This is a genomic window from Burkholderia sp. NLJ2, assembly GCF_049487195.1.
Taxonomy (GTDB): Bacteria; Pseudomonadota; Gammaproteobacteria; order Burkholderiales; family Burkholderiaceae; genus Burkholderia; species Burkholderia pyrrocinia.
Genome location: NZ_CP137809.1, coordinates 346,029 through 402,927, shown reverse-complemented (window position 1 = coordinate 402,927; position 56,899 = coordinate 346,029). Strand labels below are relative to the sequence as shown.

Sequence of the window (56,899 nt, the reverse complement as noted above, 5' to 3'; positions counted from 1 at the left end):
CGCCTGGTCGACGCGCGCCGCGGCGGCGCGGATGTCGTGGTTGCCGGCGAGCGCGGCATCGACGAGCGCGACGAGCGGCGGATCGCCGAACGATGCCGGCCATTCGACGAGCGACGGTGCGGGTTCGCCGGGCGCATCCGCATGGCGGAACCGGTCGGATCCGACCGCGACGGGGGCGAGCGGCTGCGGCGCGATCGTGCACGCGCTCAACAGGCCGGCGGCGAGCAGGGCGGCGATGCGGGTCATGGCTGCTCGCGGCCGCGCTGCAGCGAGACGATGACCGACAGGCCGGGCCGAATGCGCGGTTCGGTCGAAGCCGGGCCGTCGAGCAGGATCTTGACGGGCACCCGCTGCGTGACCTTCGTGAAGTTGCCGGTCGCGTTGTCGGGCGGCAACAGCGCAAATTGCCCGCCCGTCGCGGGCGACAGGCTGTCGACGTGTCCGCTGAAGGTCCGGTCCGGCAGCGCGTCGAAGCGCAATTGCACGATGTCGCCGGTGCGGACATGCCGAAGCTGGGTTTCGCGGAAGTTCGCCACCACCCATGGGTGCGGTTCGACGACCGTGAGCAGCGCCTGGCCGGGCGCGACATGCTCGCCGGTCTCGACGGTCTTCTTGCCGACGTAGCCGTCCGACGGCGCCACGACGGTCGTGTACTGGCGCTGCAGCTCTGCATCGCGCAACTCGGCGTCGTTCTGGTTCGACACGGCATCGGCAGCCTGCCGCGCGGCCTGCGCGCTGCGCTGCTGCGCTTCGGCCGCCTCGATGCGCGCGCGGGCGGACTTGCGTGCCGCGTTGGCGGCATCGAATTCCTGCTGCGACAAGCCGCGCGGCGTTTCGCGGGTCAGTTCGCGCGCCCGTGCGTAGTCGAGCTCGGCCTTCTCGGCGTCCGCGTGCGCCGACACGAGCGTTGCATCGGCTTGCTCGACCAGCGCCTTCGCGCGGCTCGCATCGGAGCGCGCTTGCGCGACGCGGGCCCGTTGCAGCGCGACACGCACGTCGAAATCGCGCGGGTCGAGCCGCACGAGCGGGTCGCCCGCATGCACGAACTGGTTGTCGTTCACCAGCACGCGCTCGACCGTGCCGGCCACGCGTGGCGAGATCACGTGCAGGTGGCCCGTCACGTACGCGTCGTCGGTGCCGCGGTCATGCGCGTCGAATTCGTAGACCAGCAGCGCGACGAGCAACAGCGCGCATCCGGCGATCAGTGCGGCCGGCCACTTGCGCGAGCGCGCGGTGGAAGTGGGCGGCACGTCCGGCGAGTTCGTGGTCACGATCGGGATACTCCATGGAACAGACGGGATTCGTCACATCGCGCTATGCTTGCGCGAGCTTTTTGTGCGGGAGCCGCTCGACGATGAACACCACGTTCGCCCCCGGTGGCGCGACACCGGGGCCGGCCGCAGCGCCGGCCTCCGACATACCGACGTTTCGCTCGATCGCCGCGATCGCGGCCGTGCTGCTCGGCGCGATCATCTCGACCTTGACGTCGCGCATCACGTCGCTCGGGCTCGCCGACGTGCGCGGTGCGCTCGGCGTCGGGTTCGACGAAGGCGCGTGGATCAACACCGCGTTCATCGCATCGCAGATGTTCGTCGGGCCGCTCGCGATCGCGGCGGCCTTCGTGTTCGGCACGCGCCGCGTGCTGCTGGCGGGCGCCGCGGGTTTCCTGGTCGTCGAAAGCGTGCTGCCGCTGTGTACGAACTTCGGCACGTTCATCGTGTTCCAGAGCGTGGCCGGTTTCGCATCCGGCGTGTTCGTGCCGCTGACCGTCGGGTTCGTCGTCCGCACGCTGCCGCCGCGGCTGATTCCGTTCGGCATCGCCGCGTATGCGATGAACCTCGAGATGTCGCTCAATCTGTCGGCGACGCTCGAAGGGTGGTACAGCGAACACCTGAGCTGGCGCTGGCTGTTCTGGCAGAACGCACTGCTGACCGTGCCGTTCATCGTCTGCCTGATGCTGTCGTTGTCCACCGAACCGATCAAGCGCTTCGCGTCCGGTATCGACACGCGCGGCATGCTGCTCGGCGCTGGCGGGTTCGCGTGCCTGTGCATCGCGCTCGATCAGGGCGAGCGGCTGTTCTGGTTCCAGTCGCCGCTGATCGTCGCGCTGCTGTGCATCGGCATCGTGATGGTGGACGCGTTCCTGATCCACGAACTGGTGTCGCGACGCGCCGGGCTCGATCTCGGCTACCTCGCGCTGCCCAACGTCGCGTTGCTGATCCTGCTCGTCGGCCTCGTGCGCTTTACCGTCCTCAACACGAGCTTCATTCCGTCGGCGTTTCTCGCGAGCACCTACGGGCTGCGCCCGCTGCAGATCGGCGATACGCTGCGCTGGATCGCGATGCCGCAACTGCTGTTCGCGCCGTGCGTGGCGTGGCTGCTGCAACGCGTCGATCCGCGCCGGCTGATCGTGGCCGGCTTCGCGATGGTGGCGGTCGCGTTCGCGCTCGGCGCGCGCCTCACGCCCGTCTGGGCCGAACCCGACTTCATCCCGTCGCAACTGCTCCAGGCGTTGGGGCAGACGATGGCACTCACGTCGGTCGTGTTCTTTTTCGGCAAGCATATGACGGCCGAGCACGCGCTGACGTTCGGCGCCGTCGTGCAGACGACGCGCCTGCTGAGCGGGCAGCTCGGCACGACGTCGATCGCGGTGATCCAGCGCATCATGGAGGCTACCCATTCGAATCTCGTCGGTCTGCATGTCACGCTGTCGGATTCGCAAACGCTGGAGCGCCTGCGGGCCGGCGCGGCGTCGCTCGTGTCGCACGGCGCGACCTTCGCGACGGGCGACCAGGCGGCTTATGCGCTGCTCGATCGGGCGGTTCGCATCCAGGCAACCACGCTCGCGCTGGCGGACAATTTCCGTGTCGCGATGGTTTTCGCGGTCGCGGGGGTGTTGATCGGCATGCTGCTCAGGCCGGCGCGTGTGCCGTGAGCGCCCGACGCCGGATCGGCGCAGGTCGCGCATCGACGATCTTAGCGATCGCGCACGCCGCAACGGAATCGCGGCGACCTGAAAATTCCTGAAACGTGCTGAAGGGCGCGCCGGCGTGACGGCCGGGCGCGCCGTGCCGAGACGCTTACGCCTTCAGGAACGCGAGCAGTTCGGCATTGATCCGGTCGGCATCGACGACGCACATCCCGTGCGATCCGCCGGGGATCACCTTGAGTTGCGCGTGCTTCACGATCTTCGCCGACAGTCGGGCCGAATCGTCGATCGGCACGATCTGGTCGTCGTCGCCGTGCAGGATCAGCGTCGGGACGTCGATCTTCTTCAGGTCCTCGGTGTAGTCGACCTCGGAGAATTCCTTGATGCACTGATACTGGCCGTAGACGCCGCCCATCATGCCCTGCGCCCAGAACGCGTCGATCGTGCCCTGCGACACCTTGGCACCCGCACGGTTGTAGCCGAAGAACGGCACGGCGAGATCCTTGTAGAACTGCGAGCGGTTCTCGGCGACGTTCTTGCGGATCCCGTCGAACACGTCCATCGGCAGGCCGCCGGGATTGGACGCCGATTTCACCATCTGCGGCGGCACGGCGCCGATCAGAACGGCCTTCGACACGCGCTTCGTGCCGTGGCGCCCGATGTAGTGCGCGACTTCGCCGCCGCCGGTCGAATGGCCAACGAGCGTGGCTTCGCGCAGGTCGAGCGCATTCATCACCGCCGCGAGATCGTCGGCATACGTGTCCATGTCGTTGCCGCGCGACGGCTGGCTCGAGCGGCCGTGACCGCGGCGGTCGTGCGCGATCACGCGGTAGCCGTGCTGCACGAGGAACAGCATCTGCGAGTCCCACGCATCGGCGCACAGCGGCCAGCCGTGCGAGAAGACGACCGGGCGGCCGCTGCCCCAGTCCTTGAAGTAAATCTGCGTACCGTCCTGGGTGGTGATCGTATTCATCGCATGGGCTCCTTGATGGGCGGAAGCGGCGTGTTTGGGGGCGGCGGCGGCGGCAGCAGCCGGCAGCGCGGCCGCTGCAACGGCGGTCGCGCCGGCAAGCAGCATGTCTCGGCGACGCGTCGAGGGAACGGCGTCGGTGTCTGCGGGACGCATGGAGGCTCCTTGAAGAACGTGTGGTGCAACGATGCCGCGTTGGATGGATGGTTCGGTTCTGCCCGCATGCGGCAATCCAGCCGGCAGCCGGCGTGCGTTCGCAGTCGCGGGCCGGCAGGCGCGCGAAGGCAGCGAACGAACGCGGACAGGAGCCTATCCCGCGGCCCTCCGCCGTGTACTGAAATCCCGCTGAATTTTCATGAACCCGGTTGCGGTGCACGCCGCGCGAATGCGCGGCCGAACCGACCAGAAAAATTAAGCCTGGAATCAAGACTCTTCAGCGGCGGCTCGTTATCGTCAGCATCAGATCATCCCGTCGCGAGTCGTTGCCAGTTCGCGCCGGAGGATGACGATCGCGACGCGGGCGGGTGCGCAACATCCGGCCCCCTCGCCACTTGCCTGGGTACGCCGCCATGGACGAATTCAATCGCTGGGAGCACGTGATGACGCTGCTCGACCCGTCGCCGGCCGCGAGCCGCTGCGCACCGTCGCATCTTCGCGACCCGGACCCCGCGCGCCGTCGCCATCGCGACGATGCACCGCCCGCGTCGGGCGGTGGCGTGCGCCGCCGGTGCGCGATCGTCGCCGCCGAGCGGCAGACCGATTCGTCGGTGTTGATCTCGTGGAGCGATCCGACGCGCTGCCGGTACGACGAGCAGCGCTGGATCAGCGCGAAGTCCCGCGCCCTCGGGCGCTGCGCGCTGACCGGCATCACGATTCACACCGGCGATGCGATCTACAAGCCGCAATGGCGCGGCGCGAAGCGCCCCGCGAACTACCGCGAGGTGATCCTCGCGTCCGAACTGGAGCGGTTCATCGTCAGACTGTCCCGTTCATGACCCGGGACGGTGCGCGCTGTCCATCGACATGGCTGGCGGCCGCCGCTTTTTCACCGCTGAGGAAGGAATCCGCATGAGCACGTTCACGACACGCGACGGCGTTTCGATTCACTACAAGGACTGGGGCGCAGGGCGCCCGGTCGTGTTCATTCACGGCTGGCCGTTGAACGCGGACATGTGGGACGTCCAGATGCATCATCTCGCGTCGAACGGCTTTCGCTGCATCGCCTACGACCGGCGCGGCTTCGGCCGGTCCGGCCAGCCGTGGACGGGATACGACTACGACACGCTGGCGGACGATCTCGCGACGCTGATCGAGACGCTCGGGCTGCACGACGTGACGCTCGTCGGCTTTTCGATGGGCGGCGGCGAAGTGGCCCGCTACATCGGCCGGCACGGCACGCGACACATCGCGAAGGCCGTCCTGATCGGATCGGTGACGCCGCTGGTCGCGCGGCGCGACGACCATCCGGACGGCGTCGACGTGGCCGTGTTCGACGGCATTCGGGCTGGCATCGTGGCCGACCGCGCGGCATTCTTCGAGCACTTCTGGCCGCTGTTCACCGGTTCGAACCGGGCCGCTTCGGCGATCTCGCGCGCGGCGCTCGACTGGACGTCCTTCATGGCGCTGCAGGCCGGATTGAAGGGGACACTCGATTGCGTCGGCGCGTTTTCCGAAACCGATTTCAGGGCCGATCTCGACACGTTCGACGTGCCGACGCTCGTGATTCACGGCGACGACGACCAGACGGCACCGCTCGCGCTCACGGGCGCCGCCGCGGCGAAGCGCGTGCCGCACGCGACGCTGAGCGTCTACGAGGGCGGGCCGCACGCGTTGTATCTGACGCACGCGCAACGATTGAATGACGAATTGCTGGCGTTCGCCCGCGCATGACCCGGCGGCGGCCGTGATGTGGCGGAGCGGGCTCGGCCGGCCGGCTCACTCCGTCCATGTCGACCCGAGCACCAGGCCGCAGAAATTCGTACGACGATAGTCCGGGTCGCACCGCTCGAGCACGTCGGCGCAGACGTTGCCGAACGCGGTCGCAGGGCGATGCGCGGTGCCCGCGGCGAGCGCTTCGAGGAACAGCTCCTTGAAACCCGGGCCGCGTGGCCACGCGTGCACGATCTCGTCGCGCTTGGACCGGCTCACGTCGTCGAAATGACGCGCAAAGAGATCCGTTTCGATACCTGCGCCGAGCAACGCCGTCAACGGCGTCATGTACGGGTGAATGCCGAAGGCCGTGTGCAGCGCGATCGCACGCCATACCTCCTCCGCATCGTCGGCGGCGACGCCGTGTCCGCCGAGGAATGCGTGCGCGGCATTCGCACCGTCGATCTCGAAACGCCGGCGCGAATGCCGGTAGCGCTCCGTCAGCCCGAAGTCATGGAACAGCGCGGCGACGTACAGCAGTTCGGCGTCGAATCCGATGCCGCGACGCAGCCCGATGATCGACGCGAACGCGAACACGCGCATCGCGTGCCGGAACAGGAGGTCCGGCTCGCCGGCGCGCACGGTCGCGGCGGCCTCCCGTGCGATCGGGCCGTCGGGAATCCGGATGCCGGCGATACGGTTGCCCATGGTCGTGTTCCTCGCGGCGTGACGGCAGTCGCTCGACGCTGGCGCCGTGGAACCATCGTCGCGCGCCGCGCCGCTGAATGTCCTGAGCGGCGCCTGAATCGTTCTGAACGGAAAATCCGACCGGCCGTTACGCCCGGCATCGATTTCGCTGCGTTTGGTGCGTCGTTTTTACCTGGTCTTTGCCGCAAGCCATGCGAACTGCCATTTCAATTGGCGAGACCACGAAATTGATTCCGGCAAATCGGTCGATTTATCCTGCGAAACAGGTTCATGGGTGAACGACTGTTTTACGCATTGAAAGTGCGGGATGCCGTGATGCGCCGTGCCGTGCCGGGCGGGTCGCGGCACGCATCCGGGAGACGTTGCGGCGATCGTGGTTTTCATCGATTCAAAAAATTTGCTCTTTGCGTTCTGATTATTTGAATCATTTAACCGGGCAAATGCCGTAGCATTGCCGTCGAACCGGTGTCATTTCTGACAGGGCATCGATGAATGAAATCGATTAAGAATTCCCATGATCCGGATTGGAACGCTTCACGTTTTTCTCGACAGGCGTGAAATTCGCTCGAACGGCACGCTGCTGCGCATCGGCAGTCGCGCATTCGACATTCTCGAACTCCTGATTCGGGCGAACGGCGCACTGGTATCGAAAGACGAAATCATGCAACGCGTGTGGCCGCACACGATCGTGGAGGAAAACAACCTGCAGGTGCATATCGCCGCGTTGCGCAAGGCGCTGGCCGACGACCGGAACCTGATCGTCACGGTGCCAGGGCGCGGCTATCGGCTGGTCGGCGGCCGGGCCGAAGGCGCGGCACCCGCGCGCCCCGCGACGTCGCGGCTGACGGCCGCGCCGACCGCGCTCGTCGGCCGCGAGCAGACCGTCGCCGACGTCCTCGCGGCGCTCGACACCGCGCGCGTCGTGACGCTGGTCGGTGCGGGCGGCATCGGCAAGACGCGGGTTGCGCTCGAAGCGGCCATGCGGGCCGAGGCGAGCTTTCCGGACGGCGCCGCGTTCGTGTCGCTGGCCACGGTTGCGTGTCCGCAATTCGTGCCCGAGGCGTTGGCGGGTGCATTCGGCATCGTGCAGCCGGCCGGATCGCTGACGCTCGAAGCGGTGCTGGCCAGCGTGGCGGACCGCCGGATGTTGCTGGTGCTCGACAATTGCGAACACTTGCTCGACGCCGCCGCGCAGATCGCGACCGCACTGACCGAGTCGGATGCTGGAGTGTGCGTCCTCGCGACCAGCCGCGAGGCGCTGCGTATCCAGGGCGAGCGGCTGTGTCCGATTCCGCCGCTCGATGTTCCCGGTGAAGGCGCCGACGACGCCGAGATCCTGAGCGCAAGCGCGGTGCAACTGTTCTCGGCGCGCGCGCGTGCCGCCGATCCTCGTTTTCCGTTCGACGAACGCAGCGTGGCGCTGATGGCGTCGGTGTGCCGGCGTCTCGACGGTCTCCCGCTCGCCATCGAACTGGCCGCGGCCCGAGCGGCCGTGCTCGGCATCGATGTGCTGGCCGCGCATCTCGACGACCATTTCAGGTTGCTGACCGGCGGTTTTCGTACGGCCTTGCCGCGTCATCAGACGCTGCAGGCGATGTACGACTGGAGCTACCGCTTGCTCGGCGATGCGGAGCGCCTGCTGTTACGGTGGCTCGGCGTGTTCCGCGACGGCTTCTCGATCGACGCGGTGCGGGAGATCGTCGGAACGAAGGGGCTGGCCGATGCGGACCTGCTCGATACGCTCGCCGGCCTCGTCTCGAAGTCGCTGCTGAGCCTCGAGAGCGCGCACGGCGCACCGCGCTACCGGCTGCTGACCACGACGCGCGCCTATGCGCTGCAGCAGCTCGAGAACAACGGCGAATGCGCGATCGCGGCACGCGCGCATGCGAACTACTTCCATACGTTGTTCAGGCTTGCGCCCGGTGGCGACGACGGGCCGCGCGCCGAATCGCGGCTCGACATGATCCGGCGCGAACTCGGCAATCTGCGCGCGGCGCTCGACTGGGCGTTTTCGCCGAACGGCGATGCGGACGTCGGCATCGCGCTGGCGGCTGTCGCGGTCCCGTGCCTATTCGACCTGTCGCTGGTGGACGAATGTCGCGAACGGGCGCGCGCGGCGCTCGATGCAATGCGAAATATGGACGAAACGCCGGCGCGCGAGGATGCGCGCGTTCGTCTGTTTGCTGCCTATGCTGCCGCGCTCGCCTATATCTCGGGGCCGACGCAGGCCGTACACGACGCGTGGCGCGAAGTGCGCGCGCTCGGGTTCGACGCGGGCGAGGCCGGGTTACCGCCGCGCGAAGCGTAACGGCGCGCGCCGTCGGCGAATTCAGAACGTTTCAGCCTGAACTCAGGACCTGGCCGGTCATTGCGTCTACATTGCAGGCATGGAGACCGTCGGCGATTCGCCGGCGTGCGGGCAGCAGACCGGCTCGCACCGCCGCGCATCGATGTCGCGACGCCATTGAATGCCAGCGTGCGGCGGCGGCACATGCGTTGCCGCGGCGACTTCGCGCGTCATCGAACGACTACCGCATGAAACCTGTCCAGTCCGACCTGTCTCGCCACGATTCGCTGCCGGCGGCCGCTCGCCGGATCGGGTAGCGCGCGCCATGCGATCGCGCGGCTTCCTCGCCCGTCGCGCAGCGCGCACGCGGACCATTCCGGCATGCTGAACCTGTCCGTCACGGTCGCTTATGGCGCGCCGATCGTCGTTGCCGACCTCGTTGCATGGCGGTTGCTCGGGCCTGGCCGTTCGACGACGAAAGCGGTCTGGCGCTGCGCGTCGTTCGCCGCGCTGACCTATGTGCTGTTCGCCACCGGCGTGAGCCCGCTCGCGGTGCCGCTGTCGCCCGACCGGTTCGACCGGCTGGCGATCCAGGCGATCGGCGTCGCGTGGTGGCTGCAGTGCGCGCTGGTGTTCAGCCTGATGCTCGACCATCTGCTGCTGCCGCGCGCGTGGCGCAATCAGCGGCTGTTTCACGACATCGCCGCGGGCGCCGTGTTCGGTGCGGCCGCGGTGGCCGCGCTGGGCTATGTACTGGGCCTGCCGCTGAGCGGCCTGGTCGCGACCTCGGGCGCGGTGGCCGTGATCCTGGGCCTGGCCGTCCAGAACACGCTGAACGACGTGTTCTCGGGCCTCGTCCTGAATACCACCCAGCCGTTTCGCCTGGGCGATACGGTGGCCATCGGCGAGCTGGAAGGGCGGATTGTCGAAAGCAACTGGCGCGCGACCAAGATGATCAACAGCCTCGGCAACCTGGTCGTCGTGCCGAACAGCACGGCGGCGAAGGCGACGATCGTCAACCTGAGCGAACCCCCGAGCGTGCACGGTGTGACGCTGACGATCGAGATCGATCCGGAAGTGCGGCCGGCCGTCGTCGTCGATGCGCTCGACCGGGCTGCCGCCAGTTCGCTGGACGTGCTGGCCAGTCCCGCGCCGGTCTCGGTCGTCAAGGCGTTCAGGACCAACTCCGTCGAATACGAACTCGTCTGTTACGTCGACGCGCTGGAGAAAAAGGTGGCGGTGCGCAACCGGCTCTACGATCTGGCCCACCGGCATCTGGCCGCCGCGGACATCGCGTTGCGCCCGCTTGGCGGGACGGCCGCGGCATACCGACCGGTGTCGCGCGGCCAACGACTGCTGCGCGCGGTCGAACTCTTCCGGCAACTCGGCGACGAGGATCTGGCGGTGCTGGCCGATGCGCTGGCGTCACGCGTATTCCACCAAGGGGAGGTGATCTACGCGTCGAATTCCGATACGCGCCTGCTGACGATCGTCGGGTCCGGTGTCGCGTCGGTGTTCGTGCCGGGCGCGACCGGCGACATGGAGGTCAGGCGGATGGCGCCCGGCGACGCGATCGGCCAGTCCGTCGTGCTGGCCGGCACGCAGCTTCATGCGCGTGTCTACGCGGTGACCGCCGTGACGGCCTATCAGTTGAGCAGCCGCGACCTGACGCCGCTGATCGCGAGGAAACCCGAACTCGGACGGCTGATGTGCGAATCCCTGACCGAACACGTCGCGACCGAGGAGAAGATGATGATCCCGCCGGCCGCGAAGACGCATGCGTCGTTCAACCTGATCGAATGGCTCGAGAAGGAGATGAAGCGCCTGCACGATTCGTTCGGCTGATGCGGCGGGCGGGTGCCGGAAACCGCCGGTCGAGCGGTGCGACCGACGTGCGGCGACCGCGTGCGGCGGCATCAGGCGAGCGCGGTGAACCGGTCGACGAGATCGGGGCGGGCGAGCTGATCGACCCACCAGTGCAGCGCGCGTCCGGCCTCGTCGCCGCGCCATGCGATATAGCAATGCGTCGTGTCGCGCATGCCGGTCACCTGGCGTGCGACGAGCTTGCCCTGTGCGATCGCGCGTGCCGCGATGCAATCCGGCAGCGTGCCCACGGCGAGCCCTTCGCACTGCGCGGCCAGTTTTGCGGCGAGCGTGGGGACCGCGAGATACGGTTGCCCGGCATCGATGTTGATCGAGCGGGGCTGCAACTCGCGAGAGGTATCGCTGATGACGGCGCCGCGATGCTCGACGACCGACGCCATCGACAGCGGTTCGGGCAATGCCGCGAGCGGGTGGGTCGGGGCGACGGCGAACACATGCTTGAGCGTGCCGATCGGCCGCGCGATGATGTCCGGCAGTTCCGGCGGCTCGCCCGCCGCGCCGACGACGAGATCCGCGCGGCGCGAAATCAGCGCATCCCACGTGCCGCCGAGCACTTCGGTGGACAGGCGCAGCCGCGTGTTCATCTCGAGTCCGTAGAACGTATGCACGTAAGGCCACAACGCCTCGAACGGCAGGATCTCGTCGATGCAGATGCGAACTTCGGTTTCCCAGCCTTGCTGGGCACGCAACGCCTTGAGTTCGAGCTGTTCGGCGGCATGCAGCAGCCGGCGTCCCTCTTCGACGACCACGCGACCCGCGTGCGTGAGCTTCGCCCGACGCCCGCTCCGGTCGAACAGTGCGACGTCGAGATCGCTTTCGAGCTTTTGTACGAGATAAGTCAGCGCAGACGGTACGCGGTGCAGGAGCTCCGCGGCCTCGGCGAACGTGCCGGTGCGGTCGATCGCGTCCAGGGCTTCGAGCGCTTCGAATGACAGCTTCATGTTGAATTCCACGCGTGCATCGGGCTGTCATGTTATCGCCAAGCACCGCCGAGTCCAATACGAACCGGAACAAATCATCCGGATGCCGGAGCCGGGGTGCCATCCTGCTCCGGGCAAGATTGCCTCGTGCGATAGCAGCGTCCGATCGGTATGGGCGATGTGCGCCAGTTCCGGAGCGTCGGCGCACGGGGGAACCGAGCCGAATGGGCCCGGGTTTCGCGGGTGCTTCGCGTTCCGGCTTACCCGCGTGCCGTCGGCGTCGGCAGATCGGTTGGCCCGCCGATCGGACTCCCCGAATCCGGTCGATCAGCGTGGGTCACGACGGGGTCGATCAACGTTTCTTCGCAGCGGCATCGGATGCCTGCGCGCCGGGCAGGGAGCCGAACATGTGCTGGCTGCACTTCGCCTCGCTCCACGCGGTTCTCAGATGAATCCCTGCGAGCATCCTGCGTGCGAGCGGCAGGATCTGTTCGCCCGCGAGGATACCCAGCAGGCCGGCCAGCGCGATGGTGGGCGGAGCGGGCGATTGCACGCCGATCAGGTAGTACACGGCGCCGGCGAGAATTCCGGCAAGTAGCGACGAAATATACGGCTTCATGATTCAGATACAAGTGGATGACCACCGTGTGAAAAATACGGATAACTACCGATCCGGAGACGAACCTGATTTCATTGGATAGCGTAGCAGGTCTTTTTCGATGTGATCATTCAATTCGATGGTTTTAAGATCTTTTAAGGCCTGGTTTTGGGGGGTTTATTAATAGAATTGATTAAGTGGCGCTACCAAGAATTCGCGTGTTGAATGACACCGGCTGGCAGGCGAACCTCCCGGCACAGCGCATTGGGCGCCTCACGGCTTGCCGGCAAGGCAGGCTATTTTTTCTCCGCGTCAAAGGACATGACCGCCATGAGCAATCCGAAGCTTGAAGTACTCACCCCCCATAACAGCCAGTTGATCTTCATCGACCAGCAGCCGCAGATGGCGTTCGGCGTGCAGTCGATCGATCGCCAGGCGCTGAAGAACAACGTCGTCGGGCTCGCGAAGGCCGCGAAGGTGTTCAACATCCCGACCACGATCACGACGGTGGAATCCGAGAGCTTCTCGGGCCACACCTATCCCGAGCTGCTCGACGTGTTCCCGAACCAGAAGACGCTCGAACGCACGTCGATGAACTCGTGGGACGACCAGAAGGTGCGCGACGCGCTGGCCGCGAACGGCCGCAAGAAGGTGGTCGTCTCGGGCCTGTGGACGGAGGTCTGCAATACGACGTTCGCGCTCTGCGCGATGCTCGAAGGCGACTACGAAATCTACATGGTCGCCGATGCATCGGGCGGCACGTCGCAGGCCGCGCACGATTTCGCGATGCAGCGGATGGTGCAGGCCGGCGTGGTGCCGGTGACGTGGCAGCAGGTGCTGCTCGAATGGCAGCGCGACTGGGCACACCGCGAGACTTACGACGCGGTGATGGCGATCGCGAAGGAGCACTCGGGCGCATACGGGATGGGCGTCGATTACGCGTACACGATGGTCCACAAGGCCGCCGAGCGTACGCTGACGCCGCACGAGTCGATCCCGCCCGTGCCGGCGAAGTGACCGAAGACAGTCTCGACTGTCGATGCCGATGCGGCGTGTTCCAGGCGAACACGTGACATCGGCAATACGAAATTGCGGGCGGCGGACGTGGTCGATTCACGGATGCCGCCCGCGGCGTGTTTGCCAGGACGTTACGACCTGCATTCCAACCTGTCCGAGAAATTGATCGTATGGAACCTTATCTGGTTTCCCTTGGTGCGGGCTTGCTGATCGGTGTCATTTACAGCGCAATCAAGGTGCGCTCGCCGGCACCGCCGCTGATTGCGCTTGTCGGGTTGCTCGGCATGGTGATCGGCGTGCAGGCCATCCCCGCCCTCAAACAGCTCTTTGGCTTCTGATCGAAACGAGGTGATGTATATGACCGCAACCGAGTCCCAACCGGATCTGATCCTTCACAACGGAAGGTTCACGACCCTCGACCGCGCAAACCCCATCGCGACAGCGGTGGCGATCGCCGCTGGCCGCTTCGTTGCGGTCGGCAACGAAGCGGACGTCATGCCGCTCGCGGGCCGTGCGACGAAGGTCGTCGACCTCGGGGGCCGCGCCGTGCTGCCGGGCCTGATCGACAACCACTGCCACGTGATTCGCGGTGGCCTGAACTACAACATGGAGCTGCGTTGGGATGGTGTGCCGTCGCTCGCGATCGCGATGGACATGCTCAGGCGGCAGGTCGCGATCACGCCCGCGCCGCAGTGGGTGCGCGTGGTCGGCGGCTTCACCGAACACCAGTTCGCCGAGAAGCGGCTGCCGACGATCGAAGAACTCAACGCGGCCGCGCCCGATACGCCGGTGTTCATCCTGCACCTGTACGACCGCGCGCTGCTGAACGCGGCGGCACTTCGCGTGGTGGGCTACACGAAGGACACGCCGGAGCCGCCGGGCGGCACGATCCTGCGCGACGCCGCGGGCAACCCGACCGGGCTGCTGCTCGCGAACCCGAACGCGACGATCCTCTACGCGACGCTCGCGAAGGGGCCGAAGCTGCCGTTCGAATACCAGTACAACTCGACGCGCCACTTCATGCGCGAACTGAACCGCCTCGGCGTGACGGGCGTGATCGATGCGGGTGGCGGGTCGCAGAATTATCCCGACGATTACGAAGTGATCCGCAAGCTGCACGACGCGGGCGAGATGACGATCCGGATCGCATACAACCTGTTCACGCAGAAGCCGAATGCCGAGAAGGAAGACTTCGTGAACTGGACGAAGAGCACGAAGTATCACGACGGCACCGACTATTTCCGTAACAACGGCGCGGGAGAGATGCTGGTGTTCTCGGCGGCGGATTTCGAGGACTTCCGCGTTGCGCGCCCGGACCTGCCGGCGCAGATGGAAGACGATCTCGAAGGCGTCGTGCGTGTGCTCGCACAGAACCGCTGGCCGTGGCGCATGCATGCGACCTACGACGAAACGATCGACCGCGCGCTCGACGTGTTCGAAAAGGTCAACAAGGACATTCCGCTTGCCGGGCTGAACTGGTTCTTCGATCACGCGGAAACGATCACCGAAAAATCGATGGATCGTATTGCGGCGCTGGGCGGCGGCATCGCGGTGCAGCACCGGATGGCGTACCAGGGCGAATACTTCGTCGAGCGCTATGGCGCGCAGGCAGCCGAAGCGACGCCGCCCGTTGCGAAGATGCTGTCGAAGGGCATCAAGGTGTCGGCCGGCACCGACGCGACGCGTGTTGCGTCGTACAACCCGTGGGTGTCGCTCGCGTGGCTCGTGACGGGCAAGACGGTCGGCGGCTTGCGCATGTACCCGCAGCGCAACCTGCTCGATCGCGAGACCGCACTGCGGATGTGGACCGAATACGTGACCTGGTTCTCGAACGAGGAAGGGAAGAAAGGGCGTGTGGCGGTCGGGCAGCTTGCCGACCTGGTGGTCCCGGATCGCGATTTCTTCGCATGCGCGGAGGACGACATCGCGGACACGACTGCATTGCTGACGGTGGTCGGCGGAAAGATCGTATGGGGCGCGGGGCCGTTCGCGTCGCACGATGCGCCGATTCCGCCCGCGATGCCGGACTGGTCGCCGGTGCGCGAGTACGGCGGCTACGGCGGCTGGGGCGCGACGCAGCGCAACGGTGCACCGCTGCAGCGCGCGGCGGCTGCCGCTGCCGCGATGTGCGGCTGTGCGAGCGCGTGCAACGTACACGCGCATGCCCATGCGAGCGCGTGGGGGAGCGCATTGCCGACGTCGGACGCGAAGGGCTTCTGGGGCGCGTTCGGTTGTTCCTGCTGGGCGATCTGACATGTCGACGACAACCGGCCGGTACAGCCCCCGGTGGATTCGCGTCCTGCTTGCGCAGCCGTGGGTCGGCGCGCTGGTCCGACTTGCGCTGGTGTCCGCGTTTCTGATCGGAGGCGTCAACAAGGCGATGCACTTCGGCGATGCGATCGCGGAGCAGGCGCATTTCGGCCTGCACCCGCCCGCGTTCTGGGCTGCACTGGCGGTTGTGGTCGAGATCGGCGGTTCGCTGTGCGTGGTATTTCGCCGCTTCACCTGGCTTGGCGCGGGTGGACTCGGCGTGCTGACCGTCGTCGCGATGCTGGTGGCGAACGACTTCTGGAACCAGGCGGGCGTGGCGCGCTTCATGGCGCTCAACAGCTTCTTCGAGCACCTGGGCCTGATTGCCGCGCTCGTCCTCGTCACCCTGCTTGGCGATGTTCGAAGCGGGGAAGGGGACGGTCGCGCTTGATCGTATTTTCGGCGCATTGAAGCAGGAAGAAAATTCAATCCTGGGGCACGCCCGCGCGGCATCGCTTGCGCCGATGCTGGCGGGCGGCTTCGTCGCCCCACCACTGCGTTCGCGGCGCCTCCCGGGCCCGCCGCTACGCCTGCACCTGCGCTCGCGGCAGGTCTGCGATACGACACGGCTCACGTGTACGTCGCCCTCGAAGATTTCACCCATTTCACCGACCGCTTCGTCGCGACGTTTCGCGGCAGCAAGCCGAAGCAGGGCGTCGTGCAGGTGACGCCCATGCCGAGCCAGGCGTTGGCTCGGCTCTTCTCTACGCCGTCCGGCGCGATTTCCGTATTCGTCTTCAAGATACCGATTCCCTGGCCGTTCGGACCGCAGCGCACGGGCTAATAAGTCGTGACCGACATGGACACGGCCATACCGGGACGCGCGTGATGTCGAAGCGTGGCCCGGAATACTCGATCGAGCATCGCGGATATCCAATCCGCAGACCTTATGCCGGTCAGTCCGACAGGCCTGTCTCCGCGCGCCGAGTGGCGAGCACCCAGGCGATCGAATCCGAAATTTGTCTAGTCATCCTTGCGATTTGTCCACGTCAGTTGCACCAAATCCGTGCCCGGATTCCCCGCAATGAGGCGCGCTGGAGCCCTGTATTTAGGGGATTTCCCGCGTTTACGCGGTTTTTTTTGATCAGTGCTTGTCCCGCTGTTTTTCTTCTTGCATGCTTGTATAGACAAATTCCTGAGGCGGCTTGCATGACCGAAGGGATGACGAACTTCAACGCAAGGAGAAATCTCGTGAACGGCAAGCGCATCAAGTGGGCAATCAAGACGATCGGCGCCATCGCGGCCGCGGCGGCGACGCTCGCCGCACCGGTGCAGGCGAAGGAATGGAAGACGGTGACGGTGGCGCTCGAAGGCGGCTACGCGCCGTGGAACCTCACGCTGCCGGGCGGCAAGCTCGGCGGCTTCGAGCCGGAACTGCTCGCGAATGTCTGCGGCCGGATCAAGGTCCAGTGCAACATGGTCGCGCAGGACTGGGACGGGATGATTCCCGGCCTGCAGGCCGGCAAGTTCGATGTCCTGATGGATGCGATCTCGATCACGCCGGAGCGCGAGAAGATCCTGCTGTTCTCGCGCCCCTATGCGGCCACGCCGGCGACGTTCGCCGTCACCGACACGAAGGTCATCCCGAAGGCCGCGCCCGGCGCACCGGCCGTCAAGCTGACCGGCGACGCGAATGCCGACAAGCCGACCGTCGACGCGCTGCGCAAGCAGTTGAAGGGCAAGACGATCGGCATCCAGTCGGGCACCGTCTATACGAAATTCATCAACGACAGCTTCAAGGACATCGCGTCGATCCGCGTGTACAAGACCTCGCCCGAGCGCGATCTCGACCTCGTCGCCGGGCGCATCGACGCGTCGTTCGACGACGTCACGTACTACGCGGCGAACATCGAGAAAAAGGAAAACGCGTCGATCGTGCTCGCGGGCCCGAAGCTCGGCGGGCCGATCTGGGGGCCGGGCGAAGGTCTCGCGTTCCGCAAGCAGGATGCCGACCTGAAGGCGAAGTTCGACGCGGCGATCGGCGCGGCGCTCGCGGACGGCACCGTGAAGAAACTCGCCGACAAGTGGTTCAAGACCGACGTCACGCCGTAAGCGCACGTCCGGCCGCCGTCGCGCAAGCGACGCAACGACACTGCGACGCGCGGCGGCGCGCATCCTGCCGATTCATTCAACGCTTGCCGGGAGGCACGCATGGCGATCCTTGAAATGCTGGGCTTCGGAACCGAAGGCTGGGGCGGCGTGCTGTTGCTCGCCGCACTGATGACGGTCGCGCTGACGCTGTCCGCGCTCGCGGTCGGCGCGGTGATCGGCGCCGCGATCGCGGCCGCGAAACTGTCGCGCCACCGCAGCGCCCGCCTGCTCGGCGATCTCTACACGACGGTGTTTCGCGGCGTGCCCGAACTGCTCGTCATCTACCTGTTCTATTTCGGCGGCTCGACGCTCGTCACGACCGTCGGCCAGTGGTTCGGCGCGGAAGGCTTCGTCGGCGTGCCGCCGTTCGTGATCGGCGCGCTGGCGGTCGGGATGATCTCGGGCGCGTATCAGGCGGAGGTGTACCGCGCAGCCGTGCTGGCCGTGTCGAAGGGCGAGCTCGAAGCGGCGCGCTCGATCGGCATGCCGGGCAGCATGGTGCTGCGCCGCATCCTGATTCCGCAGGTGCTGCGCTTCGCGCTGCCCGGCATCGGCAACGTGTGGCAGCTGAGCCTCAAGGATTCGGCGCTGATCTCGGTCACCGGGCTCGCCGAGCTGCTGCGCACGAGTCAGATCGCCGCGAACTCGACGCACCAGTACTTCGTGTTCTTCGTCGCGGGCGGTGCGCTCTACCTCGTGATGACGGGCCTGTCGAACCGCGTGTTCAACCGGGCGGAAGCGATCGTCGGCCGCTCGTTCCGCCGCAATTTCGCGCGCAACTGACGGAGAGCACGCATGTCCATCGATTTCGACTTCCTCCTCGACACGCTGCGCCAGTTGCTCGCGGCCGTGCCGACCACGCTCGGCCTGTTCTTCGCATCGCTCGTGCTCGGCGGCCTGCTGTCGCTCGTGATCGTCACGATGCGCGTGTCGCCGCACTGGCTGCCGAACCGCTTCGCGCGCGCCTACATCCTCGTGTTTCGCGGTTCGCCGCTGCTGATCCAGATGTTCCTCGTGTACTACGGGCTCGGCCAGTTCGGCGTGATTCGCGAGAGCTTCATGTGGCCGCTGCTGCGCGAACCGTATGTGTGCGCGGTGCTGTCGCTCGCGTTGTGCACGGCCGGCTATACGGCCGAGATCCTGCGCGGCGGGCTGATGGCCGTGCCGGTCGGGCAGATCGAGGCCGGTTATTCGATCGGCCTGTCGGGCTTCGCGCTGCTGCGGCGCGTGATCGGCCCGATCGCGTTGCGACAGTGCCTGCCCGCGTATTCGACCGAAGCCGTGCTGCTCGTCAAGTCGACCGCGCTGGCCAGCCTCGTCACCGTGTGGGAAGTGACGGGCGTCGCGCAGCAGATCATTCAGCAGACCTACCGGACGACCGAGGTGTTCGTGTGCGCGGCTCTCATCTACCTCGGCCTGAACTTCATCGTCGTGCGCCTGCTCGGTGCGCTCGAATGGCGGCTGTCGGGCCACCTGCGCGCGCCGAAGCCGGCCGGCGCGTCCGCCGCGGCGACGCGCAATGCCCGGCGCGTCGCGTCCTGAGCGCATCCTTCCTTCCCGGAGAATCCGATGAACACCGCTGCTCCCGTTGCCCTGTCGGTCAGGAACATCCACAAGTCGTTCGGCGATCACCATGTGCTGAAGGGCATTTCGCTCGATGCGCACGAGGGTGACGTCATCTCGATCCTCGGCGCGAGCGGCTCGGGCAAGAGCACGCTCCTGCGCTGCCTGAACCTGCTCGAAACACCCGACGACGGCACCGTCGCGCTCGCCGGCGAGGAACTGAAGATGAAGCGCACGCGCGACGGCAAGCTGCATCCGGGCGACCGGAGCCAGGTCGACCGGATCCGTTCGCAACTCGGGATGGTGTTCCAGAACTTCAACCTGTGGTCGCACATGACGGTGCTCGACAACCTCGTCGAAGGCCCGCTGCGCGTGCAGAAGCGCAGCCGCGCGGAAGCGGTCGAGGAAGCCGAGGCGCTGCTCGCGCGCGTCGGCCTCGCGGACAAGCGCGGCTACTATCCGGCACACCTGTCGGGCGGCCAGCAGCAGCGCGTCGCGATCGCCCGTGCGCTCGCGATGCATCCGAAGGTGATGCTGTTCGACGAACCGACGTCGGCGCTCGATCCGGAACTGGTCGGCGAGGTGCTGCGCGTGATGCGCTCGCTCGCGGAGGAAGGGCGCACGATGCTGGTCGTCACGCACGAGATGGGGTTTGCGCGGCACGTGTCGAACCGCGTGATGTTCCTGCATCAGGGCGAGGTCGATTCGGACGGTGCGCCCGGCGATCTGTTCGGCGGCCAGTGCTCGGAGCGCTTCCGGCAGTTCGTATCGAGCCACCACGACCGCACCACGAACTGAGGCCGCCATGACCGTATTCCGTTCGGCAAAGCCGCTCGACTGGCGGCAGGTTTCGGCAGTGGCCGCCGGCGAGCCGCTCGCGTTGACCGACGAGGCGCGCGTACGCGTCGTCGCGGCGCGCGAGCTCGTCGACGAAATCGTCGCGCGCGGCATCCGCGCGTATGGCGTCAATACGGGCGTCGGCGCGCTGTGCAACGTGATCGTGTCGCCGGCGCAGCAGAGTGCGCTGTCGCGCAACATCCTGATGAGCCACGCGGTCGGCGTCGGCGCACCGCTCGGCGCGGCGGAAACGCGCGCGATCGTCGCGGCGGCGATCAACAACTACGCGCACGGGCATTCGGGCGTGCGCGCCGACGTCGTCGACCAGCTCGTCGCGTTGCTGGAACACGATTGCCTGCCGGAGGTGCCGGCGCACGGCTCGGTCGGTTACCTGACTCATATGGCGCACGTCGCGCTCGTCTGCATCGGCCATGGCCATGCACGCCACCGCGGCGAGCGGATTCGCGGCGACGAGGCATTGCGCCGCATCGGCCGCGCGCCGCTCGTGCTCGGCGCGAAGGAAGGGCTGAGCCTGGTCAACGGCACGCCGTGCGTGACGGGGCTGGCCGCGCTCGCGCTCGCCCGCGCGGAGCGGCTGCTCGACTGGGCCGACTGGGTGGCGGCGATGAGCTTCGAGAACCTCGGCGGGCAGCTCGCCGCCTTCGATCCGGCGTCGCTCGCGTTGCGGATTTCGCCCGGCATCGGGCACGTCGGCGCACGGCTGCGCGCGCTGCTCGCCGACAGCGGCATGCTCGCGGCGGCAAGCGGCCGGCATACGCAGGATCCGCTCAGCCTGCGCACGATTCCGCACGTGCACGGCGCGGCGCGCGACGTGTTCGACGTGACGGCGGAGGTGGTCGATCGCGAACTGGCGTCGGTGACCGACAATCCGATCGTGGCCGGCACGCGCGACGCGCCGGCCGTCCATTCGCAAGCGCATGCGGTCGGCGCGGGCATCGCGCTTGCGATGGACAGTCTCGCGGCGGCGATGGCGCAGGTCGCGGCAATCGCCGAGCGGCGTCTCGACCGGCTCGTCAATCCGCTCGTGAGCGGGCTGCCGGCGTTCCTCGCGACGCCGGGCGGGACCTGTTCGGGCTTCATGATCGCGCAGTACACGGCGGTCGCGCTCGTCGCGCAGAACCAGCGGCTCGCGGCGCCGGCGAGCCTCGACGGCGGCATCACGTCGGGCCTGCAGGAAGATCATCTGTGCCATGCGACGCCGGCGGCGCTGAAGGCGCTCGACATCATCGAGAACACGACGCGCGTGCTGGCGATCGAGCTGCTGGCCGCCGCGCAGGCCTACGATCTGCAGGCAGACGGCGCGTCGCGGGCCGCACCCACCGACGCGCTGTGGCGGCATGTGCGCGAACGCGTGCCGGCGTACCAGGACGACCGGCCGCTCGCGGACGACATCGCGATCGCCGCCGGCATCGTCGCGGGTGTGCCGCCGCCCGTGATGTAACGGCGTGAGACCGGCCGCCGGGCGACGTGGCGGCCAGCGGACGATCCATCATTCATTCGATCGAGGGCGCATGAACGAAGCGGAACGACAACTTGCCGGCCGGCTGGCGGTCGCACCGGGTGGCGACGTGCCGGCGCGCGCGTTGCCGGCCTACCAGCAGATCAAGCGCTACGTCGTCGAGCGGATCGCGAAGGGCGACTGGAAGCCCGGCGGCGCGATTCCGACCGAGGCCGAACTGGTCAAGGAGTTCGGCGTCGCGCGGATGACGGTGTCGCGCGCGCTGCGCGAGCTGACCGCCGAGCGTGTGCTGACCCGGATCCAGGGCGCCGGCACGTTCGTCGAACGGCGGCATTACGAATCGACGGTGCTGGAAATCCGCAACATCGCGGACGAGATCGCGGAGCGCGGCCATCGGCACAGCGCGCGCGTATTGCTGATCGAAAGCAGCGACGATCAGGAGGCGATCGAAGCGCTCGGGCTGCGTTCGGGGCCCGTGTTCCATTCGCGCATCGTGCATTACGAGGAAGAGGAACCGATCCAGTTCGAGGATCGTTACGTCAACCCGGCGCTGTTTCCCGCGTATCTGGAACAGGACTTCACGGTCGAGACGCCGAATCACTACATGGTGCGGCTTGCGCCGATCCAGCGCGCGGAGTTCCGGATCTACGCGCAGAAGCCCGACGCGCAGGTGCGCCGGCACCTCGTGATGGAAATCGGCGAGCCGTGCCTGTTGCTCAGGCGCCGCACGTGGGTCGGCGAGCAGGTCGCGACATCGGTGCGGTTGTGGCATCCGGCGTCGCGGTTTCATCTGGCGGGGAGGGTGTAGGGGGCCTTGATTCATCCCCGAACTTGCCGTTGAAGCTTTCGTCCGCACCGGCGCCGTTCTGCCAGCGCTTGCCGGCTCATCGCGCGCCATCTCCCTACCGTTGTGCGTGGCCCGCTTCAGGGCACGCTCCGCCAGCATCTTCTTCAGCCGCGCGTTCTCCTGCTCGCGTTGCTTGAGCCGCTCGACGTCGGCTGCCGCCAGGCCGCCGACATCCCGCCGCCACTTCCGAAAATTCCAGGGCAAGTCACCCGAGCGCGATTGATCCTCTTGGCGCGCTCCGGCGCAAAGCCGTAACGCCCGGGATCGCATGACATCGACGAAGGGCAATGGCTTTAGCGGTCTACGCACCCGTTGTCAACTGACTGGAGGGCCCTGTCTAACCGTCCGCGCAGTCTGGTTGAACGTGCTTCACTTCGCCTGCTGGTGCGAAACCGTTCGTTTGTGTTCGTTTTTATTCGTTTCCGGGCATCGGTATGCGTCGCGCCAAGCCGTCGAGGCCGGTATGGCCGACACCGCGCTCGGGCGACGCTTCAGTGCCGGAAGCGTCGCTGCATCAGCGATTCTCGCGTCCTCATCCTCAAGCAACTGACATGCACGTAAAAAATGGAGAGCAAGATGAGCAGATCGATACGAGCGAAGACAGCGGCGGCCGTGGTCGCATTCGCAATGAACGCGGCTCCCGCCGCGAGTGTTGGAACCTTTCTGTCGCTGGCCGGCGCACCCGCCGCTTCCGCCGCGACGACCGCCGTCGACGATTATGCGGCGACCAAGTACCCGATCATTCTGGTGCACGGGCTGACCGGCACCGACAAGTATGGCGGCCTCGTCGAGTACTGGTATCACATTCCGGAGGATCTGCAGGCGCACGGTGCGACGGTCTACGTTGCCAATCTGTCCGGCTTTCAGAGCGACGATGGCCCGAACGGGCGCGGCGAGCAATTGCTTGCCTACGTGAAGCAGGTGCTTGCGGCGACCGGCGCGCAGAAAGTGAATCTGATCGGCCATAGCCAGGGCGGCCTGTCGTCGCGTTACGTTGCATCCGTTGCGCCGGAGCTGGTCGCATCGGTGACGACGATCAGCACGCCGCACTGGGGTTCGCAATTCGCGGACTTCGTCCAGCAACTGTTGCAGAAGGATCCGACCGGCCTGTCGTCGACCGTGCTCAGCGCGTTCGCGAATGCGCTCGGCACCTTGACGAGCAGCAACTTCAATACGAACCAGAATGCGATTCAGGCGTTGTCGGTGCTGACGACAGCGAAGGCCGCCGCATACAACCAGAAATTCCCGAGCGCAGGTCTCGGTGCGCCGGGCTCGTGCCAGACGGGCGCGTCGACCGAGACGGTCAACGGCAATACGCACCTGCTTTATTCGTGGGGCGGCACGGCGATCCAGCCGACGACGACGGTGGCCGGCGTGACAGGGGCCGTCGATACGAGCGTGAGCGGGCCCGCCGATCCGGCGAACGTGCTCAATCCGGCAACGCTGGCGCTGCTCGGCAGCGGTACGGTGATGATCAATCGCGGCTCCGGTCCGAACGACGGCGTCGTGTCGCAATGCAGCGCGCAGTTTGGCCAGGTGCTTGGCACGTATCACTGGAATCACACCGATGCGATCAACCAGATCCTCGGCGTGCTCGGCGCGAATGTGGAGGATCCGGTTGCGGCGATCCGCACGCACGCGAACCGGCTGAAAACGCAAGGGGTGTAATCGATGGCAGGCAGCAAGAGCGGCATCGCGCTTCGCGTCGCGCTTTACGGGGTAGCGGGCGTCGTTGCGGCTGGCGCAGCCTGGTATGGGATCGACGCGCCGAAGACGCGCGACGCCGGCCTGTCCGGCGTCGCGCCTGCCGGGGCCGTGTCGTCCGTGTCGTCCGTGTCGGCGGGCGGCACGGCGGCGAGCACCGTGCCCGGTTTCGCCGCAAGCGGGCTGCCGCCGGCACTCGCCGGCTCGACTGCGCCGCGCCTGCCGCTCGATGCGCACGGCCATCTCGCACAGGTCGTGGCCGTGCGTGGCTTCTTCGACTATTTCCTGAGCGCGCAAAACCAGTTGCGCCCGGTGGAACTCGATGCACTCGTCGCGCGCGCGATTGCCGTGCAGCTCGACGGTACGGATACGCAACGCGAGGCGCTCGACGTCTGGCAGCGCTACCGCGCGTATTTCGCCGAACTTGCGAAGCTGCCCGGCGGTGGCGCGGTGGACAACACGCTCGACCTCCCGGCACTGCAACTCGTGCTCGACCAGCGCGCGACGATCGCGAGCCGCACGCTTGGCGACTGGAGCGAGCCGTTCTTCGGCGCCGAGCAGAAGCTGCAGCGCTACGATCTCGCGCGATTGAAGATCGTCCGCGATCCGTCGCTGACCGAAGACCAGAAGGCGGCAGGTCTTGCCGCGCTCGAGCAGCAACTGCCGGCCGGTCAGCGCGCCGGGCTGGCGCACCAAAAAGAGCAGGACAACGCGATCGCGCAAATCGACAAAGTGCAGCAATCGAACGCGACGCCCGATGAAATTCGCGCGCAGCTCACGCAAACGCTCGGGCCGGAGGCTGCCGAGCGAGTCGTGAAGATGCAGCAGGCGGACAACGCGTGGCATGCGAAGTACAACGAATATGCGGCACAGCGCGCGCAGATCGATGCGCAGAACCTGTCGGCACAGGATCGCGATGCGCAGATCGTGCAGTTGCGGCAGCGCTACTTCACGGAGCCGGGGGAGGCGCTGCGGGCGGCGTCGCTCGATCGCAGCGCGTCGCCGCGCACGCAATAGTGCGGGGCGCGATCGAGCGGATCGTCGTGCATCGAGCGATGTCCGCGACGCGTTGTCGATAACGGTCAACAGGGCGTGATTGATCGGTGCTCAGCGCAGTCAATACGAGCCTCGTTGCAGCACGGTTCCGGACGCGTATGTGGGTGATCGTGACGGCAATCGGCCATACCGCCGCATCGGTCGCACACGCGTCAGGTCCCATCCTGCGAGCGCAGGCTGGCACCGACCTCGATTGCCACGCACCTGCCGGTGTCATGCCGGTCTAGAGCCGTGACTCTGAATCCCCGCTGCATCGCCGCATAAAACAGTCGTCAGCCGGTGGAAGCACACCGGGCCAATCATTCCGCACGCACGCTGCAAGATCCGTCTCGCTTCCGGGATAGGCCCGTCCGGCAAGGGACGCGGCTTGTTTGGCGACATCATTCCCGGCTTGCCGGGGGCTGCTCTCGCGCATGCGGCTCGCGATCTGCATTCAAGCGACGAATGTGTGCATCGCAACAATCCATTTCATTCACGGCAGTCGTAACGGTAAGGTGAACGCACGTTCGAATTTGATCGAGCGATGTGAATCCACCACGTGACGATGCCATGAAAACGACTCCCGATCGACCTGCGGAAGCGCCACCCTCGTCCTCCGGCGGCACGCCGGAACGCGGCGGCAATGCGCGCGCGGCGGGCCTGCGCCTGCCGACCACGCTGGTGGGCCCGATCGTGCTCGGCACGCTGCTCAACGCGCTGAACTCGTCGATGATCGCGGTCGCGCTCGTCAGCATCCAGCAAGCGTTCAACCCGCAAGGTGCGGCGCATGAACGCATCGACACGATGTGGCTCGTGTCGGGCCTCTATCTCGCGACGGCCGTCGGCCAGCCGACGATGGGGCGGCTCGCCGACCGGTTCGGCGCGAAGCGGATCTTCTGCATCGGCCTCGCGATCGTATTGATCGCGTCCGCGCTCGCGCCGTTCGCGCCGTCGCTCGGGTGGCTGATCGCGTCGCGCGTCGCACTCGGCATCGGCACGTCCGCCGCGTATCCGGCCGGCATGGCGATGATCCGCACGTGGTCGCAGCGGCACGCGAACGGCGCGACGCCGACGGGCGGCCTCGGCGCGATCTCGGTCGCGGCGCAGGTGGCCGTCGCGTTCGGGCCGCCGCTCGGCGGCGCGCTCGTGCAGTTCGCCGGCTGGCGGGCGATCTTCTGGATCAACGTGCCGATCGTGCTGCTGGCCTTCGTGCTGGCGTGGCTGTGGATTCCGGCCGACGTCGTCCAGCGCGGCGCGCAGGAACGCCGCACGCTGCGGGGCACGCTGAAGGAGCTGGACCTGCCGGGCGTCGCGCTGTTCATCCTGACGCTCGCGAGCCTGCTGCTGTTCCTGCAATCGGTGTCGCGCGAGCCCGACTGGCTGCTGCTGGTCGCGACGCTGGTGCTGTGCCCGCTGCTGGTCCGGCGCGAGCGGCGGGCCGCGACACCGCTGATCGACATCCGCATGCTGAGCGACAACCGTGCGCTCACGAGCACGTACCTGCGCTGCGTCGGCACCTACGCGGTGTTCTACGCGATCTTCTATGCGCTGCCGATGTGGCTGCAGGAAGCCAAGCACCTGTCCGCCGCCGATGCCGGCCTCGTGATGCTGCCGGTCGCCGGGGTCGGCACGGTGGCGACGATGTTCGCGACCCGCCTCGCGCACCGTCACGGCTCGCGGCCGGTGCTGATCATCGGCTCCGCGATGCTGTGCGTCGGCAGCGTCGTGATGAGTCTCCTCACCAGCGCGATGCCGGTCTGGTCGATCGCGCTGCTGTCGGTCGTGTTCGGCGTGCCGAACGGCTTCAACAATCTCGGCAACCAGGCGGCGCTCTACCAGAGCGCGCCGCACGACCGGATCGGCACGGCCTCGGGGCTGTACCGCACCGCGCAGTATGTCGGCGGCAGCCTGTCGTTTGCGCTCGTCGGGCTGGCGCTCGGCCATCCGGCGAGCGATCGCGGCCTGCGCGAGCTGGCCATCGTCCTGGCGGTCATCAGCGTGCTGCTGCTGCTCAACGCGGCATCGAGCCGGCACCTGAATGCCGCCGCTTCTTCCATCTCCCAACAGAAGTGAGGTTTTTACATGTCCATTCCGACGCTCAATCGCACGGTCGCGCTGGTCGCCATCGATCTGCAGAACGGCATCGTGTCGCTGCCGGTCGTGCCCTACACCGGCGCGCAGGTCGTGGCGAAGACGGTCGAGCTCGCGACCGCGTTCCGCGCGCTGCAGCTTCCCGTCATCTACGTGCACACGAGCTACCAGCCGGACGGCGGCGTGGCGCTGAAGGTCAGGACGGATGCGCCGTCGGCGCCGCCGAATCTCGATCCCGAATGGAGCGCGTTCGCGCCGGCGCTCGGCGTGGGGCCGTCCGACATCGTCGTGACGAAGCACCAGTGGGGCGCGTTCACCGGCACCGACCTTGACGTGCAGCTGCGCCGGCGCGGCATCACGGACATCGTGCTGACCGGGATCGCGACCAACATCGGCGTCGAATCGACGGCGCGCCAGGCATACGAGAACAACTACAACGTCGTCGTCGTCAGCGACGCGGTCAGCACGTCGTCCACCGACGCGCAGACCTTCGCGCTGACGCAGATCTTCCCGAAGCTCGGGCAGGTCGCCGTGACGTCCGACGTGGAGGCGGCACTGGAGCAGGCGTATTCGCGCTGAACGAAGCGGCGCGTTCGGCGTGCACATTCATACCGAGTCATTTACCGAGGCATGACGATGATCAAGACCGATGCATGGGTTCTTTACGCAGGACCGGAACCGAGCAGGAAGCAGGCGCCCGTGGCGGGCGAGCTGCGTCGCGAAACCTTCGAATTCTCCGATCTGGAAGCCGACGAGGTGCTGGTCGAGCCGCTGTACGGATCGTGGGAAGCGAACCTCGACCACGCGCTGTCGCGCAATCCGGTCGACATCTGCCGGCAGCGCCGCGAGGACAAGATCGTGCTCGGCAACGGTGCGCTGGTGCGCATCGTCGAGCGCGGCAGCGGCGTGAAGACGCTGAAGGAAGGCGAGATCTGCATGGTGATGCCGTTCGGCAAGCGCGACGAATACGGGTTCGCCGAGCTCGTCTACGCGTACGACGCGCCGGGCACGATCGGCGTGATGGCGCAGCGGACCAAGATGCGCGCCGACAACCTCGTGGCGGTGCCGACGGACAGCCGGCATTCGCTGCTGCAATGGGCGACGTACGGCCGCTACTTCACCGCGTGGGACAACTGGAAGGTGGCGTCCGCGTGCTGGCGCTCGCAGTTGCCGGACGTCGATCCGGCCGACTACCTGGTGTTCGGCTGGGGCGGCGGCACGACGCTCGCGGAGCTGCAGCTCGCGAAGCGCGAGGGTTTTCGCGTCGCGATGACGGCGAGCAACGACCGGCGCCTCGAGGAGCTCGCGAAGCTCGGCATCACGCCGGTCGATCGCCGCAAGTTTCCGAATCTCGCGTATGACGACGAGCGCTACAAGACCGATCCCGAGTACCAGGCGAGCTATCGCGAGTCGGAGCGCGTGTTCGCGGAGACGATCGCGGAACTGAGCGGCGGCCGCGGCGTCGCGATCTTCCTCGACAACCTCGGCGGTGCGCTGTATCGCGCGACGATGCGCGTGGTCGGCCGCACGGGTATCGTCGCGACGGTCGGCTGGAAGACCGGGATGCGCTTGTGGAACATGCGTGCGACGGAATGCATCAACCGCCGCCTGCACATCCACACGCATGCGTGGCGCTACGACGACAGCATCGCGATCCGCGACTTCCAGGAAGCGAGCGGCTGGATCGGCCAGGAGCCGACCGAGATCTTCGATTTCGACGAGGTGCCGAAGCTCGCGTCCGACTACCTGAACGGGAAGATCCAGACGTATTTCCCGATCTACCGGATCAACGCCGTCTGAGCGGCAGGTCGCGCGCCGCGCCCGCATCTTTGCATGTTGATTAGTCATGCAGATGATGTCGATGCGCGGCGCGCCGTGCAATCCATTTGACTGGAGAACGGCATGGCCACTGTGGAAATCGGGGACGTCGACGCCGGCGCGGCGTCGGACGCCTCCAAACCGGCGCCGCTCGGCGGCATTCGCGTGATCGACGCCGCGACGTTGTTCGCGGGCCCGCTCGCGGCGACGATGCTCGCGGACTACGGCGCCGACGTGATCAAGGTCGAGCATCCGGACGGCGATCCGGCGCGCAAGTACGGCGCGCGCCGCGACGACGTGCCGTTGTGGTGGAAGGTGCTCGCGCGCAACAAGCGGGCGGTCACGCTGAATCTCGGCACGGCCGACGGCCAGCGGATCTTCCGCGAACTGGCGGCACAGGCGGACGTGGTCGTCGAGAATTTCCGGCCCGGCACGCTCGAACGCTGGGGGCTCGGCTACGACGTGCTGTCCGCGATCAACCCGCGGCTCGTGCTCGTGCGGGTGACGGGCTTCGGCCAGTTCGGCCCGTATGCGAGCCGCCCCGGCTTCGGCACGCTGGCCGAGGCGATGAGCGGGCTCGCGTCGATCACCGGCGAGGCGGACGGGCCGCCGCTGCTGCCATCGTTTCCGCTCGCCGACACGGTCGCGGGGCTGACCGCCGCGTTCGCGATCATGACCGCGCTGAAGGCGCGCGAGCACACCGGGCGCGGCCAGGTCGTCGATCTCGCGATCATCGAGACGATGCTCGCCGCGATGGGCGCGCAGGTCGCGAGCTACGACCAGACGGGCCGGGTGCCCGAGCGCACCGGCAATCGTTCGCCGAACAATTCGCCGCGCGGCGTCTACCGCACGTCGGACGGCAAATGGGTCGCGCTGTCGACGTCGGCGCACAGCATCGCCGAGCGCGTGATGCGCCTCGTCGGCCGCGCGGACCTGATCGACGAACCGTGGTTCGCGAACGGCGCCGAGCGCGCAAAGCATGCGGACGAACTGGATGCGGCGGTCGGCGGCTGGATCGGGCAGCGCACGCGCGACGACGTGATCGCCGAATTCGAGCGCGCGCAGGCGGCGGTCGCGCCGATCTACGACGTCGCCGACGTGCTGCGCGATCCGCAGTACGCGGCGCTCGGCTCGGTCGTGTCGGTGCCCGACGCGGAGCTCGGCGCGTTCCGCACGCACAACGTGCCGTTCCGGCTGTCCGACACGCCCGGCGCGATCCGCTGGGGCGGGCCTGCGCGCGGCACGCACAACGACGAAGTATTCGGCGCATTGGGACTGGAGCGGCGCGAGATCGCCGATCTGACCGAACGAGGGATTCTATGAAAACCAGCGCAACTTACCGCAGTTACCTTTACGTGCCCGCGCACAAGGCGCAGGTGGTGGAAAAGGCGTATGCCAGCGAAGCCGATGCCATCGTGCTCGACCTCGAGGATGCCGTGCCGGCCAGCCACAAGGCCGAGGCACGCCAGGCGGCCGCCGCGATTCTCGCGGAAGGCCCACCGAAGCCGACCTACGTGCGGATCAACCCGATCGGCAGCCCGTGGTGCCGCGACGACGTCGACGCGATCGCGCAGCCGGCGCTGCAGGCGCTGCGCCTGCCGAAATGCGACCTGCCGCAGCATATCCAGGAGGTCGCGGGCTGGCTCGACGCGCTCGGCTGCGAGGCGGGCATCCAGATCCTGATCGAGTCGGCGTACGGCGTCGAGACGGCTTACCAGCTCGCGACCGCGTCGCCGCGGCTCGAACGGATCGGGCTCGGCGAGAGCGACCTGCGCGCGGACCTGCAGATCGGCGTCGACAACTTCACGCTCGAGGTGTGCCGCGCGCGCTGCGTGGTCGTGTCGCGCGCGGCGGGATTGAGCGGCCCGATCCAGACCGTCTATCACACGCTGCCCGATCTCGACGGGCTGAGGGAATCGACGCTGCGCGCGAAATCGATGGGGTTCCTCGGCCGCTTCGCGATCCATCCGTCGCAGCTTCCGGTGATCAACGAGGTGTTCACGCCGTCGGACGACGAGATCCGCGCGGCCGAGCGCGTGCTCGAGGCGGTCGATGCGGCGGCGGGCAAGGCCTCGGCGTCGTCGGTGTTCGTGCTGCCGGACGGCCGCGTGGTCGCGCCGCCGCTGATCGCCAACGCGCGCGTGACGCTCGCGCTCGCGCTCGCGAACAATCTTCGACTCAGTGGAGCACTGGCATGAGCACACCCGAGACGCTTTCCGCGCCGGCGGCGGCCGCTGATACGATCGCACCGAACCGGCCCGCGCCGCCCGACGGCATCGTCGGCGCGCTCGGTCGCTTCGCGGCGGAGGTGCGCGCCGAAGGGCTGGATCGCAGGCTGCGCGTCGAGGCCGCCGCGCGCGTGCTCGACGTGGTCGGCAACAGCCTGATCGCGCACGACGAACCGGTCGCGCAGTCGGTGCTGCAGGTCGCGCGGCGCTGGGGCGGCACCGGCCCGGCGAGCGTGATCGGCGCGCCCGACCGGCTGCCGGCCGCGAGCGCCGCGCTCGTCAACGGCACGCTCGCGCATGCGATGGATTTCGACGATTCGCACATGCGCTCGGTGCTGCATCCGAGCGCGTCCGTGATTCCGGCCGCGCTCGCCGCCGCGCAGGCGAGCGGCGCGTCGGGCGCGGCGCTGCTCGATGCGATCACGGTCGGCACCGAGGTGTGCATCCGGCTCGGTGTTGCCGCTTACAACGAGCGGCTCGGCAATTCGGTGTTCTTCGAGCGCGGCCAGCACGCGACGTCGATCTGCGGCACGGTCGGCGCGGCGGCGGCCGCGGCGATGCTGCTCGGGCTCGACGCCGCGCAGATCGCGGCGGCGCTCGGCATTGCCGCGAGCATGGGTGCGGGCCTGCTCGAAGCGAACCGCACCGGCGGCTCGGTGAAGCGAATCCACTGCGGCTGGGCGGCGCATGCGGGCGTGAGCGCGGCGGAACTGGCGGGCGCCGGCGTGACCGCGCCGCCTACCGCGCTCGAAGGCCGCTTCGGCTTCTTCCACGCGTGGTGCGGCGACCTCGCCGACGTCGACGCGGTGCTGCGCGGCCTGGGCGACGAATGGGAGACGAGCCGGATCATCTTCAAGCCGTATCCGTGCAACCACTTCACGCATCCGGGCATCGACGCGGCGCTGCAACTGAAGGCGCAAGGCGTGACGGCGGACGACGTGGTGTCGGCCGAGCTGCGGGTCGCGACGTCGACGCTGCGCACGATCGGCGAGCCGGCGGAACTGAAGGCGAATCCGCCGACCGGTTATGCGGCGGCGTTCTCGGGGCCGTACACGGTCGCGGCGGCGCTGCTCGGCGGCGGCGGGCTCGGCGTCTGGTTCGACGATTTCGACGATGCGCTTGCGCAGGACCCCGCACGGCGTGCGCTGGCCGCGAAGGTGCGCTGCGTGGCCGATCCGTGGTGCGACGCGCGTTTCCCGAATTTCCTGCCGGCCGTGCTGCGCGTCGAGCTGCGCGACGGGCAGGTGCGCGAGGCGCGGATCGAGTCGAGCAAGGGCACGAATTCGCGGCCGCTGACCGAACAGGAACTCACCGCGAAATTCGTGCTGGCGGCGAGTTCGGCGCTGGGCATGGCGCGCGCGCTCGCGCTGCGCGACGCGGTGCAGGCGCTCGCCGACGATGCGACGCTCGACGCGCTTGCGGCGCTGACGTCGGGCACTGATGGAGGACACCGATCTTGAATGCACCCCGCTGGAAAAAGCGGCCGCCCGGCTCGAACTGGGGCGATTTCGGTCCCGACGATCAGAAGGGGCGGCTGAACTGGCTGACGCCGGACAAGGTGCGGCAGGGCGCAGCCGAGATCCGGGAAGGGCTGTCGTTCTCGCTGAGCCTGCCGCTCGACGTGCCGCGCGGCGGCGGGCTGAACGCACGGCGCCGGCCGCCGGCGATCATGCCGGCGCTGCTCGGCGACAAGCCGTACTTCGGCTACCGCGCGGACGAACAGGTTGCAAACGCAACCGACGTGGTCTGCGACGACTCGTTCTGCATGCACTCGCAGTTCTCGACGCAATGGGACGGCCTGTCGCACGTGGGCGGCGTGTTCGACGCGGATGACGACGGCGTGCCTGAAATCGTGTTCTACAACGGCTTCCGGATGGGCGAGCATCTGCGGGTGCCGCAGGAGGGCGACGCGACGGGCGGCGCGCGTGCGCTCGGCATCGAGGTGATGGCGCAGACGGGCGTGCAGGGGCGTGGCGTGCTGATCGACCTGCGGCGTCATTTCGGCGACGCGCGCACGAAGGTCGGCTTCGCGCAACTGATGCAGGTGATGGAGGCGGACCGCGTGCAGGTCGAGCGCGGCGACATCGTCTGCATTCACACCGGCTTCGCGGATCTGCTGCTGAACGACGACGGCGGATCGCCGGCGACGGTCGCGAGCGCGTGCGTGCTCGACAGCAGCGATGCACGGCTGCTGCAATGGATCGACGAGTCGGGGCTGGCCGCGCTCGTGGCCGACAACCATGCGATCGAGGAACGCCCGCAGCATGCGCAGCCGCTCGCGCAACCGGGCGCACTGATGCCGTTGCACGAGCTGTGCCTGTTCAAGCTCGGCATTCACCTCGGCGAGCTGTGGCACCTGACGCCGCTCGCGAACTGGCTGCATGCGCACCGCCGGAACCGGTTTCTGCTGACCGCGCCGCCATTGCATATCCGCGGCCTGGTCGGCGCACCGGCGAATCCTGTCGCAACCGTTTGAGCCTGCGGGCGGCGGCTGTGGCGGCGGCCGCCCGCACTTTTTTTGCAACGCGATCGGCTTGCGCAACGCGTGAATTCAATTGCCGATTGGCAAGGTATTCAGAAGGATCGACGCAAAACGGGCGATTTAATTTAGAAGCATAAATAATATCGTCCGTTATCTTAAAAATATCGGCGCGTCAAGATTGGACTATTCTTGTGCATTGCACTAAATATCAGGGGATTGCCCCGATTGCGGAATATCGAAGTCGTAATCGGGGGCGGTGATTAACCTGTTTAGTGGATGGTCGCAAACATGAATCTACGTTCGATCGATCTGAACCTGCTGGTCATACTCGATGCGCTGCTGACGGAGAAGCAGGTCACGCGGGCCGGCCAGAAGGTCGGCCTCACGCAGCCGGCCGTCAGCAACGCGCTGGCGCGGCTGCGGTTCGTGTTCAAGGACGAGATCCTGGCGCGCACCGCGGTCGGTATGGAATTGACGCCGCGCGCGCAGGCGCTGGCCATGCCGATTCGACAGATCATGCAACAAATCGAGGAATTATTTGAATCGGATTATCAATTCAATCCTTTTACGTCCGAGCGCCATTTTACGGTGCGCATGTCGGATCTCACCGAATTGCTGTTGCTGCCGGCCCTGCTGCGCTGCATGCGATTGACCAGCCCGAATATCGGCATGGACGTCGTGCACATGAGCGCCATCAAGACCGCCGACGCGCTCGAATCGGGGCTGCTCGACCTGGCGATCAGCGCCGGCCTCGAACATTCGGGCACGCTGTCGTCGCAAATCGTGTTTCATGACCGGATGGTCTGCGTGATGAGCTGCAGCCATCCGGACGCGGGCACGCCGCTGACGCTCGAACGGTTCCTCGCGCTCGACTTCCTCAACGTGACCATCAACCCGGTCGACCACAGCCTGGTCGACAACCTGCTCGCGAACATGAACTGCACGCGGCGCATCGCGCTCAACGTGCCGCACTGGCTCGTCGTGCCGAACATGCTGGATGCGCTGCCGTACGCGGTGATCATGTCGGAACGGCATGCACTGAGCCTCGACGATGCGCGGCTCGTGATCCGCGAATTGCCGCTCGCGATGGAGCCCGTCGCGTGGTCGCTGTACTGGCACCGCCGCTACGACGGCAGCAACGCGCACGCGTGGCTGCGCGGCCGCATCGTCGAGGTCGCGGAAGCGCTCGAGCAGCACGGTGTCGCGGCGGAGGCTTAGGGCGTTGGCCATTCTCGCGGGTCAGCCGACGACGAGCAGCGGCGGCAGCGTCGCCACGTCGGGCTGCGCGTCGAGCCGCCACAGGTAATCGAGCGCCGCGCGGATCTGCGTCGGGTTCCAGTGCCGCCGGCAGTTCTTCGTGAACTTCGCGTCGTAGTCGTCGCGCCGCATCGGCCGCGTCGGCGAGCCGGGCAGGTCGTCCACCTGCTTCGTGCAGGTCGTGCCGTCTTCCAGCACGGCCGTCACCCGATTCGGCGCCTGCGCCGGATAACGGGCGGTCAGCGCCGGGTCCTCGCGCACCGTGATCCGCTCGATCAGCGCGCGCAGCGCCGGATCGCGCAGCGCGTCGTGCCGGTAGCTCTCGGTCGTGATGTCGCCGTCGAGCATCGCGCGCGCGACGATGTACGGCAGGCTGTGATCGGCGGTCTCGTGAGTCGATGGCGCCCATTTTTCGCGGTCGCGGCCGGCCGTCACGTAGCCGACCGCAGTCGTGTCGATCTCGATGCGCCGGATGCGGCGCAGGTCGCCGACCTGCGCGGCGACGTCGAGCGCGGCCGGAATCGCGGTTTGCGTAAGCCCTTGCGCGGGATAGAACTTCACGAAGCACTTGCCGATCCGGAACGCGCCGCCGCGCCCGCCGAATTCGCGCGTGTCGACGGCGAACGGGCCGGACACCTGCGGAAAGAACCCCGCCATGCCTTCGAAGATCGGCGCGGGGCCGGTCAGCCCGGCGCGTGCGAGCTGCGTCGAGAACACCGCGTTGCGCGCCGCGTCCGCATCGGCGAGCGCCTTCCAGTTCGACAACTGCTGGACGCGCGTCTGGTTCAGCGCGAGATGGCCGTTGATCGACAGGTTCACCGCCTGCACCAGCTGCGGCGCGGGCATGCGCATCAGCTTGCCCGCGGCGAGCGCGACGGCGGGCAGGCTGTAGCACGTGTGATCCCAGCCGCGCGGGCTGATCGCGGCGGCGTCCATCAGCCGGCACGCGATCTCGTACGCGATCGCGATCGACAGGATCAGGTCGCGGCCGTTCGCATGCTGCGCTTCGGCGACGGCGAGGCACGCGGACATGTTGTCGCTCGGATGGCCGGTTTCCTTGCCGGCGTACGCGTCGTTGAAATCGTAGTAGCGCAGCGCGGTGCCGGTCGCGAACGCGGCGAGGTCGGGGCTCGTGCGCTGGTTCGTGCCGACGATCGTCGACACGCCGCCCGGCGACGCGAGTGCCGCGTCGCGCGCGATCCGCACCGGGCGTTCGTCGTGCGCGGCGATCGCGCAGCCGAGCGCGTCGATCAGGTGCGCCTTGATCGTCTCGATCGTCACGGCATCGAGATCGCGATACTGCAGGCCGGCCGCGTAGTCGGCGAGTTGTTGCGCGAGATCGGGGCGGCCGGTGGTGACGCCGGCGGCCGGCAGCGCATCGGCACGGGCGTGGGCGAGCGGCAGCGCGAGTGCCGCGCCGGTCAGCGTGGAAAGGAAGTGGCGGCGGTTCATGGTTCGAAGACTCCGAAGGTTCCTGAAACTGGGAGAGAGGCGAGTTCAGAACAGCTTGCGCAGGCCGAGTGCCGCGCCCGCGCTGCTGGCGCGGTCGCCGGCCAGCGTGTAGTGGAGGAAGTTGTAGTTGTAGTTGTCGAAATCGAGCGCGGCGCGGCGCGCGTAGCCGCCCGCCAGGTACACCGTGACGGCTTTCGACAGGAAGTAGTTCAACTGCAGCGTGACCTGCTGCGGGTTGGCCGGGTGCGGTGCGGGTGTCTGCGCATTTGGCGGATTCTGCGCGCGGATGTCCTCGTAATAGAACGCGCCGATCGCCTGCAGGAAAGGGGTGATCGCATAGCGCACGCCGGCCCACCAGAACGTGTAGCTCGTCACGACCGATGGCGCGGCGATACCGCTCTGTCCGTGCGTGACGCCGGCCAGCAGTTGCAAGCGGTCGACCGACGCGATCGCGGCGGCGGCGTAGCGGCGGAAATGCGCGAAGCCGCCCGGCTGCGGCGTGTTGACGTTGTCGAACGCGGCGGCGAACGAGAATGCGCCGCCGGCATAGTCGAAGCCGGCGCCGTAGGCGGCGTTCGACTGGAACGCGCCGGGCGTGCCGCCGAACGAATAGTGCGTTTCGAGCGTCAGCGCGCCGAGCTTCGCCAGGTACTTGGCGACGTTGTTCTCGCGGAAGTTGACGCCGACGATCGCGCCGGCCGGCTCGTACAGCGTCGAGTACGCGCCCGTCGGCGAATAGCGCTCCATGACGTCGAACAGCGTCGAATACTGGTGGCCGAGCCGCAGCGCGCCCCAGCGCTCGTGCTGCAGCCCGACCCACGCGGAGCGGTCGAAGCCGCCCGCGCCGGTGCCGGTGCCGTTGTTCAGGTTGATGCCGCTTTCGAGCCGGAACGCGGCCTGCCAGCCGCCGCCGAGTTCCTCGACGCCCTTCAGCCCCCAGCGCGAGCCGCTTTTGCCGCCCGACGCCATCCGCACGAGCGATGCCGACGACTTGTCGCCGGGCGCGGCCTGGTGGGTGAGGAATTCCGTATAGACGTCGGCCACGCCGTACAGCGTGATCGTGCTCTGCGCGCAGGCGCCGGCCGATACGAGGCCCAGTCCGCACAGTGCGGACATTCGCTTGCCCATGGTTGTCTCCTTCGTGGGTTTGTTATTTGTTTGATTGCGGCGCCGCGCCGGTCGAGCGGCGCGGCGGTGCTGCGGGGCGACGCTATCCGGGCCGGTCGGCGAACGGGCGGCGGCGCGGCGCGACGCATGCGCGCATCGCGCGACATGCGCATGCGCAGGGTCGAAGCGCGGCAATGAAGGGCGGCGCGCGCATCACCGGGGCGCGCCGTCGGCGCGCGCCTGCACGGCCGCGTGACGCGCGACCACGCGCTTCGCGCGGGCGACGCCGGGCGCGTCGACCATCCTGCCGTCGACGCGCAGCGCGCCGCGCCCGTTCGCGCGCGCGTCGTCGTAGGCGGCCAGCACCGCGTTCGCGTCGCGCACCGCGTCGTCGTCGGGCCGGAACGCGCGGTTGAGCGCGCCGACCTGCAGCGGATGGATGCAGGTCGCGCCCGCATAACCGAGCTCGGCGGACGCGCGCGCGATGCGCTCGAACGCGTCGAGATCGCGCAGCTCGTCGAGGCCGCCGATGAGGCCGAGCGGCAGGATGCCGGCCGCGCGCGCGGCGATGATCAGCAGTTGCTTCGGCACGCGCAGCACGTCGGCGCTCGCGCTGCTGTCGCAGTTCAGCGCGAAGTCGCCGCCGCCCAGCATCATCGCGACGACGCGCGGCGACGCCCGCGCGATCCGGTCCATGGCCTGGAACGCGCGCGGCGTTTCGACGATCGCGACGATCCGCGTGCCGCCGGGCGATGCGCCGGTTTCCTCTTCGAGTGCAGCCAGCAACTCGTCGATCGCCTCGACGTGCGAGCCGCCGCGCACCTTCGGCAGCACGACGCCGTCCACGCCGGCCCGGACGGCCGCGCGCAGGTCGGGCACCAGCAGGTCGAGCGGGCCATTGGCGCGCACCAGCACGTCGCGGCCGGGCGTGCGCAACGCCGGCACGGCGTCGGCCAGCCTGTCGCGGGCGGCGTCCTTGCACGCGGGCGGGACGCTGTCCTCGAGATCGAGGATCAGCGCGTCGGCGTCGCTCGCGGCGGCCGATGCGACGAAACGAGGGACGTGGGCGGGGACGTACAGCAGCGAGCGCCAGACGGGTTGAGGCAGAAAATTCATCGTCGATCTCTAAAAATGAAAGTCACTTTCATTTTTGTGATGGATGATGGCATTCGTCAAGATTATCGTTAACGCCTAGTTTAAAAGGAGATTGCGCGACGATGAGCGAGCGAAGCCACGCGGATTCATGTTGATGTCATCGATGATCTGCGTATAATGAAAGTGACTTTCATTTTTATGGTGCCGGCCGCCGCCACGCGGCACGACTCTGCCGGCATCGCACGAGGTGGACATGAACAAGGTGGAGACAAGCAATCCGGCAGAGGGCGGCGTGGCCGCGGTCAACCGCGCGCTGACTGCGCTGCTGGCGTTCGGCAACGCGCCCGGCGGGCTGATGCTCGCGCAGGTCAGCGAGGAGACGGGGCTCAACATGAGCACGCTGTTGCGGATGTTCGAGTCGCTCGAGCAGTTCCGCTTCATCAAGCGCCTGCCGGACGGGCGCTACGTGCTGGGGCCCGCCGTGTTCCAGCTCGGGATGATGTATCGCGAGTCGTTCCAGCTGCGCGAGTACGTGATGCCGATCCTGTCGAAGCTGTCGGCGGAAACCGGCGAGACGGCCGCGTTCTACGTGCGCGAAGGCGACCAGCGCGTGTGCCTGTTCCGCATCCAGGCGCAGCGTTCAGTGCGCACGCATCTGCGCGAGGGCGACCGCTTCCCGCTCGACGTCGGCGCGGCCGGTCGCGTGCTGCTCGCGTGCAGCGGCACGCGCGGCGGCGACTACGACAAGACGGCCGAGCAGGGTTATGCGGTATCGATCGCCGAGCGCGATCCGGAAAGCGCGGCGATCGCGTGCCCGGCGTTCGGCGTCGGCCGCGTGCTGAGCGGCGCGATCTCGCTCGGCGTGCCGCGCTATCGCTTCAACAAGAAGGTGCTGGCCGACTACCTGCCGCGCGTGCAGGCGGCCGCCGCCGAGCTGACGCATGCGCTGGGCGGCGATCTGCCCGCCGCGGGCGCGGCGTTCCGCGCGGCCGACCAGCTCGGCGCGCTGCTCGAGTAGCGCCGCGCGCGGCTGAGCGCGTACTTCGAAGTCCGCATCGAACGACACACACACCAACCAGGAGACAAGCATGTTCGTTCCCGACCCGCAGGCCGCTGACGCGGCCGGCGCGCGCCGTCGCGCGTCCACCGGCCCGATCCATCCGAAACCGTTCGATGCCGGCGCGCAGGGGCCGCTTGCGGGTGTCCGCGTCGTCGACCTGTCGCGTCTGATGGCGGGCAACATGTTGAGCGTGCAGCTCGCCGATTTCGGCGCGGACGTCGTGAAGGTCGAGAGCGAGCGCGGCGATACGCTGCGCGCGGTCGGCGCGGGCGGGATCAGCACGAACTGGAAGGTATACGGGCGCAACAAGCGCAGCGTGTGCGTCGACCTGCGCGCGCCCGAGGGAATCGACATCGTCCGCCGGCTGGTGCGCGACGCCGACGTGTTCGTCGAGAGCTTCAAGCCCGGCGTCGCCGAGAAGATGGGGCTCGGCCCGGACGACCTGCTCGCGATCCGTCCCGGGCTGGTGATCGCGCGGATCTCCGGCTGGGGGCAGACGGGGCCGTACCGCCACAAGCCGGGCTTCGGCACGCTCGCGGAAGGGTACGCGGGGTTCGCTGCGATCAACGGCTTCGCCGATCGCGAGCCGGTGCTGCCGCCGATGTTCCTCGGCGACATGACGGCCGGGCTGTCCGGCGCGCTCGCCGTGCTGGTCGCGCTGCATGCGCGCGATGCGCACGGCGCGGCGGGGCAGGTGATCGACGTGTCGCTGTTCGAGCCGCTGCTGTCGATCCTCGGGCCGGCCGCCGCGAACTACGTGATGACCGGCGAGATCAAGGCACGCACCGGCAGCCGCTCGTCGAACACCGCGCCGCGCAACGCGTATCGCACTCGCGACGGCAAGTGGCTGTGCCTGTCGAGCTCGACGCAGGCGATGGCCGAGCGGCTGTTCCGCGCAATCGGCCGCGCGGAGCTGATCGACGATCCGCGCTACGCGACCAACGTGCAGCGCGTGCAGCACGCGGAGGCGCTCGATGCGATCGTCGGCGAATTCATCGCCGCGCGCGATCTCGACGCCAATCTCGCGTTCTTCGAGGAAGCGGGCGTGACGGTCGGGCCGATCCAGGACATTGCGCAGATCGTTCAGGATCACTATGTAATCGAACGCGAGGCGCTCGTCGAGCTGCCTGACGACGACGTCGGCAGCCTGCCGATGCACAACATCACGCCGCGCCTGTCGGCCACGCCCGGCACGTTCCGCCGGCCGGCGCCCGCGCTCGGCGAGAACAATCGCGAGATCCTGCTGCCGCTGCTCGGCGAACGCGAGTACGAGCGGCTCGCCGGGCTGGGCGTGATCCGCACGCGCTAGGCGCGAAACCTTGGGTGCGACGCGCGACACGGCCGCGAAGGACGGCCGCGCGCACCCTGGACATTGCATGGAGGAGACACCATGAAGCCACGCTGGACCCATCGGCCGCCCGGCTCGAACTGGGGGGATTTCGGCCCGGACGATCAGAAAGGGCGCTTGAACTGGCTGACGGCCGACGCGGTGCTGCGCGGCGTCGCGGAGGTGCGCGAAGGCCGCGTGTTTTCGCTGAGCCTGCCGCTCGACGTGCCGCGCGGCGGCGGGCTGAACGCACGGCGCCGGCCGCCGGCGATCATGCCGGCGCTGCTCGGCGACCAACCGTATTTCGGCTATCGGGCCGACGAACAGGTTGCCAACGCAACCGACGTGGTCTGCGACGATTCGTTCTGCATGCACTCGCAGTTCTCGACGCAGTGGGATGCGCTGTCGCACGTCGGTTCGCTGTTCGATCCGGTGGGCGACGGCGAGCGAGCCCGCGTGTTCTACAACGGCTACCGGATGGACGAGCATATCCACGTGCCCGAAGCGGGCGCGCCGCGCGGCGGCGCGCGCGCGCTCGGCATCGAGGTGATGGCGCAAACCGGCGTGCAGGGGCGCGGCGTGCTGGTCGACCTGCGCCGCCACTTCGGCGACGAGCGCCGCAAGATCGGCTACGCGGAATGGATGGCGGTGCTGCGCGCGGACGACGTGGTCGTCGAGCGCGGCGACATCGTGTGCGTGCATACGGGCTTCGCCGATCGCCTGCTCGACGCCGACACGCGTGGCGAGCCCGGCGCACCGGACGTGTGCTGCGTGCTCGACGGCAACGACCCGCGCCTGCTCGAATGGATCGACGCATCGGGCCTCGCGGCGCTCGCGGCCGACAACCACGCGGTCGAGGAGCGCCCGCGCCATGCGTCGGCGCGCGAGCGGCCCGGCGCGCTGATGCCGCTGCACGAGCTGTGCCTGTTCAAGCTCGGCATTCATCTCGGCGAGCTGTGGCACCTGACGCCGCTTGCCGACTGGCTGCACGCGCACCGGCGCAACCGTTTCCTGCTGACTGCGCCGCCGCTGCACGTGCGCGGGCTCGTCGGGTCGCCGGTCAATCCGGTCGCCACCGTCTGAACGCCGGCGCCGCGCGCATGCCGCGCCGGTGCCTTGTCCGCCGCTTCGCGCCGGCCGCGCGGGCGGATCATCGAGGAGTCGCCATGTCCCATTCCCATGCGGCGTCGATCGCTGCGCGCATCGACCGCCTGCCCGCGACGGCCAGCATCTGGACGCTCGTGCTGTTCCTGAGCGTCGGCGGGTTTTTCGAGGTCTACGACCTGTTCCAGATGACCTACCTGCCGCCGGGGCTGATCCGCGACGGCATCTTTCACGCGGGCTCGCACGGCGTGCTCGGCATGTCGGACCAGGGCGCGCTCGGCGCGGCGACGTTCGCCGGGCTGTTCGTCGGCGAGATGTTCATGTCGCGCCTCGCGGACCGCTTCGGGCGGCGCGCGCTGTTCACCGGCGCGCTGCTGCTCTACACGGCGGCGAGCCTTGCGATGTGCGTGCAGACGCATGCGCTCGGCATTCTCGTGTGCCGCTTCATCGCGGGCTGCGGCATCGGCGCGGAGCTGATCACGATCGGCGCGTTCCTGACCGAGCTGGTGCCGAAGGCAGTGCGCGGCCGCGCGTTCGCGCTGTGCTTCGCGGTCGGCTATCTCGCGATGCCCGTGCTCGCGCTGGTGTCGTGGTTATGGGTGCCGCGCGATCCGCTCAGGATGTCCGGGTGGCGCTGGGTCGTGCTGCTCGGCGGCAGCGGCGCGGTTGTCGTCTGGTGGCTGCAGTCGCGGTTGCCGGAGTCGCCGCGCTGGCTCGCCCGCACCGGGCGCGAGGCCGAGGCCGAAGCCGTGCTGCAGCGGCTCGAGCAGGCGGTCGAGCGGGAATCCGGCCGGCCGCTGCCCGTGGTCCCGGCGCTGGCCGCAGTTGCCCCGGCCGCGCAGCGCGCGCCGTCGATGTGGGATGCGCGGCATCGCGGCCGCACGGCGATGCTGATCGTATTCAATGCATTCCTGAGCATCGGCTTCTTCGGCTTCAGCCAGTGGCTGCCGACGCTGCTCGCCGCGCAGGGTGCGACCGTCACGAAGAGCCTCTGGTATGCGTTCGTGATCGCGTTCGCGTATCCAGTGTCGCCGTTCGTTGCCGGCCTGCTCGCCGACCGGGTCGAGAGAAAATGGCTGATCGTCTCGTCGGCGTTCGGCGTCGCACTGTTCGGCACCGCGTTCGCGATGTCGGCGCAGGCGCCATTCGTGATCGCGTTCGGCCTGCTCGTCACGCTGTCCAACACGGTGCTCGCGAGCAACGGCACCGCGTATCAGTCGGAAGTGTTTCCGACCGAGATCCGCGGGCGCGCGCTCGGCTTCGTGCATTCGATCGGCCGACTGACGGGAATCGCGAGCAGTTTCATCGTCGCGCTGCTGCTCGAACGCGCCGGGGTGTCCGCGGTGTTCGTCCTGATCGGCGGCAGCATGCTGATCGTGATGGTGTCGATCGGTGTGTTCGGGCCGTATACCAACAACCGGGCGCTGGACGAGATCACGGGCGGCGGCGAGGAGGGAGTCGAGAACGCGGCGGCGGTGCGCGGGCTCGCCGCATTGCCGACTCGGCGTGTCGATGGGCGGCGTAATGGCGCCAGGGATGGGGCGGCGTAATGGCGCCGGCGGCAGCGGGGTAAAGCGCGGATTCGAACGGCTTCAGGATAGTGGTCTTTTTGTCGCATGTTCACGACCGGATGTTCGGGCGGATCGGGCATGGGTGACGGACGCGTGTGCGGAAAGGCGGCGGTCGGCCTGCCCGGCGCTCCATCGGCGCATACATCGCGCTTTACAACCGGAAGCGGCCCCATGTTCGGCCAATGAGATGGTCCCTCACCACCTGCGGCGCAACCTGCTGGCAGGCCGGGCGACCACCTCATTAGCCCACGACACATGGGCATCACAAAGTGTCCCCAATCGTCCAGACAAAATGGGCGCCATGCCTGAAGGCCTTGTCACGAACGTCTCGAATGGCATCGTGGTAGTTCACCGCCATGGTCTGTTCACCACCAAGACCCGCGCTTATCGCGTAATCGACCCAATCGGCTCGAGCGCTCCAGATTTTTATCACGCCAATCAGCGGGTGAGAAAGCTGCTCGGTCAAGAGATCGATTACGCGGCGCGCCTCGATATTGCTCAGGGCTGGAGGCAGTGCGATATACGCGCTGACCTTTTGGTCGATATTTCCCCGTTTCACCAGGGTTTGCGTTGGCTGCCATCCAATCTCCAGTCTCCTGACGAGGCAAAACATCAATTGCTCGAGCGACGACATTCTATGCTTATACTTTTCGATAAACCGTTCGGAACCGCGATTGCCCCAGGATGTGTCTGGCGATGAAAGCTGCACGTCATGCAGGCGAACGTTCGTCGTATGCACGGGAATTGCCGCATACGATGCACCACAATCAGCCAGTCGAACAACGATGTCGATGTCGTTATTGGTTGGCAACGTTTCATCGAACGCGCCTATGCGTACGAGCAATGCCGTGCACACGGCCAGATTGCTCCCGGTGATCCCGGCGTTTCGCATCAGGAAGTCCTCCGCGACAAGCGACGAAGGCGCCAGCCTCGAGACGCCTCCGAACGGCGGCGGACCTCGGAAGCATTCCCCGGTCGTGACGACATCCGCGCCTGTTTCACAGACGAGCGCCAGATGGTTCGGCTCCCACCAATCGTCGTCGTCGAGAAATGCGATCAAGGCGTCTTTCAATTCTGACGCAACATGATAGATGCCTGTATTTCGTGCCCCGGAGGCCCCTTTGCCACGCGTGTTCGTGAGCACGTCGATCGATAGTCCGATGCGCGTCGCCATGGCTTCAACGATCGGTATGTAATCGCGGTCGCCATCGATGACGACGACGATTTTTTCCGGCGCCCAATGCTGACGTTGCACGGATTCGAGAGCCGACGACAGATAGTCGGCTCGCGATGGCAACGTAGGGATGACGACCACGCATTGTCTTGGCATTTTGCACGCTCCGGCAGGAGATCGCCCCGATGGCGCCCGGACGGGGACGACGATCGATCCAGCGTAGTTCGATTCAGTTGAAGTTGAACGCTGCGTCCGTCATATCGCGATTTCGCTTTCGAGCCTCGCTGCCTCGTCCAAAGGCCCGATGGATGATCAACAGTATTGCACGTGTGGACGCCGTTTATCCGAGTTTTGCCGACCGTCACACGGCGGTCACGAAAAGCCTGCGGCGTTCGGTATTTCGTGACATGCATTTACCGAATGCTTCAAATGCCTTGTCGACGGCGCGATTGCTCTGCTTGTGCGCTCCAGCCTGCTGTCGTATTTCAAGATCATATTTGTTCCCGCTGTCTTCAAAAATCACACCGTTATCGACGAAGGTTCACATTGACTTCGTTTAGGTGTCTCCTATACTTCGTCAGAATTTCGACGCAGCAGTCGATTTCATCAAGCAGCGCGCGTAAAGAATTAAGCCGTGCCGCCAATTTCGGCGCATTTGGCACAGCGGGCATCCTGCATCATCGATCGTGGTAAAGGGATACGCGGGAAGCCATTCCGCGCGTTTCCGGTCGTCATCGTCAATTGATTGATCCGCGCGGCGAATGGGGAGGAGTCAGGCGAAAGTGCAGGCAACCTGCACCGGTTTCAATGATCACCGGATCTATTTTGCAAATTAAAATTACGGAGTCCATATTGCACGTCGCTCTGATTGACCCATATTACCTCGCCGGAAATTCTCCCCCAAGTTGGGTTCTGGGTAATCTCGAGGCAATGTTGCTTGAGGCCGGCCATCAAGTGATCGTCCGCGACTTTTGCGGTGATGACGAGGCGTTCTCTTCGCTCGCCGATTTCCGTCGTCATGAGGCTGCCTTTGCGACGTCCGTGGCCGACGCCGCCGCGGCATGCGACGTCATCTATTTCACGACGTCGTTCGGTGTTCCGCAGAAGCCGACGCCGATTCTCGCGAGGATCGGCCGGTTGCTTGAGTACGTACGTGAGCGCGCGCCCAACGTCCCGATCATCATCGGCGGCGCCCAAATCGACTACCTGACGGTGCATGGCGCGGCCCCGTCCGCCGTCATGGGTGACCACGCGCGCGGTGTGGTCAGTTTCCTGACGAGCGACGCTCAGCTCGTGGACTGTATCGCGACGCTCGATCAACGCAAATCGCTGAACGCAGGCCGTGAGATCCGGATACTGCGCGACAACGCAGGCCGGCGCGTCGGAGCGACCCCGCCGTGGCCAGCGGACGCGCTGCCCAAGCCCGAGTGGGCGGGATGGCAGCTCGAGCGCTACCCGTCTTATCGCGCCGCTTTGACGAGTTTCGGGTGCCGTTACGGCTGCTCCTTCTGCTTCGAGTCGAAGCAGACGTTCCAGGCGCTGGATATGCACCGGATGCTGAGCGGGTTTCTGGACACCGGCGTCACTCAACTCGCGATCGAGGACTCCACGTTGTTCGGGGCGCATGGGCTCGACAACGTCGTTCACGTGCTCGAGGGATTGCATCCGCGTGGCAGATACACGTGTTACGCGCTGGTCGCCGAAGTGTGCCGGGCGTCGCCCGAAACCCTGATGCGGCTCCGCGAGCTTGGGCTCGAAAGTGTGATTCTGGGGATCGAAACACCGGACGACGTTGCATTGCGCGGCTACAAGAAAAGCGTCACGCAGGAGCGGGCGAAGCTTGCGGTCGACAAGCTGCATTCCGCGGGCTTGACCGCCCAGGGGTGCCTGATGGTCGGCATCCCCAATGTCGATCTTGACACCACCCGGTACACGTTCGAGTACGCGCGGTATCTGTCGCTCGACGTCCGGCGGTGGCATATTTTCCAGCCGTCTTTCGCGACGATGCCGCACCAGATCGTCACGAGCGAGCCGGTCTCGATCGAGCGGTTCGCGCTTGTCGACGTCAATGTCCCGGATGCGCTGTTGCCGGAGCTTGTCGAAACCGCGTCGGTCGAGACGCTCCTCGAGGAGCATTTCCTGGTGCGCGCGCTTGCGCACATGTCGGAGTCGCCCGAGGTTCTGGAGCGGGTCCGATATGCTGCCGGATATTCTCTGCGCGATCTCTACGCGACCATGCTGAACGAACTGCGCGGGTCACAAGCTTCGTTTAACGAAGAAGACTACTACGCGGTATTGAGCAACGCTCACGCCGGCCCCGGCGAACTCCGCGTATGAGCGAGATCGTTACCGCAACGGAGAATGCCCATCGTCACGCGCTCGCAACCATGACTGCCGAAATCGACGATCAGTTGGCGGTGGTGGCCAATGTGTTGCGTGCGAGCCAGGAGAGGGTGGCCGGGATCGCCCATGCGTTCGTCGACGGGGCGCCCGCTACGGAACGGCTGCTGTCGGTCGGCATCGGAGATTCCGAGCTCGTCGGCGCACTCGCGGAAGCGCTCGCGGGGCCGGCGCACGCGCACGTCGTGTCCGTGGCGTCCGACGCGATCGCCGGAATCGATACGCTACCGCGGGCCGCGTTGATCCACTCGATCTCGGGAACCACGCCGGTCACGCTCGCGGCGGCAGGGCATCTGGAGCATCGAGGGATCGCTTGCGTCGCCGTGACCTGCGACGGCAACAGCCCCCTTGTGGACATTGCGCGTCGATCGCTCGTCGTGGAGATCCCGCGCTATCCGCCGGACGCGAAGGTTCCCGGCACGATCACCGTGCTCGTGCCGCTCGCCATCACGTTGCTGTTCGTGGCCGCGATGCGCCCGGGGGCGGCGCTGCCGCAGGTGGTGCCGGCCCTGTTGGCCGACATGAGCGCGAGCGACGGGTTGGCGCGGGCTCGGGTCGCCGAGCAGGCGAGCGTCGTGACGGGGCAGGCGACGACCGCCGTGCAGATCGTGTCGGCCCGTCAGGGGGCGGCGACGGCCGCGTATCTTCAGGCGAAGCTGGCGGAAACACTCGGGGTGGGCGCGACCGTATCGGGCCTTGAAACGTGGCTGCACGTGTTCAAGCATGCTGCGCGCGAGGGGACGCTCGTGATTGCCCTCGATGTCGGCCGGGAACCGGTGCTCGCCGATGCGGTGCGGCGAGAGGCGCAGGCGCGCGGAGCGCGGTTTTGCTCGGTTCGCGATGTTCCGTACGGCACGGGCGTCGGCGACGCCACCTGCGCGCTGCCATTGCCGCCGGCGGCTCGCCCGCGTACCGAGTCTCTCGCCGAGTTTTTCTTCGCACAGCATGTATGCCGTGCACTCCTGCAAGCACAGCAAGATTGGGCGCCCTTCCAGCGGCATCGCCTGGCGGCGACTGTCGTAAAGGGGTTGCGGCAACGCGTCTACGAGGTGAGGTAAATGGGCATTCCAGCGCTGATGGCCGGTCGACGATACGATGCGGGCCTGGTGATCGAAAGCTGGCGGCTTTGGGAGGCGCTCGCAGAGGCATTGCCTGCTCCTGCGCAGCGCGTTTCTACCTGGGCGCTTGATTCGGACTATTTTGAGTTCGAGGGCCCGCGCGGCGTTGGCGTAGCGGCCGTCATCGCACAGGGCGCGCCGATGGCAGTCGACGCGCTCGAGCGTCTCGTGGGAGCCGGTGCGCGGTCGGTCGTACGCATCGGCACGACGGGCGGGCTTCAACGCGACCAGAGCATCGGTGACGTCGTGCTGCCGTTTTGTGCAGTCCGCAACGAGGGCACGAGCGGCCACTACCTGCGCGCCGACGCGCCGGCCTGCGCCAACCTCCCGCTCGTCGAGCGGATTCGGGCGGCGCTCCTCTCCCGCTACGGGTTGGACGTTCACCCGAGCATGTCCTGGACGACGGACGGGCGATGGGTCGAGTCGGACCAGGACGTGCTCGAACTGAGCCGGCTCGGGGTCAGCGCCGTCGACATGGAAACGGCGGCGCTCTTCGCTGCCGGGCTGTATCGAGCCGTTGACGTCGCGTCAGTATCGGTGATCGCCGATTTGCCCATTCTGCATGTCGGTGAGGCATTCAAGGGGCTGCCCCCTGGTGAAGCGGATTGGAACCGGGTTTGCCGCCAGTCGCAGGCCGTACTGCGCGCCGTGCTTGACGCGATGGTCGGGAAGCCGGAGTGAAGATCCTGGGCTTTCTCGGCGAGCCGAGCTTCCTTCGGTCCGACGGCCGCGATCTTCGTAGCGAATGGGACGCCGGCTGGTACCACAATTCAGCCGCGGTCCTTGTCGACGACGGGCGAGTCGTCGCGGGCGGAGAGGAGGAGCGCTTCACGCGCCGCAAGCATTCGGGCAAATTCCCGTACGACGCGATCGCCTTTTGCCTGGCGGACCAGCAACTCGCCATCGATGATATCGACCTGTTCGCGTTTGGCGAGCGGGGCGGCGACGGTGAGCTTCGAGATCCGCGCATCAGCACCAGACGGATCGCCGACGTGCTGCGTCACGGGTTTCCCGGTGCCGCGGATCTCGAGCCGCGCGTGAGGTTGGTCGAGCACCATGTCGGCCACGCGATGAGCGCATTCGGTCCATCCGGGTTCGACGCAGCGCTGGTGATGACCTCCGACGGCTTTGGCGACGGTATTGCCGGATGCGTGATGACGGCGCGAGCGAATCGCCTGGACGCGACGTTGACGACGTTTGCCTTTGCCAATTCTCTCGGACGCTTTTACTCGTCCGTGCTCGGCTTTCTGGGTTTCGGGCCGGGCGACGAATATAAGGTGATGGGGCTGGCACCCTACGGTGACCCCACACGTCTCGCATCGTTCCTTGAAGAGCAGTACACGCTTTTGCCCGCCGGCGGGTATGCGATCGTGAACCACGACTGGCGGGAGATGTCTCGTCGCCTGAGCGCACTGGGGCGGCCGCGTGTCGACGGAGACGCATTCACGGACTTTCAGTGCGATGTCGCGGCCGCCGTTCAGGCGGCCTACGAACGCATGGTGTTTCACGTGTTGACGCATTATCGGCAGGTGAGCGGGCTTCGTGATCTCTGCCTCGCGGGGGGAACGGCACAGAACAGCAGTTGCAACGGCAAGCTGCTCGCGTCCGGGCTCTTCGATCGAATCTTTGTGCAACCCGCTGCGCACGACGCGGGCATTGCGCTCGGCGCCGCGCTTCATGTCCAGGCCGATGAGGGGCGTTCGTCCACGTTCCGAGGACCCGCGCATATGTACTGGGGCACGCCGATTCCCGATGACGGCGATCTGCGACGGGAACTCGGTGCCTGGGGGGAATTCGTCGAGTTCGAGCACACGAATCGCGTCGCGGAAGTAACGGCGGAGCACCTTGCGTCGGGCAAGATCGTGGCGTGGGTTCAAGGGCGTTCGGAGTTCGGCCCGAGGGCGCTCGGGAATCGCAGCATCCTTGCCGATCCTCGCCCGCAGGAGCATAAGGCGTTGATCAACGCCAAGATCAAGAACCGCGAAGCGTACCGGCCGTTCGCGCCGGCGGTGGTGGTCGAGAAGGCGTCACGGTATTTTCACGTGCGCGACGCGCAATCGGCGATGCCGTTCATGACCTTTGTGACGCAGGTGCGTGACGAACAACGCGGGTGCCTTGACGCGATCACGCACGTCGATGGCTCGGCACGAATCCAGACGGTCTCCCGGGAGGACAATGCCCGCTTTTGGGCATTGATCGACGCATTCGGCCAGCGGACCGGGGTCTTTGTCCTTCTCAATACGTCGTTCAACAACAACTGCGAGCCAATTGTCGATACGGCAACGCAGGCGCTTGCGTGCTTTCTCACAACCGGGCTCGACCTATTGGTTGTCGGCGACTTCATCGTGCGGAAAAAGCCGATCGCAACGGCTGCTGCGTATCTGAACCTGGTGGCCTCCATCCGAACCGACGTTTTGCTCGCTCGCTATCGGGAACGTCAGGGGAGAGCGCGAGGACGCGCCGCGTTCGGGTTGATCCGGCGTGGATTCAAGGAGGAGCCGGTGTCGCCGCTGGCCTACGCGATCCTGTCTCGCGACGAAAGCGAGGTCAAGGCCATCGACCTCCTGTCGGAGCGGGAGCGGGAAGAGGGTGACCTGAATGCACTCGGTCTCGAACTCCATCAGCTGTGGTCGAAGCGCCTCATCGATCTGCGCCCCTAGGCGGGGTCAATCGATCGCCACGCGATAGCGGAACCAGTCGGAGAGCCGGCGAGCGAGCGGCCTCGTCACCCACGCGCGAAACCGGTGGCCCGCCAACGCGTGTGCCGACACCGGATGCGCGGCCCAATGCCGCCGCTGCGCCCGCCAGAAGAACGTAACGGATGCGTTCGTTCCTTCGCCTTCGACCACATGCCCCCAGTGGATCGGGATGAAGCAGGCGTCTCCGGGATGAAGGGTGCACACAAGGGGCGTTGCCCTTCGAAGTTCGGGAAACCGCGCCAGGTCGAGGCGGCCGAAATCGATCCGGCTGAAGTTGAAGCGATGCGAGTACCACGGTTCGAAATAGAGGTGCCGGAAGTCCTGTGGGGGATACAGGAGTAGATGCTTGGTGCCCCGGATCTGGCACAGAAGCGCTTGATCGGTCGCATGATAATGCAGCCCGGTGATGGTGTCGCGGCCGAGAAACAGCCCGCTGTATTCGAGCAGCGCCGGATCGATGAAGCCGGGCAGCTCGATATCCTGCATGAGCTCCGGCAAGCGCTCATCGATGCGCACCTCCGCCAAATAGTAACGAGGGCCGGGTGTCTCGTCGGCTGCCTGGACCGCAAGCTCGAGATACCGCTTTAACGTGGTCTCGAAGGAGAGCCACCCGGTGTAATAGTTGCCCTCCGGATAGAACTCGACGGGCACGCGCCGTGCGCCTGCGACGTCGGCAACGTGATCCAGGCTCCAGCGCGTGATGGCCGGCCAGTGGCGGACCGCGTCCTTGATCAGGATCGGCTTTCCGTCGTCGACGATGGCCTTGAAATGACGCCGATCGGGGGCCGACGTCGATGCGGGTTGCATGGCAGTGGCGGAAAGGTCGAGATGCGTCATTTCAAGGTGCCCGGAAGATGCCCCGGAATACCTCGTGTCGATGAGACGGTCCTTGGCCGTGCGTCTCGTCGAAGCGATCGACTTCCACTTTCACGTCCGTGAGCCCGCGCAGCCAGGCGCGAAGTTCGGAGACGGACGGGAGGTGGCAGGTCGCAAGCTCCGGATGCACGTGCCGATCGACCGGCACGCCGTCCGTGAGGGCGCTCACGATGAAGTATCCGCCGGACGTCAACGCAGAGACACACGCGCGCGCAACCCGGTTCGCCTCGCCGGCGGTCGGAAAGCAGTGGAGGAGGCCGTAGGCGACAATCACGTCATATCGGCCGGCAAGCGTCAGCGCATCGACGCTCCCGCACTCGCAGGTGAGACGATCCCGCACCTCGTCGCGCACCGTCTCCAGACGCTTCTCGAAGTGCATGATCGCTGTCGGCGAGAGATCGACAAGGTGCACGCGGTAGCCGCGCTCAGCCAGGTAGATCGCGTTGTCGCCTTCACCTCCGCCGAGATCGATTGCGTTCGCAACGATCTGCCCTGTTTTGAGAGGTTGTCGGACGTTCTCGCAAAAGAACTCGACCATTTCGCCAACGTGACCTCGCCAAAGGCTCGGCGTCGCGACATAAAGCCTCTCGTACGGACCACCAGCGGATTCCATGGTTGTACGGTCGATCATGGTGACTCTCCCTTTCCTGGTTCGCGGTTCTCGCGTCGAAGGTCATCGCGGACGCGCCGCACCCACGCCGTATCGGCCAGCCAATCGTCCTTGTGCAGCAGGTACCGCTCGGCTATCTCCGCGCCGACGCGCGAAAAATAGCCTCGCTCGAGCAGTGCACGGAGCTTTGCATCGACGGTCAGTGGCGTCACGATGCCCGGATCGGGTTCGCGCGCCTCGACGACGCAGGTTCCCGCGACGTTGACGCTGTAGTTCGCGAGAAGACTGCGTGCCTGGCCGATCGTTTCGCCGGAGCCGAAGTGATTGTCGATCAGGTATGCGTTTCGGCCGGCGTGCCGTCTCACGTCGAGGTTGGTCGGTCCGTACCGGTGTTCGGTCAGCCTCAGCACCGCAAGCGGCAATGCCATGCGCAGCGCCACGGCCGTCGCCCATGCGATTCCACTCGACGCGATGCCGACCACCACGGACACAGGTGCCGGAAGGTTCGGCCTGGAGGCGGCGAAACTTGCGAACGCTTCCAGCGCTCCGGTGCTGGTCGGCACGCCGTGCCAAAACAGCGACCCTTCAAAGCGCGCATTGACATCGCTCCAGCGGACATCGTCGAGTGCACGGCAGGAACGGTGCTTGACGATTTCTTCGATCAACAGCTCGCCGTGCCGCGTCATGTGGCCTCACGTAGAAGATCGCGCAATGCGCGGTGCCGCTCCGCGGCGGACATTCCGTTGTCGCGCGCGAGCCGGTAGATCGAGATGGCCGCCCTGATCCGGGTTCCGGCGTCGAGCCGCGCGATTCGCTGAACGACGTCCTGCGCGACCTCGATCGTTTCCAGATGGGTTGCATCCCGGTAGCGAATGCCGTGCAGCTGATCGACAGACGCCGGAAACTCGCTCGGCGGCCCGTCGGACGGCCCGTCGGACGCGCGTCGATATGCGGCGGCCACGAACGCGTCCGTTCCCGGGCCGTGATCGTACGCGGGCGCCAGCTCAGCCGGGAGCGCCGGCGCGAATCCGCAGGAGGCCATGAACGCATCCAGCTTGTCGGGCGGAATAAGCTTGAGTACAGGAACGAACAAGTCGTCGTAGAGATCGGAGTACAGCCACGGATCCGAGTCGTCGTGGAGCGTCGCACCATCCGCCGTCAGCGCAGTGAACGTCGCGCGGTCGTCGATGCCGATGAATCTGCGAAGCAGGTCGACGACGAAGAACAGAAACGATCCGCTTCGGTAGAAGCGGAGGAACAACGTTCCGTCGTCACCGAGCCGCGGCAGCAGGTTGCGAAGCGCGGTCGCGGGATCGTACAGGTGATGAAGCACGCCGTTCAGGTAGGCAAGGTCGATCCGGCAACCTTGGGCGACCTGGGTGCCGGGCTTGCAGATATCCAGTCGTACGCTGTGGATGCGGCTGTGGCCTGGCGCGCGTGCGGCGAGCGCGAGCATCGATCGGACGGCGAGTGGGGAAAGATCGGCGTGGACGATGCGCTTCGCGCCGAGCCGATGAAACGCCGCCGCTTCCCTTCCGGTGCCGATGTTGAAGACGGTCATCCTCGCCAACGCGTCCGGTTGAATCGCGAGCCGTTCAAGATCGCTTCGAACGGTCTCCATCGCGGGAGCCATTGCCCGTTCGGTCAGCGCGTAGTGATCCCCATAGATCGCAGCATAGACATCGACCATCTGCGACAGGACCGGGTCGTTGGTTAGCCGCATTTGTCGATGTTTTCCGGATCTCCAAACACGAACTTCCGGTCGGAGAAGTAGTCGTCCCGGTAGGGTCTGTCGTGCAGCTCATAATGCAGGCGGCAGCCGATGTCCCAGATTCGCCGCGTCGCTTCGCGCCCCACCTCCTGGTAAAAGCGCCGGGTCGCCATCCACACGACAGGCCCGGTGTCGAGCAAGTAGGCAAGATCAGGCTCGTATTCGTACCCGTCATGCTGGGCGCGCGCCTGGATGGTCAACATCAGAAAATCGACCGGGAAGTTGCTGGAGCCGGCACCCGTCAGAAAGTCGAGCGTACAACGCTTGACGAGGTCGGCAAAGACTTCGTCGATTTGCGATGTCGTCAGCGGATCGGCGAACGGAAGCGTATGGTCCATCACGTCGTGGCGCGGGAAATGCCGCGCGAGCCCATGCCGTTTCATGAATGCACACGAAAGCGCAATGAACATATCGCGCACGGCCTGTTCGCCGCGATCGACCCGTTCGCGCAGATCAGCAGATCTGCCGGGTTCCGATGCGAAGGAGGTGCGATGACCGATTGTCACGGACAAGACGGTTCCATTATCTGTGAATAGGTTGAAGACAAACCGGTTGATACACTGCACTTATTGATAGAAGGTGGCCACGCTAAAGTCAACGTGACGCCGGCCGATAATGATGCAACGCATCGGATGCGATGGAAGGGCTGCACCGTAAGCCCCTCGGCGTGAAACGAGACTTCCTGGATTCGTTTTAGAAAGGAGTACGAAAATGGATGCGCCTGAGCGAGTGACCCGGCCTCGCTTTCACGTACGGCAACTCATGCAACGATCGACCTGGACGCGTAGTCGCCGACGGTAAGTCGTGCGATCGCAGCCTGAGCGCTTGCACCGGGAGACGTGACGGTGGCTGATATCAGTGCGACTGGTTCCACAAGATCGGCAACGTGCTTGCGCTACAGCCGGACCACGAAATTGGCCGCGGCCTTCCCGATACGCGGCCCGTACCAGCGGCAGCCCATCCAGAAGAAGAGGCGATTGAGCCAGCGAGCCGGCCACGGCATCGGCCGCAGCACGTCCACCAGCAGGATCGCGCGGATCCCGTCGCTGTGATTGACGATCTCGTGGTTCCAGCTGTCGTCGAACATCATGCTTTCGCCGGCTTTCCACGTATAGACCTGGTCCTTCACCCGGATCGACGGCGGGTTGGTCTCGGGTACGCGCAACGCCAGGTGATAGCGGATGTAGGAGCGGGTGGGCGCCGAATGGGCCGGGATCGACTTGCCCGGGTCGAGGATCGAGAAGAATGCCTGCGCGAGGTCGGGGATCTGATCGAGCAGCGCGGTGGTTCGCGGCGCGAGCGCGCGATTGTGCTCCGGCTTGACGCCGTAACTGAACAGCATGAAGACGTTCCAGCGCTTGTCGCGGTGATAGCGCCCCGATGCATGAATCAGATCCGTATCCAGCTCGTGATATTTCGGCATCTGATCCTGTTGCGGCAGGAGCGCCTCGAGTTCAAGCCGGATCTCTTCCTTGTGCTGGTCGAGACAGCGTAGCGACGGGTAGATGCGGTCGATGTCGAAGAACACCGGTCGCCTGCGCCCGCCGCAAAAAAGATCGAAGAACGGGATGAACAAATAGGCCGCGTTATACAGCGCGATATTCTTGCGGAGCCAATGCAGTAAGGACTTAATTTTTAAATTCATGCAACTCCCTTTCGCATGATGGTTTTTCATCCTTCCCGATGAATATAATGTGTCAATCAATTGACAAAAATTGATCGAGACTCGCCGTAAACACCCCGTAATGCGATTGCGAATATTTAAAAAATGCACACGCGTACCTGCAGTTATAGGAAACGCATCCGCTATCCCGCAACCCCCCAGTTCTGTCAGGTTGACACGCTCTTTTTCGCATAACTAGAATCGGCGCAGATTCTTTGCAATCAGACCAACGCATCGGGGAAAGCATGACGCCACTCAACGAGCGTCTCGCTGCACACGCGACATGCTCGACCTGTCGCGCGATCGACATCGCACCAATCGAATCAGATATCCGACCCGGTTAAACGAATGCCGTTTGGAGACATCGGCACGCAATCGGGCGGGCGAATGTATTGCACACATTTATGTGCGTGGATCGAAATTAATACGCAAAACATGAAAATGTTCGAGGCGCCAATAAATCGTTTCATTATCCCAATCAATTGGGCGGAGTGTTGCCGCCAATTCTTCTTTTTATTTGACCGTACCGGGGGCGGCGCCCTTTCCGGTGTCGGTCCCGTCGAAGGGGTTGAGTTCGCGTCGTTTCCGGACCCGGCCGCGCATGAGTTGACGAAGCCGCGCGTGCCGCATGCCGGGGCGACCGGGTTGTCGCTGTTCGTCTGTTCTGTCCAGGCGTTACCGCCGATGCGCGCGTTGCGCAGACGCACCGCCTTACCAGCCGGCGAGGTTCGCCCCGCCTGTCACTTCACGAGCATATGGGGGTTTGCATGGTGACTTTGACGAGTACCGAGGCACAAATTCTTGAAGCGCGTCTCAAGCTCTACGGCAACACGCTTGCCGATCTCGAGGGCAAGTCGCACAACACGGGGCAACTGGCGCGCAACGAAGCCGGGCGCGCCGTGCGGTTCGGGCATCCCGACGGCGGCGCGGACGTGGCGGGCGAAGTG

54 protein-coding genes and 1 pseudogene (2 of these 55 only partly in view) are annotated in these 56,899 nt (G+C 66.4%); 36 read left to right on the top strand and 19 right to left on the bottom strand.

Translation table 11 applies throughout. The features are described 5' to 3' along the window. Both R9B84_RS18400 and R9B84_RS18395 read right to left on the bottom strand, forming a co-directional pair. Positions 1–246, bottom strand: the start of a protein-coding gene (locus R9B84_RS18400; RefSeq protein ID WP_423760797.1) for an efflux transporter outer membrane subunit. It extends 1,179 nt beyond the left edge of the window; 246 of the gene's 1,425 nt are visible here — the first part of the coding sequence; the start codon lies at positions 244–246; its stop codon lies off the left edge, out of view. Further along, positions 243–1,271 (bottom strand): HlyD family secretion protein, encoded by a 1,029-nt coding sequence (locus R9B84_RS18395; protein ID WP_423760796.1) that lies wholly within the window; start codon positions 1,269–1,271, stop codon positions 243–245. Before R9B84_RS18395 ends, R9B84_RS18400 begins: the two co-directional genes overlap by 4 nt. An 83-nt stretch (positions 1,272–1,354) precedes the next feature. Between R9B84_RS18395 and R9B84_RS18390 the strand changes: the two genes are divergently transcribed. Next, on the top strand, positions 1,355–2,935 hold the full coding sequence (locus R9B84_RS18390; RefSeq protein ID WP_423760795.1) for an MFS transporter: 1,581 nt from the start codon (positions 1,355–1,357) through the stop codon (positions 2,933–2,935). 145 nt (positions 2,936–3,080) lie between these two features. Here the strand turns inward: R9B84_RS18390 and R9B84_RS18385 are convergent, their stop codons facing one another. Then, the gene (locus tag R9B84_RS18385; RefSeq protein WP_423760794.1) at positions 3,081–3,902 is read right to left on the bottom strand and encodes an alpha/beta fold hydrolase; all 822 of its coding nucleotides are present in this window, start codon (positions 3,900–3,902) and stop codon (positions 3,081–3,083) included. A 566-nt stretch (positions 3,903–4,468) separates the two neighbouring features. Between R9B84_RS18385 and R9B84_RS18380 the strand changes: the two genes are divergently transcribed. Together R9B84_RS18380 and R9B84_RS18375 are read left to right on the top strand one after the other, a co-directional pair. Beyond that, complete coding sequence (locus tag R9B84_RS18380; RefSeq protein ID WP_423760793.1) at positions 4,469–4,894, top strand: DUF3331 domain-containing protein; 426 nt, start codon at positions 4,469–4,471, stop codon at positions 4,892–4,894. Positions 4,895–4,967: 73 nt separating this feature from the next. Beyond that, positions 4,968–5,789 (top strand): alpha/beta fold hydrolase, encoded by an 822-nt coding sequence (locus tag R9B84_RS18375; RefSeq protein ID WP_423760792.1) that lies wholly within the window; start codon positions 4,968–4,970, stop codon positions 5,787–5,789. 45 nt (positions 5,790–5,834) lie between these two features. Here the strand turns inward: R9B84_RS18375 and R9B84_RS18370 are convergent, their stop codons facing one another. Further along, a complete protein-coding gene (locus R9B84_RS18370) occupies positions 5,835–6,476 on the bottom strand; it encodes an HD domain-containing protein (RefSeq protein ID WP_423760791.1) in 642 nt (213 codons plus the stop codon). Positions 6,477–6,644: 168 nt separating this feature from the next. Then, positions 6,645–6,860, bottom strand: coding sequence for a hypothetical protein (locus R9B84_RS18365; protein ID WP_423760790.1), 216 nt, complete (start codon positions 6,858–6,860; stop codon positions 6,645–6,647). 130 nt (positions 6,861–6,990) lie between these two features. Here R9B84_RS18365 and R9B84_RS18360 point away from each other — a divergent pair, with 130 nt between their 5' ends. Continuing rightward, positions 6,991–8,784, top strand: a complete 1,794-nt coding sequence (locus R9B84_RS18360) for a winged helix-turn-helix domain-containing protein (RefSeq protein ID WP_423760789.1) — start codon at positions 6,991–6,993, stop codon at positions 8,782–8,784. 360 nt (positions 8,785–9,144) lie between these two features. Next, entirely contained in the window at positions 9,145–10,608 is a 1,464-nt protein-coding gene (locus R9B84_RS18355; RefSeq protein ID WP_423760788.1) for a mechanosensitive ion channel domain-containing protein, read from the top strand. 71 nt (positions 10,609–10,679) lie between these two features. Here R9B84_RS18355 and R9B84_RS18350 read toward each other — a convergent pair whose 3' ends face one another. Both R9B84_RS18350 and R9B84_RS18345 read right to left on the bottom strand, forming a co-directional pair. Continuing rightward, positions 10,680–11,588: a LysR family transcriptional regulator gene (locus R9B84_RS18350; protein ID WP_423760787.1), complete on the bottom strand. Its 909-nt coding sequence runs from the start codon at positions 11,586–11,588 to the stop codon at positions 10,680–10,682. A 331-nt stretch (positions 11,589–11,919) separates the two neighbouring features. Further along, positions 11,920–12,186, bottom strand: coding sequence for a XapX domain-containing protein (locus R9B84_RS18345; RefSeq protein WP_047904241.1), 267 nt, complete (start codon positions 12,184–12,186; stop codon positions 11,920–11,922). A gap of 309 nt (positions 12,187–12,495) precedes the next feature. Between R9B84_RS18345 and R9B84_RS18340 the strand changes: the two genes are divergently transcribed. From R9B84_RS18340 to hutC, 11 genes are all read left to right on the top strand, one after another. Next, positions 12,496–13,182 (top strand): hydrolase, encoded by a 687-nt coding sequence (locus R9B84_RS18340; protein ID WP_423760786.1) that lies wholly within the window; start codon positions 12,496–12,498, stop codon positions 13,180–13,182. Positions 13,183–13,352: 170 nt separating this feature from the next. After that, complete coding sequence (locus R9B84_RS18335; protein ID WP_047904242.1) at positions 13,353–13,520, top strand: DUF1427 family protein; 168 nt, start codon at positions 13,353–13,355, stop codon at positions 13,518–13,520. A 19-nt stretch (positions 13,521–13,539) separates the two neighbouring features. After that, the gene (locus R9B84_RS18330) at positions 13,540–15,435 is read left to right on the top strand and encodes an amidohydrolase (RefSeq protein WP_423760785.1); all 1,896 of its coding nucleotides are present in this window, start codon (positions 13,540–13,542) and stop codon (positions 15,433–15,435) included. 1 nt (position 15,436) lies between these two features. Then, positions 15,437–15,883, top strand: coding sequence for a DoxX family protein (locus R9B84_RS18325; RefSeq protein WP_423760784.1), 447 nt, complete (start codon positions 15,437–15,439; stop codon positions 15,881–15,883). Positions 15,884–16,066: 183 nt separating this feature from the next. Beyond that, entirely contained in the window at positions 16,067–16,276 is a 210-nt protein-coding gene (locus R9B84_RS18320) for a hypothetical protein (RefSeq protein ID WP_423760783.1), read from the top strand. Positions 16,277–16,653: 377 nt separating this feature from the next. Further along, complete coding sequence (locus R9B84_RS18315; RefSeq protein WP_423760984.1) at positions 16,654–17,544, top strand: transporter substrate-binding domain-containing protein; 891 nt, start codon at positions 16,654–16,656, stop codon at positions 17,542–17,544. A 99-nt stretch (positions 17,545–17,643) separates the two neighbouring features. Beyond that, positions 17,644–18,366 (top strand): ABC transporter permease, encoded by a 723-nt coding sequence (locus R9B84_RS18310; RefSeq protein WP_423760782.1) that lies wholly within the window; start codon positions 17,644–17,646, stop codon positions 18,364–18,366. A gap of 12 nt (positions 18,367–18,378) precedes the next feature. After that, positions 18,379–19,125 (top strand): ABC transporter permease, encoded by a 747-nt coding sequence (locus R9B84_RS18305; RefSeq protein ID WP_423760781.1) that lies wholly within the window; start codon positions 18,379–18,381, stop codon positions 19,123–19,125. A 27-nt stretch (positions 19,126–19,152) separates the two neighbouring features. Then, positions 19,153–19,944: an ABC transporter ATP-binding protein gene (locus R9B84_RS18300; protein WP_423760780.1), complete on the top strand. Its 792-nt coding sequence runs from the start codon at positions 19,153–19,155 to the stop codon at positions 19,942–19,944. A gap of 7 nt (positions 19,945–19,951) precedes the next feature. Then, positions 19,952–21,445 (top strand): HAL/PAL/TAL family ammonia-lyase, encoded by a 1,494-nt coding sequence (locus R9B84_RS18295; protein ID WP_423760779.1) that lies wholly within the window; start codon positions 19,952–19,954, stop codon positions 21,443–21,445. Positions 21,446–21,515: 70 nt separating this feature from the next. Further along, positions 21,516–22,271 carry a histidine utilization repressor gene (gene hutC, locus R9B84_RS18290; RefSeq protein ID WP_423760778.1) on the top strand — a complete coding sequence of 252 codons (756 nt, stop codon included), beginning with the start codon at positions 21,516–21,518 and terminating at the stop codon, positions 22,269–22,271. Positions 22,272–22,385: 114 nt separating this feature from the next. Here hutC and R9B84_RS18285 read toward each other — a convergent pair. Beyond that, positions 22,386–22,493 (bottom strand): annotated as a pseudogene (locus R9B84_RS18285) (transposase); the annotation flags it as partial. A gap of 393 nt (positions 22,494–22,886) precedes the next feature. Here R9B84_RS18285 and R9B84_RS18280 point away from each other — a divergent pair. The 10 genes from R9B84_RS18280 to R9B84_RS18235 all read left to right on the top strand — a co-directional run bounded on the left by R9B84_RS18280 (position 22,887) and on the right by R9B84_RS18235 (position 34,886). After that, a complete protein-coding gene (locus tag R9B84_RS18280) occupies positions 22,887–23,978 on the top strand; it encodes a triacylglycerol lipase (protein WP_423760777.1) in 1,092 nt (363 codons plus the stop codon). A 3-nt stretch (positions 23,979–23,981) separates the two neighbouring features. After that, positions 23,982–25,031, top strand: a complete 1,050-nt coding sequence (locus R9B84_RS18275) for a lipase secretion chaperone (protein WP_423760776.1) — start codon at positions 23,982–23,984, stop codon at positions 25,029–25,031. A gap of 588 nt (positions 25,032–25,619) precedes the next feature. Next, complete coding sequence (locus tag R9B84_RS18270; RefSeq protein WP_423760775.1) at positions 25,620–27,122, top strand: MFS transporter; 1,503 nt, start codon at positions 25,620–25,622, stop codon at positions 27,120–27,122. Positions 27,123–27,131: 9 nt separating this feature from the next. Beyond that, positions 27,132–27,719 carry a hydrolase gene (locus tag R9B84_RS18265; RefSeq protein WP_423760774.1) on the top strand — a complete coding sequence of 196 codons (588 nt, stop codon included), beginning with the start codon at positions 27,132–27,134 and terminating at the stop codon, positions 27,717–27,719. Positions 27,720–27,776: 57 nt separating this feature from the next. After that, a complete protein-coding gene (locus R9B84_RS18260; protein WP_423760773.1) occupies positions 27,777–28,940 on the top strand; it encodes a zinc-binding dehydrogenase in 1,164 nt (387 codons plus the stop codon). Between the two features lie 102 nt (positions 28,941–29,042). Then, a complete protein-coding gene (locus R9B84_RS18255; protein WP_423760772.1) occupies positions 29,043–30,281 on the top strand; it encodes a CaiB/BaiF CoA transferase family protein in 1,239 nt (412 codons plus the stop codon). Next, positions 30,278–31,156, top strand: a complete 879-nt coding sequence (locus R9B84_RS18250) for an HpcH/HpaI aldolase/citrate lyase family protein (RefSeq protein ID WP_423760771.1) — start codon at positions 30,278–30,280, stop codon at positions 31,154–31,156. Before R9B84_RS18255 ends, R9B84_RS18250 begins: the two co-directional genes overlap by 4 nt. Then, complete coding sequence (locus R9B84_RS18245) at positions 31,153–32,646, top strand: MmgE/PrpD family protein (RefSeq protein WP_423760770.1); 1,494 nt, start codon at positions 31,153–31,155, stop codon at positions 32,644–32,646. The genes R9B84_RS18250 and R9B84_RS18245 overlap by 4 nt, the downstream gene beginning before the upstream one ends. Next, positions 32,643–33,662 carry a cyclase family protein gene (locus tag R9B84_RS18240; protein ID WP_423760769.1) on the top strand — a complete coding sequence of 340 codons (1,020 nt, stop codon included), beginning with the start codon at positions 32,643–32,645 and terminating at the stop codon, positions 33,660–33,662. Before R9B84_RS18245 ends, R9B84_RS18240 begins: the two co-directional genes overlap by 4 nt. A 294-nt stretch (positions 33,663–33,956) precedes the next feature. After that, the gene (locus R9B84_RS18235; RefSeq protein WP_423760768.1) at positions 33,957–34,886 is read left to right on the top strand and encodes a LysR family transcriptional regulator; all 930 of its coding nucleotides are present in this window, start codon (positions 33,957–33,959) and stop codon (positions 34,884–34,886) included. Between the two features lie 21 nt (positions 34,887–34,907). Here the strand turns inward: R9B84_RS18235 and R9B84_RS18230 are convergent, their stop codons facing one another. From R9B84_RS18230 to R9B84_RS18220, 3 genes are all read right to left on the bottom strand, one after another. Further along, the gene (locus R9B84_RS18230; protein ID WP_423760767.1) at positions 34,908–36,377 is read right to left on the bottom strand and encodes an MmgE/PrpD family protein; all 1,470 of its coding nucleotides are present in this window, start codon (positions 36,375–36,377) and stop codon (positions 34,908–34,910) included. A gap of 45 nt (positions 36,378–36,422) precedes the next feature. Then, positions 36,423–37,505, bottom strand: coding sequence for a porin (locus R9B84_RS18225; protein ID WP_423760766.1), 1,083 nt, complete (start codon positions 37,503–37,505; stop codon positions 36,423–36,425). A gap of 192 nt (positions 37,506–37,697) precedes the next feature. Next, on the bottom strand, positions 37,698–38,600 hold the full coding sequence (locus R9B84_RS18220) for an HpcH/HpaI aldolase/citrate lyase family protein (RefSeq protein ID WP_423760765.1): 903 nt from the start codon (positions 38,598–38,600) through the stop codon (positions 37,698–37,700). 232 nt (positions 38,601–38,832) lie between these two features. Between R9B84_RS18220 and R9B84_RS18215 the strand changes: the two genes are divergently transcribed. The 4 genes from R9B84_RS18215 to R9B84_RS18200 all read left to right on the top strand — a co-directional run bounded on the left by R9B84_RS18215 (position 38,833) and on the right by R9B84_RS18200 (position 43,620). Next, on the top strand, positions 38,833–39,597 hold the full coding sequence (locus R9B84_RS18215) for an IclR family transcriptional regulator (RefSeq protein WP_423760764.1): 765 nt from the start codon (positions 38,833–38,835) through the stop codon (positions 39,595–39,597). A gap of 70 nt (positions 39,598–39,667) precedes the next feature. After that, entirely contained in the window at positions 39,668–40,948 is a 1,281-nt protein-coding gene (locus R9B84_RS18210) for a CaiB/BaiF CoA transferase family protein (protein ID WP_423760763.1), read from the top strand. Between the two features lie 81 nt (positions 40,949–41,029). Then, positions 41,030–42,049 (top strand): cyclase family protein, encoded by a 1,020-nt coding sequence (locus tag R9B84_RS18205; protein ID WP_423760762.1) that lies wholly within the window; start codon positions 41,030–41,032, stop codon positions 42,047–42,049. Positions 42,050–42,132: 83 nt separating this feature from the next. Further along, the gene (locus R9B84_RS18200) at positions 42,133–43,620 is read left to right on the top strand and encodes an MFS transporter (RefSeq protein WP_423760761.1); all 1,488 of its coding nucleotides are present in this window, start codon (positions 42,133–42,135) and stop codon (positions 43,618–43,620) included. A gap of 283 nt (positions 43,621–43,903) precedes the next feature. Here R9B84_RS18200 and R9B84_RS18195 read toward each other — a convergent pair whose 3' ends face one another. Together R9B84_RS18195 and R9B84_RS18190 are read right to left on the bottom strand one after the other, a co-directional pair. Then, complete coding sequence (locus R9B84_RS18195) at positions 43,904–44,971, bottom strand: glycosyltransferase family 2 protein (RefSeq protein WP_423760760.1); 1,068 nt, start codon at positions 44,969–44,971, stop codon at positions 43,904–43,906. Between the two features lie 205 nt (positions 44,972–45,176). Next, on the bottom strand, positions 45,177–45,338 hold the full coding sequence (locus tag R9B84_RS18190; RefSeq protein WP_423760759.1) for a hypothetical protein: 162 nt from the start codon (positions 45,336–45,338) through the stop codon (positions 45,177–45,179). Positions 45,339–45,667: 329 nt separating this feature from the next. On the opposite strand from R9B84_RS18190, the gene R9B84_RS18185 reads away from it, so the two are divergent. Genes R9B84_RS18185 through R9B84_RS18170 form a run of 4 tightly spaced genes read left to right on the top strand, consistent with a single transcriptional unit; the run spans position 45,668 to position 50,993 of the window. Next, positions 45,668–47,152 (top strand): B12-binding domain-containing radical SAM protein, encoded by a 1,485-nt coding sequence (locus R9B84_RS18185; protein WP_423760758.1) that lies wholly within the window; start codon positions 45,668–45,670, stop codon positions 47,150–47,152. Then, on the top strand, positions 47,149–48,273 hold the full coding sequence (locus tag R9B84_RS18180; RefSeq protein WP_423760757.1) for a hypothetical protein: 1,125 nt from the start codon (positions 47,149–47,151) through the stop codon (positions 48,271–48,273). Before R9B84_RS18185 ends, R9B84_RS18180 begins: the two co-directional genes overlap by 4 nt. Beyond that, positions 48,274–49,014, top strand: coding sequence for a hypothetical protein (locus R9B84_RS18175; RefSeq protein WP_423760756.1), 741 nt, complete (start codon positions 48,274–48,276; stop codon positions 49,012–49,014). Then, entirely contained in the window at positions 49,011–50,993 is a 1,983-nt protein-coding gene (locus tag R9B84_RS18170; RefSeq protein WP_423760755.1) for a carbamoyltransferase, read from the top strand. The genes R9B84_RS18175 and R9B84_RS18170 overlap by 4 nt, the downstream gene beginning before the upstream one ends. 6 nt (positions 50,994–50,999) lie before the next feature. On the opposite strand, the gene R9B84_RS18165 is transcribed toward R9B84_RS18170, so the two are convergent. From R9B84_RS18165 to R9B84_RS18140, 6 genes are all read right to left on the bottom strand, one after another. Then, positions 51,000–51,869 (bottom strand): cupin-like domain-containing protein, encoded by an 870-nt coding sequence (locus tag R9B84_RS18165; protein WP_423760754.1) that lies wholly within the window; start codon positions 51,867–51,869, stop codon positions 51,000–51,002. Between the two features lies 1 nt (position 51,870). Beyond that, a complete protein-coding gene (locus tag R9B84_RS18160) occupies positions 51,871–52,539 on the bottom strand; it encodes a class I SAM-dependent methyltransferase (protein WP_423760753.1) in 669 nt (222 codons plus the stop codon). After that, positions 52,536–53,204: a hypothetical protein gene (locus tag R9B84_RS18155; RefSeq protein ID WP_423760752.1), complete on the bottom strand. Its 669-nt coding sequence runs from the start codon at positions 53,202–53,204 to the stop codon at positions 52,536–52,538. The genes R9B84_RS18160 and R9B84_RS18155 overlap by 4 nt, the downstream gene beginning before the upstream one ends. Beyond that, positions 53,201–54,241: a class I SAM-dependent methyltransferase gene (locus R9B84_RS18150; RefSeq protein ID WP_423760751.1), complete on the bottom strand. Its 1,041-nt coding sequence runs from the start codon at positions 54,239–54,241 to the stop codon at positions 53,201–53,203. The genes R9B84_RS18155 and R9B84_RS18150 overlap by 4 nt, the downstream gene beginning before the upstream one ends. Then, entirely contained in the window at positions 54,232–54,801 is a 570-nt protein-coding gene (locus R9B84_RS18145) for a hypothetical protein (RefSeq protein WP_423760750.1), read from the bottom strand. Before R9B84_RS18145 ends, R9B84_RS18150 begins: the two co-directional genes overlap by 10 nt. A gap of 383 nt (positions 54,802–55,184) precedes the next feature. Further along, complete coding sequence (locus R9B84_RS18140) at positions 55,185–55,964, bottom strand: aspartyl/asparaginyl beta-hydroxylase domain-containing protein (RefSeq protein ID WP_423760749.1); 780 nt, start codon at positions 55,962–55,964, stop codon at positions 55,185–55,187. 336 nt (positions 55,965–56,300) lie between these two features. On the opposite strand from R9B84_RS18140, the gene R9B84_RS18135 reads away from it, so the two are divergent. Then, a complete protein-coding gene (locus R9B84_RS18135) occupies positions 56,301–56,726 on the top strand; it encodes a hypothetical protein (RefSeq protein ID WP_423760748.1) in 426 nt (141 codons plus the stop codon). Continuing rightward, on the top strand, positions 56,720–56,899 hold the 5' portion of the coding sequence (locus R9B84_RS18130) for a hypothetical protein (RefSeq protein ID WP_423760747.1). It continues 462 nt past the right edge of the window; only the first 180 of its 642 coding nucleotides appear in the window; its start codon is at positions 56,720–56,722; the stop codon falls past the right edge of the window. Before R9B84_RS18135 ends, R9B84_RS18130 begins: the two co-directional genes overlap by 7 nt.

Coding starts and splice junctions, on each gene's coding strand:
- R9B84_RS18390 (WP_423760795.1), top strand. CDS start 1,355: ATGAACACCACGTTCGCCCCCGGTGGCGCGACACCGGGGCCGGCCGCA.
- R9B84_RS18385 (WP_423760794.1), bottom strand. CDS start 3,902: ATGAATACGATCACCACCCAGGACGGTACGCAGATTTACTTCAAGGAC.
- R9B84_RS18380 (WP_423760793.1), top strand. CDS start 4,469: ATGGACGAATTCAATCGCTGGGAGCACGTGATGACGCTGCTCGACCCG.
- R9B84_RS18375 (WP_423760792.1), top strand. CDS start 4,968: ATGAGCACGTTCACGACACGCGACGGCGTTTCGATTCACTACAAGGAC.
- R9B84_RS18370 (WP_423760791.1), bottom strand. CDS start 6,476: ATGGGCAACCGTATCGCCGGCATCCGGATTCCCGACGGCCCGATCGCA.
- R9B84_RS18365 (WP_423760790.1), bottom strand. CDS start 6,860: ATGAAAACCACGATCGCCGCAACGTCTCCCGGATGCGTGCCGCGACCC.
- R9B84_RS18360 (WP_423760789.1), top strand. CDS start 6,991: ATGATCCGGATTGGAACGCTTCACGTTTTTCTCGACAGGCGTGAAATT.
- R9B84_RS18355 (WP_423760788.1), top strand. CDS start 9,145: ATGCTGAACCTGTCCGTCACGGTCGCTTATGGCGCGCCGATCGTCGTT.
- R9B84_RS18350 (WP_423760787.1), bottom strand. CDS start 11,588: ATGAAGCTGTCATTCGAAGCGCTCGAAGCCCTGGACGCGATCGACCGC.
- R9B84_RS18345 (WP_047904241.1), bottom strand. CDS start 12,186: ATGAAGCCGTATATTTCGTCGCTACTTGCCGGAATTCTCGCCGGCGCC.
- R9B84_RS18340 (WP_423760786.1), top strand. CDS start 12,496: ATGAGCAATCCGAAGCTTGAAGTACTCACCCCCCATAACAGCCAGTTG.
- R9B84_RS18335 (WP_047904242.1), top strand. CDS start 13,353: ATGGAACCTTATCTGGTTTCCCTTGGTGCGGGCTTGCTGATCGGTGTC.
- R9B84_RS18330 (WP_423760785.1), top strand. CDS start 13,540: ATGACCGCAACCGAGTCCCAACCGGATCTGATCCTTCACAACGGAAGG.
- R9B84_RS18325 (WP_423760784.1), top strand. CDS start 15,437: ATGTCGACGACAACCGGCCGGTACAGCCCCCGGTGGATTCGCGTCCTG.
- R9B84_RS18315 (WP_423760984.1), top strand. CDS start 16,654: ATGACGAACTTCAACGCAAGGAGAAATCTCGTGAACGGCAAGCGCATC.
- R9B84_RS18310 (WP_423760782.1), top strand. CDS start 17,644: ATGGCGATCCTTGAAATGCTGGGCTTCGGAACCGAAGGCTGGGGCGGC.
- R9B84_RS18305 (WP_423760781.1), top strand. CDS start 18,379: ATGTCCATCGATTTCGACTTCCTCCTCGACACGCTGCGCCAGTTGCTC.
- R9B84_RS18300 (WP_423760780.1), top strand. CDS start 19,153: ATGAACACCGCTGCTCCCGTTGCCCTGTCGGTCAGGAACATCCACAAG.
- R9B84_RS18295 (WP_423760779.1), top strand. CDS start 19,952: ATGACCGTATTCCGTTCGGCAAAGCCGCTCGACTGGCGGCAGGTTTCG.
- hutC (WP_423760778.1), top strand. CDS start 21,516: ATGAACGAAGCGGAACGACAACTTGCCGGCCGGCTGGCGGTCGCACCG.
- R9B84_RS18280 (WP_423760777.1), top strand. CDS start 22,887: ATGAGCAGATCGATACGAGCGAAGACAGCGGCGGCCGTGGTCGCATTC.
- R9B84_RS18275 (WP_423760776.1), top strand. CDS start 23,982: ATGGCAGGCAGCAAGAGCGGCATCGCGCTTCGCGTCGCGCTTTACGGG.
- R9B84_RS18270 (WP_423760775.1), top strand. CDS start 25,620: ATGAAAACGACTCCCGATCGACCTGCGGAAGCGCCACCCTCGTCCTCC.
- R9B84_RS18265 (WP_423760774.1), top strand. CDS start 27,132: ATGTCCATTCCGACGCTCAATCGCACGGTCGCGCTGGTCGCCATCGAT.
- R9B84_RS18260 (WP_423760773.1), top strand. CDS start 27,777: ATGATCAAGACCGATGCATGGGTTCTTTACGCAGGACCGGAACCGAGC.
- R9B84_RS18255 (WP_423760772.1), top strand. CDS start 29,043: ATGGCCACTGTGGAAATCGGGGACGTCGACGCCGGCGCGGCGTCGGAC.
- R9B84_RS18250 (WP_423760771.1), top strand. CDS start 30,278: ATGAAAACCAGCGCAACTTACCGCAGTTACCTTTACGTGCCCGCGCAC.
- R9B84_RS18245 (WP_423760770.1), top strand. CDS start 31,153: ATGAGCACACCCGAGACGCTTTCCGCGCCGGCGGCGGCCGCTGATACG.
- R9B84_RS18235 (WP_423760768.1), top strand. CDS start 33,957: ATGAATCTACGTTCGATCGATCTGAACCTGCTGGTCATACTCGATGCG.
- R9B84_RS18230 (WP_423760767.1), bottom strand. CDS start 36,377: ATGAACCGCCGCCACTTCCTTTCCACGCTGACCGGCGCGGCACTCGCG.
- R9B84_RS18225 (WP_423760766.1), bottom strand. CDS start 37,505: ATGGGCAAGCGAATGTCCGCACTGTGCGGACTGGGCCTCGTATCGGCC.
- R9B84_RS18220 (WP_423760765.1), bottom strand. CDS start 38,600: ATGAATTTTCTGCCTCAACCCGTCTGGCGCTCGCTGCTGTACGTCCCC.
- R9B84_RS18215 (WP_423760764.1), top strand. CDS start 38,833: ATGAACAAGGTGGAGACAAGCAATCCGGCAGAGGGCGGCGTGGCCGCG.
- R9B84_RS18210 (WP_423760763.1), top strand. CDS start 39,668: ATGTTCGTTCCCGACCCGCAGGCCGCTGACGCGGCCGGCGCGCGCCGT.
- R9B84_RS18205 (WP_423760762.1), top strand. CDS start 41,030: ATGAAGCCACGCTGGACCCATCGGCCGCCCGGCTCGAACTGGGGGGAT.
- R9B84_RS18200 (WP_423760761.1), top strand. CDS start 42,133: ATGTCCCATTCCCATGCGGCGTCGATCGCTGCGCGCATCGACCGCCTG.
- R9B84_RS18195 (WP_423760760.1), bottom strand. CDS start 44,971: ATGCCAAGACAATGCGTGGTCGTCATCCCTACGTTGCCATCGCGAGCC.
- R9B84_RS18180 (WP_423760757.1), top strand. CDS start 47,149: ATGAGCGAGATCGTTACCGCAACGGAGAATGCCCATCGTCACGCGCTC.
- R9B84_RS18175 (WP_423760756.1), top strand. CDS start 48,274: ATGGGCATTCCAGCGCTGATGGCCGGTCGACGATACGATGCGGGCCTG.
- R9B84_RS18165 (WP_423760754.1), bottom strand. CDS start 51,869: ATGACGCATCTCGACCTTTCCGCCACTGCCATGCAACCCGCATCGACG.
- R9B84_RS18160 (WP_423760753.1), bottom strand. CDS start 52,539: ATGATCGACCGTACAACCATGGAATCCGCTGGTGGTCCGTACGAGAGG.
- R9B84_RS18155 (WP_423760752.1), bottom strand. CDS start 53,204: ATGACGCGGCACGGCGAGCTGTTGATCGAAGAAATCGTCAAGCACCGT.
- R9B84_RS18150 (WP_423760751.1), bottom strand. CDS start 54,241: ATGCGGCTAACCAACGACCCGGTCCTGTCGCAGATGGTCGATGTCTAT.
- R9B84_RS18140 (WP_423760749.1), bottom strand. CDS start 55,964: ATGAAAAACCATCATGCGAAAGGGAGTTGCATGAATTTAAAAATTAAG.
- R9B84_RS18135 (WP_423760748.1), top strand. CDS start 56,301: ATGCCGTTTGGAGACATCGGCACGCAATCGGGCGGGCGAATGTATTGC.